47 protein-coding genes (1 of these 47 running past the window's edge) are annotated in these 57,671 nt (G+C 62.0%); 20 read left to right on the top strand and 27 right to left on the bottom strand.

The annotated features are described in order from the left end of the window. Positions 1-386: 386 nt before the first annotated feature. Positions 387-1,319, bottom strand: coding sequence for a hypothetical protein (locus tag QWI18_RS17090; protein WP_192134314.1), 933 nt, complete (start codon positions 1,317-1,319; stop codon positions 387-389). A gap of 343 nt (positions 1,320-1,662) precedes the next feature. Here QWI18_RS17090 and QWI18_RS17095 point away from each other — a divergent pair, with 343 nt between their 5' ends. From QWI18_RS17095 to QWI18_RS17105, 3 genes are all read left to right on the top strand, one after another. Further along, positions 1,663-2,139, top strand: coding sequence for a GNAT family N-acetyltransferase (locus QWI18_RS17095; RefSeq protein WP_065989503.1), 477 nt, complete (start codon positions 1,663-1,665; stop codon positions 2,137-2,139). Positions 2,140-2,499: 360 nt separating this feature from the next. After that, on the top strand, positions 2,500-2,760 hold the full coding sequence (locus tag QWI18_RS17100) for a DUF1652 domain-containing protein (protein ID WP_296313613.1): 261 nt from the start codon (positions 2,500-2,502) through the stop codon (positions 2,758-2,760). Between the two features lie 86 nt (positions 2,761-2,846). Next, positions 2,847-3,308 (top strand): hypothetical protein, encoded by a 462-nt coding sequence (locus QWI18_RS17105; RefSeq protein ID WP_369319348.1) that lies wholly within the window; start codon positions 2,847-2,849, stop codon positions 3,306-3,308. Positions 3,309-3,320: 12 nt separating this feature from the next. Here the strand turns inward: QWI18_RS17105 and QWI18_RS17110 are convergent, their stop codons facing one another. Then, positions 3,321-3,635 carry a hypothetical protein gene (locus QWI18_RS17110; protein WP_065989512.1) on the bottom strand — a complete coding sequence of 105 codons (315 nt, stop codon included), beginning with the start codon at positions 3,633-3,635 and terminating at the stop codon, positions 3,321-3,323. 891 nt (positions 3,636-4,526) lie between these two features. Here QWI18_RS17110 and QWI18_RS17115 point away from each other — a divergent pair. Then, on the top strand, positions 4,527-5,957 hold the full coding sequence (locus QWI18_RS17115) for a pyridine nucleotide-disulfide oxidoreductase (RefSeq protein ID WP_369319349.1): 1,431 nt from the start codon (positions 4,527-4,529) through the stop codon (positions 5,955-5,957). 84 nt (positions 5,958-6,041) lie between these two features. Here the strand turns inward: QWI18_RS17115 and QWI18_RS17120 are convergent, their stop codons facing one another. Further along, positions 6,042-7,295 (bottom strand): M20/M25/M40 family metallo-hydrolase, encoded by a 1,254-nt coding sequence (locus QWI18_RS17120; protein WP_369319350.1) that lies wholly within the window; start codon positions 7,293-7,295, stop codon positions 6,042-6,044. Between the two features lie 162 nt (positions 7,296-7,457). On the opposite strand from QWI18_RS17120, the gene QWI18_RS17125 reads away from it, so the two are divergent. After that, on the top strand, positions 7,458-7,694 hold the full coding sequence (locus tag QWI18_RS17125; RefSeq protein WP_065989518.1) for a DUF465 domain-containing protein: 237 nt from the start codon (positions 7,458-7,460) through the stop codon (positions 7,692-7,694). A gap of 280 nt (positions 7,695-7,974) precedes the next feature. On the opposite strand, the gene csrA is transcribed toward QWI18_RS17125, so the two are convergent. From csrA to QWI18_RS17140, 3 genes are all read right to left on the bottom strand, one after another. Next, positions 7,975-8,163: a carbon storage regulator CsrA gene (csrA, locus tag QWI18_RS17130; protein WP_065989520.1), complete on the bottom strand. Its 189-nt coding sequence runs from the start codon at positions 8,161-8,163 to the stop codon at positions 7,975-7,977. Between the two features lie 588 nt (positions 8,164-8,751). Continuing rightward, positions 8,752-10,104 (bottom strand): GntP family permease, encoded by a 1,353-nt coding sequence (locus QWI18_RS17135; RefSeq protein ID WP_369319351.1) that lies wholly within the window; start codon positions 10,102-10,104, stop codon positions 8,752-8,754. Positions 10,105-10,232: 128 nt separating this feature from the next. Further along, entirely contained in the window at positions 10,233-10,760 is a 528-nt protein-coding gene (locus QWI18_RS17140; RefSeq protein ID WP_369319398.1) for a gluconokinase, read from the bottom strand. Between the two features lie 267 nt (positions 10,761-11,027). Here QWI18_RS17140 and QWI18_RS17145 point away from each other — a divergent pair, with 267 nt between their 5' ends. Continuing rightward, positions 11,028-12,044 (top strand): LacI family DNA-binding transcriptional regulator, encoded by a 1,017-nt coding sequence (locus QWI18_RS17145; RefSeq protein ID WP_065989526.1) that lies wholly within the window; start codon positions 11,028-11,030, stop codon positions 12,042-12,044. Positions 12,045-12,062: 18 nt separating this feature from the next. On the opposite strand, the gene QWI18_RS17150 is transcribed toward QWI18_RS17145, so the two are convergent. From QWI18_RS17150 to glcD, 5 genes are all read right to left on the bottom strand, one after another. Further along, positions 12,063-14,240 carry a malate synthase G gene (locus QWI18_RS17150; protein WP_369319352.1) on the bottom strand — a complete coding sequence of 726 codons (2,178 nt, stop codon included), beginning with the start codon at positions 14,238-14,240 and terminating at the stop codon, positions 12,063-12,065. A 57-nt stretch (positions 14,241-14,297) separates the two neighbouring features. Beyond that, positions 14,298-14,705: a heme-binding protein gene (locus QWI18_RS17155; protein ID WP_065989530.1), complete on the bottom strand. Its 408-nt coding sequence runs from the start codon at positions 14,703-14,705 to the stop codon at positions 14,298-14,300. Positions 14,706-14,770: 65 nt separating this feature from the next. Continuing rightward, positions 14,771-15,994 carry a glycolate oxidase subunit GlcF gene (gene glcF, locus QWI18_RS17160; protein WP_369319353.1) on the bottom strand — a complete coding sequence of 408 codons (1,224 nt, stop codon included), beginning with the start codon at positions 15,992-15,994 and terminating at the stop codon, positions 14,771-14,773. A gap of 3 nt (positions 15,995-15,997) precedes the next feature. Further along, entirely contained in the window at positions 15,998-17,095 is a 1,098-nt protein-coding gene (gene glcE, locus QWI18_RS17165; RefSeq protein ID WP_369319354.1) for a glycolate oxidase subunit GlcE, read from the bottom strand. Beyond that, positions 17,095-18,594: a glycolate oxidase subunit GlcD gene (gene glcD / locus QWI18_RS17170; RefSeq protein ID WP_192134295.1), complete on the bottom strand. Its 1,500-nt coding sequence runs from the start codon at positions 18,592-18,594 to the stop codon at positions 17,095-17,097. Before glcD ends, glcE begins: the two co-directional genes overlap by 1 nt. A 283-nt stretch (positions 18,595-18,877) precedes the next feature. Between glcD and glcC the strand changes: the two genes are divergently transcribed. The 3 genes from glcC (at position 18,878) to hppD (ending at position 21,628) form a co-directional block, all read left to right on the top strand. Then, entirely contained in the window at positions 18,878-19,651 is a 774-nt protein-coding gene (gene glcC, locus QWI18_RS17175; RefSeq protein WP_192134293.1) for a transcriptional regulator GlcC, read from the top strand. Between the two features lie 125 nt (positions 19,652-19,776). After that, on the top strand, positions 19,777-20,409 hold the full coding sequence (gene maiA, locus QWI18_RS17180; protein WP_369319355.1) for a maleylacetoacetate isomerase: 633 nt from the start codon (positions 19,777-19,779) through the stop codon (positions 20,407-20,409). A gap of 142 nt (positions 20,410-20,551) precedes the next feature. Next, complete coding sequence (hppD, locus tag QWI18_RS17185; RefSeq protein ID WP_369319356.1) at positions 20,552-21,628, top strand: 4-hydroxyphenylpyruvate dioxygenase; 1,077 nt, start codon at positions 20,552-20,554, stop codon at positions 21,626-21,628. A gap of 185 nt (positions 21,629-21,813) precedes the next feature. Here hppD and QWI18_RS17190 read toward each other — a convergent pair whose 3' ends face one another. Beyond that, positions 21,814-22,608: an IclR family transcriptional regulator gene (locus QWI18_RS17190; protein ID WP_369319357.1), complete on the bottom strand. Its 795-nt coding sequence runs from the start codon at positions 22,606-22,608 to the stop codon at positions 21,814-21,816. Positions 22,609-22,716: 108 nt separating this feature from the next. Between QWI18_RS17190 and hmgA the strand changes: the two genes are divergently transcribed. Both hmgA and fahA read left to right on the top strand, forming a co-directional pair. Further along, the gene (gene hmgA / locus QWI18_RS17195) at positions 22,717-24,033 is read left to right on the top strand and encodes a homogentisate 1,2-dioxygenase (protein WP_369319358.1); all 1,317 of its coding nucleotides are present in this window, start codon (positions 22,717-22,719) and stop codon (positions 24,031-24,033) included. Beyond that, positions 24,030-25,328, top strand: a complete 1,299-nt coding sequence (fahA, locus tag QWI18_RS17200) for a fumarylacetoacetase (RefSeq protein ID WP_369319359.1) — start codon at positions 24,030-24,032, stop codon at positions 25,326-25,328. Before hmgA ends, fahA begins: the two co-directional genes overlap by 4 nt. Positions 25,329-25,881: 553 nt before the next feature. On the opposite strand, the gene QWI18_RS17205 is transcribed toward fahA, so the two are convergent. From QWI18_RS17205 to QWI18_RS17220, 4 genes are all read right to left on the bottom strand, one after another. Then, entirely contained in the window at positions 25,882-27,339 is a 1,458-nt protein-coding gene (locus QWI18_RS17205) for an amidohydrolase family protein (protein WP_369319360.1), read from the bottom strand. A 4-nt stretch (positions 27,340-27,343) separates the two neighbouring features. After that, positions 27,344-28,204 carry a MurR/RpiR family transcriptional regulator gene (locus QWI18_RS17210; protein WP_369319361.1) on the bottom strand — a complete coding sequence of 287 codons (861 nt, stop codon included), beginning with the start codon at positions 28,202-28,204 and terminating at the stop codon, positions 27,344-27,346. Then, the gene (locus QWI18_RS17215; protein WP_065989551.1) at positions 28,205-29,554 is read right to left on the bottom strand and encodes a gluconate:H+ symporter; all 1,350 of its coding nucleotides are present in this window, start codon (positions 29,552-29,554) and stop codon (positions 28,205-28,207) included. A gap of 341 nt (positions 29,555-29,895) precedes the next feature. After that, positions 29,896-30,942 (bottom strand): GlxA family transcriptional regulator, encoded by a 1,047-nt coding sequence (locus QWI18_RS17220; protein ID WP_369319362.1) that lies wholly within the window; start codon positions 30,940-30,942, stop codon positions 29,896-29,898. A gap of 163 nt (positions 30,943-31,105) precedes the next feature. Between QWI18_RS17220 and QWI18_RS17225 the strand changes: the two genes are divergently transcribed. Beyond that, the gene (locus tag QWI18_RS17225; protein WP_065989554.1) at positions 31,106-31,786 is read left to right on the top strand and encodes a DJ-1/PfpI family protein; all 681 of its coding nucleotides are present in this window, start codon (positions 31,106-31,108) and stop codon (positions 31,784-31,786) included. On the opposite strand, the gene QWI18_RS17230 is transcribed toward QWI18_RS17225, so the two are convergent. Beyond that, positions 31,783-32,424 carry a TetR/AcrR family transcriptional regulator gene (locus QWI18_RS17230; RefSeq protein WP_065989556.1) on the bottom strand — a complete coding sequence of 214 codons (642 nt, stop codon included), beginning with the start codon at positions 32,422-32,424 and terminating at the stop codon, positions 31,783-31,785. The genes QWI18_RS17225 and QWI18_RS17230 overlap by 4 nt on opposite strands. A 267-nt stretch (positions 32,425-32,691) precedes the next feature. On the opposite strand from QWI18_RS17230, the gene QWI18_RS17235 reads away from it, so the two are divergent. Further along, positions 32,692-33,789: an MBL fold metallo-hydrolase gene (locus QWI18_RS17235; RefSeq protein WP_369319363.1), complete on the top strand. Its 1,098-nt coding sequence runs from the start codon at positions 32,692-32,694 to the stop codon at positions 33,787-33,789. A gap of 10 nt (positions 33,790-33,799) precedes the next feature. Here QWI18_RS17235 and QWI18_RS17240 read toward each other — a convergent pair whose 3' ends face one another. The 3 genes from QWI18_RS17240 to QWI18_RS17250 form a co-directional block, all read right to left on the bottom strand. Beyond that, complete coding sequence (locus QWI18_RS17240) at positions 33,800-33,955, bottom strand: hypothetical protein (protein WP_167355798.1); 156 nt, start codon at positions 33,953-33,955, stop codon at positions 33,800-33,802. Positions 33,956-34,001: 46 nt separating this feature from the next. Continuing rightward, positions 34,002-35,549, bottom strand: coding sequence for an FAD-dependent oxidoreductase (locus QWI18_RS17245; protein WP_369319364.1), 1,548 nt, complete (start codon positions 35,547-35,549; stop codon positions 34,002-34,004). Between the two features lie 166 nt (positions 35,550-35,715). Next, positions 35,716-36,204: a GFA family protein gene (locus QWI18_RS17250; RefSeq protein WP_369319365.1), complete on the bottom strand. Its 489-nt coding sequence runs from the start codon at positions 36,202-36,204 to the stop codon at positions 35,716-35,718. Positions 36,205-36,395: 191 nt separating this feature from the next. On the opposite strand from QWI18_RS17250, the gene QWI18_RS17255 reads away from it, so the two are divergent. Beyond that, a complete protein-coding gene (locus tag QWI18_RS17255) occupies positions 36,396-38,021 on the top strand; it encodes a methyl-accepting chemotaxis protein (RefSeq protein ID WP_192134266.1) in 1,626 nt (541 codons plus the stop codon). Between the two features lie 281 nt (positions 38,022-38,302). Beyond that, a complete protein-coding gene (locus QWI18_RS17260; RefSeq protein ID WP_369319366.1) occupies positions 38,303-39,547 on the top strand; it encodes an AGE family epimerase/isomerase in 1,245 nt (414 codons plus the stop codon). Positions 39,548-39,622: 75 nt separating this feature from the next. Here the strand turns inward: QWI18_RS17260 and QWI18_RS17265 are convergent, their stop codons facing one another. Both QWI18_RS17265 and QWI18_RS17270 read right to left on the bottom strand, forming a co-directional pair. Then, positions 39,623-40,405: an exodeoxyribonuclease III gene (locus tag QWI18_RS17265; RefSeq protein ID WP_369319367.1), complete on the bottom strand. Its 783-nt coding sequence runs from the start codon at positions 40,403-40,405 to the stop codon at positions 39,623-39,625. Between the two features lie 119 nt (positions 40,406-40,524). Further along, a complete protein-coding gene (locus tag QWI18_RS17270; protein WP_369319368.1) occupies positions 40,525-41,622 on the bottom strand; it encodes an AbrB family transcriptional regulator in 1,098 nt (365 codons plus the stop codon). 102 nt (positions 41,623-41,724) lie between these two features. Here QWI18_RS17270 and QWI18_RS17275 point away from each other — a divergent pair, with 102 nt between their 5' ends. Together QWI18_RS17275 and QWI18_RS17280 are read left to right on the top strand one after the other, a co-directional pair. Continuing rightward, positions 41,725-42,627 (top strand): LysR family transcriptional regulator, encoded by a 903-nt coding sequence (locus tag QWI18_RS17275; protein WP_065989580.1) that lies wholly within the window; start codon positions 41,725-41,727, stop codon positions 42,625-42,627. Positions 42,628-42,693: 66 nt separating this feature from the next. After that, positions 42,694-42,915: a hypothetical protein gene (locus tag QWI18_RS17280; RefSeq protein ID WP_065989581.1), complete on the top strand. Its 222-nt coding sequence runs from the start codon at positions 42,694-42,696 to the stop codon at positions 42,913-42,915. A gap of 167 nt (positions 42,916-43,082) precedes the next feature. Here QWI18_RS17280 and QWI18_RS17285 read toward each other — a convergent pair whose 3' ends face one another. Further along, positions 43,083-43,586, bottom strand: a complete 504-nt coding sequence (locus tag QWI18_RS17285; protein WP_369319369.1) for a nucleoside 2-deoxyribosyltransferase — start codon at positions 43,584-43,586, stop codon at positions 43,083-43,085. Between the two features lie 163 nt (positions 43,587-43,749). Between QWI18_RS17285 and QWI18_RS17290 the strand changes: the two genes are divergently transcribed. Continuing rightward, complete coding sequence (locus QWI18_RS17290; protein WP_369319370.1) at positions 43,750-45,411, top strand: VRR-NUC domain-containing protein; 1,662 nt, start codon at positions 43,750-43,752, stop codon at positions 45,409-45,411. Positions 45,412-45,817: 406 nt separating this feature from the next. On the opposite strand, the gene QWI18_RS17295 is transcribed toward QWI18_RS17290, so the two are convergent. The 3 genes from QWI18_RS17295 to mfd are packed head-to-tail and all read right to left on the bottom strand — an operon-like array spanning position 45,818 to position 52,550. After that, on the bottom strand, positions 45,818-48,526 hold the full coding sequence (locus tag QWI18_RS17295) for a DEAD/DEAH box helicase (protein ID WP_369319371.1): 2,709 nt from the start codon (positions 48,524-48,526) through the stop codon (positions 45,818-45,820). Positions 48,527-48,539: 13 nt separating this feature from the next. Beyond that, positions 48,540-49,076, bottom strand: a complete 537-nt coding sequence (locus tag QWI18_RS17300; RefSeq protein ID WP_192134250.1) for a CsiV family protein — start codon at positions 49,074-49,076, stop codon at positions 48,540-48,542. A 9-nt stretch (positions 49,077-49,085) separates the two neighbouring features. Further along, positions 49,086-52,550, bottom strand: a complete 3,465-nt coding sequence (mfd, locus tag QWI18_RS17305; RefSeq protein ID WP_122538021.1) for a transcription-repair coupling factor — start codon at positions 52,548-52,550, stop codon at positions 49,086-49,088. Between the two features lie 169 nt (positions 52,551-52,719). Here mfd and QWI18_RS17310 point away from each other — a divergent pair, with 169 nt between their 5' ends. Further along, positions 52,720-54,183, top strand: a complete 1,464-nt coding sequence (locus QWI18_RS17310; protein ID WP_065989594.1) for a glyceraldehyde-3-phosphate dehydrogenase — start codon at positions 52,720-52,722, stop codon at positions 54,181-54,183. A gap of 138 nt (positions 54,184-54,321) precedes the next feature. On the opposite strand, the gene QWI18_RS17315 is transcribed toward QWI18_RS17310, so the two are convergent. After that, positions 54,322-55,614, bottom strand: coding sequence for an MFS transporter (locus QWI18_RS17315; RefSeq protein WP_065989595.1), 1,293 nt, complete (start codon positions 55,612-55,614; stop codon positions 54,322-54,324). A 297-nt stretch (positions 55,615-55,911) separates the two neighbouring features. Here QWI18_RS17315 and QWI18_RS17320 point away from each other — a divergent pair, with 297 nt between their 5' ends. Next, positions 55,912-57,671 carry the 5' portion of a DUF6543 domain-containing protein gene (locus QWI18_RS17320; RefSeq protein WP_369319372.1) on the top strand. The gene runs 2,854 nt beyond the window's last position, so only the first 1,760 of its 4,614 coding nucleotides appear in the window; it begins with the start codon at positions 55,912-55,914; its stop codon lies off the right edge, out of view.

The raw sequence follows: 57,671 nt of genomic DNA on the forward strand, positions 1-57,671 counted from the left end.
AGTGGGCCGAGCGGCATGGATGCCGCGAGAGCGCCGCTAGGACATGGATGTCCGTTCGGCGCGGGCCCACGGAGCGTCGTCGGAGTGAGGGAACCCCGAGGAACGAGGGGCCAAACCAAGAGCAGGCACTTTTGCTTACTTTTGGTGCTTTTCAAAAGTAAGTCGCCGAAGGCGAAACAGTCTGCCCTTAGGCAGACGCTCTTGATCTCTAAAACTGACAGACCCACTTTCGGGCAGACCAAAAAAATCCGCGCTGCCTCGGGGAGAACAGCGCGGACCTTTAATCAATCACTCAATCAATGCACAAACAGTGCAATCAAAATAATGATCGGGATTGGAATGCCGAGGAACCACAGAAGTAGTGAACGCATGATGACTCTCCTTAATCAGCGAATGCTGGAAGTATTGGAATAAGCACGGGTTTCGACATACGTCACCGCATCACGACGACGACCACCCCAGATGGCAGCAAGGCTCGCGACGAACGCACCGCACAGCAGCGAAACGAAAGTCCACAGCGCAGCGGTTGCAGCAGCCTTCGCGGCAGCGTCGGCAGCCTGTTGAGCTTTCAGCTTGGCATCAGCCACGGCCTGCTTGGCCTGACCATAAACCTGATCAACCCGCGCCTGGGCATCGGCCTGACTCATGTTGGTACGCTGAGCGACCAGCTGTGCCAGATAAGTACGGTCTTCCGGCGCCAGCTGACCATCGTTGGCCATGGTTTTGGTGAAGATACGTACTACGACACCGTGGGCAGCATCATCGCTGACGGCGGCAGGGCGATCATCGCGGAACAGCGAATCGATGTAATAGCCATACTGATCGCTGCTGGTATTGCCCGCTGCAGAACCGGCCGCGGTGGCGGCAGTACCTGCAACACCGGCAACCGCGGTAGCGCCGGCTTTCACGCCGCTGCCAACGATGCCGCTGACCGAACCGACGATCAACGCGGCAGCGACCAGCGTCGCCACAGCCCACGACAGGAAACCGTGCGCAGTATCACGGAAGTAAACTTCGTCACCGTGCATGTTGGCCCATTTGACGCGCAGGCGGCCGGCGAGGTAACCGCCAAGACCGGAGGCCACGATCTGCGTCAGTGCGAGCCAGACGACCGTGGAAATACCGATGGTCTTCGCGCTGGCACCTTCGTTGGCCCAAGGCGACATCGCCGAGAAACCGAGGCCCGATCCCAGCAGGACCAGAATTAAGGACAGCGCGGCGGCGCCGGCGGCACCAGCGAAGATGGCCCCCCAGGACACGCCTGAGACCGAGGAGGATTCTTCTACAGCGGCAGGATAAGAATCAGGTGAGACGTTCATTGTGCTGCTCCGTGCGAATGATGTTGTGCTTCTCCCCATTACGGTGCACTGCCTGTGCCAGCGACCGCTTCTTAAAAAAAACCAATAAAATCAATTGCTTGTGGAATAGGGATTTTGATGTGTTCGTGCAAAATGCATGAACCCGATAAAGCGACGGATGCGTTCTGCCCGGTCAATGGATTTCCATGCCTGTCAAAGGTTTGCGACAATCCTTTGCGACGAATTCCGTCAACGCGCAACATTCCGGCACATTTATGTGTGGACGTTGTCTCATAACATCAGCCCCGCAGGTTGACAGCCATAGTCCGCCCACGGCTCCTGTTTCTTCGAGAGGTAACCCAGCATGTTTGTCCATCGCCCCCTGGAAGAAAAAGACGTCCCTTTTATCTGCGACATGCCCCAGAGCATTGATGAGCTCTTCTATATGTTTCCAAAGGCGGTGTTCCCGCTGACACCGGAGCAGCTCAATGAATCCATCGCGCAGCGTTCGGACAACACCGTCATCGAATTGGACGGCCAAGTAGTCGGATTCGCCAACTTCTCCCGATACGATTTCAGAGGCCGTTGTTCCATGGGCAACGTCATCATCGATCCGCGCTTTCGCTCAAAAGGCGTTGGCCGCTACATGATCGGCTGCATGATGGAGTTGGCGTTCGGCAAACACGAAGCGGCGGAGCTGACCGCCTCCTGCTTCAACCATAACGTCCCCGGACTGCTCTTCTACCCCAAGCTCGGTTTCAAGCCTTTCGCCATTGAAGAGCGCCTGGACAAGCGAGGCGCGCGCGTGGCTCTTATCCATCTGAAGTTGCCTCGAAGCTGACCCACAGACATCTTAATGACGCCAGTCGTCGGGCGCCTCACGGCTGCCCGACGAACGGATGAGCACAACCTTCGCTCCCTGCCGGTCGACAAATCCCATTATTTCGCCAATTAAGCGATGAGCCGCGATGTTTCCAATCCGGTGAATCGTTTTTCCTCGAGCAACTTGGCTCGTGCGCAGCCATTTGCGGGTGGCAGGCAGCTGTTTGCCTCACTTTGGGGCGCGGCGTATAAGGTGAATATCCCTGATTGCCGGATGGCGGACGGGGTACGGGAAACTTCTCCACCTTCGTGGAATGGGTATTGATAGTCGGGCGAGCGGCTGAACGCATCAACCAGTCCTGCCTGTGGAGGATTGACGATGATTGCCTGTACGCTCTCTAACCTGGAACTGCGCAGCATTATAGAAAGCGCGTTTCTGCCCCTGCGGTGTCACTGCACCGTATTGGGGGACCTGATGACGGTTGAAGTCATCGACCCCGCGACCGAGCACGTCGAACTGTTCGCTTCCAATATTGCCTTGGACTCACTCGATAACAGCCACGCCTTGTGCGCGCTGATCCGGGCGCTTCAGGCCGAGCTCGCAAAGGCCAGGCATTACCCCCATGCCCTGGCGAGCTGAGCGCAGGGCTCTAGCAATAATCGCCGTTCGGCCTTATGTTGGTGAGCATCGGCCCTGAGAGGCCAGGCGGGATATTGAGGATTTGCATGGCGCAGGCGCAACCCGAGATCGAGGCAGTACAAGAGCAGAGACCTGCGGCACCCTTGCGCCGTCGGCGCAAGGTCATGATCGGCGTCGGCGGCCTGCTGGGCATTGTGGTGGTAGGCGCGGTGACGATCGTCACGATGCTGGAGCAGCTGGAGATGCGAAATGCCAGCTTCCGACCGCCCATGACTTCCCTGGAACGGCAACAGCTCCTGCCACCGGAGCCTGTGCTGGAAGTCAAACCTCAGGTGGAAGGCCTGCGCTACGGCGCCGCCATTTTGCCGGATCAGGCTGCGAGCGCCGATTCCGCCGCGCCTGAACAGGCGTCGGCTTCAGCAGCGGCCCTGCTCTTTAGCGCGCCGTCTTCGCCCCTTGGCCCTGCAGCCCTCACGACACCTGATCCGCAGTCCAGCAAGCCAACGGGCATCGCTCAGGCGATCCACGTGCATAACAGCACGCAGTAGGCCCCACCTTTCTCAATGCATCCGGCGACGGTGCTCATTTTCGAAGAGCAGTTTGAACTGCTCTTCGCCGTTGTCTTGAACCGCATAGTGCTCGCGAACAGGCCCTGCTTCGATGCGGCCATCCATTGCAACGCGGATGACGGCTGACTTGGGCAGATAGTCCGGCACGTCACCGATGATCGTCAGCTCGCGCAGGCGGTGGCCGTCGTGTTCTATGGTCGTAAGCCGCACTCGGCAGGTTGCCTGCATGGGAATAGGCCCAAACAGCGTGTCCCGCGAATAATCAATTTCGGCGATGCTGGACCGACGGGTTTTGTCAGCATTCATAAGGTCACCTCTCTCTGTCCATTGGAAAGTGTTCAAGCATGACAATGGAGGCATGGCAGGCCGGAATAGTTCTCATCGCTGCTGACGATAGTTCTCCATTCATCCGATACGCCAGTGCGTGCCCGTGCTTTTCGGGAGAGTGATGGTAATTACCGGGGTCGATAATTCTGACGTCAATAAACACGACGGCACTTAAACGGTTATAGGACAGTACAAGCGAAGCGTGACACTAAAAGCACGACGCATGTTGCGAAGAAAGCCGCTTATATCCGTCAACGACCTGCGATCTGAAATTGAATTGCGAAAGGCTCTTATTTTATAAATCCATGGGCGCCTGCTTGTGCGACGGAATAATGGCGTCATATTTAAAAAATCTATATAAAACAATGGTTTGTGTATCTATATTGTCGGACAGTACGTTTTTTCGGAAAATTGACACGTTGCCGGTTATTTGCAACCATCACTTTACGTTTTCAAGTCTGATGATCTGCACTTAGTGCAAGCGTCGACACTTCTCTTTTTGGGATTAATCTTTGCAGACGCGCGACGAGTTGGCGGTAGCGTCCCTGAAGAAACCTTGAAAAGAGCAGCGTAAAGAGTAGGCACCCGGGCAGGCTCGGAAAAGGCCCCGCCACCCGGCAAGCAGCGTGTCAGAGCCTGCGCCGATTGATCGACAGCGCATTGATCGTCCGACCTTCCAGAGCCGCAAACGTGACGCAAATCACCGCGGTTGTCATGCCTGCCGAGTGCAGTAGTTCAATAACAGCGCCTTTATTTTTCAACTTTAAAGTCCAGACATCGCCTCAGCGATAGCGGTTGAACGCGCACGCAAGTGCGGCGGTTTATAACGCACGTGGCGATACGGTAACGACCCAGCGTGGAGTGACAGTTATGCAAGGAGATCATCTGGAAACCGTTTGCGGTTGCGTAGTAGGGGGTGCCGGACCTGCGGGAATGGGACTGCTTTTCAACGCATTGAAAAGTGGCGCCATGCCAGAACTGGCCAAGGAAGGTTTAATCATTGTCGACGCGAGTCCCACGCCGGGCACGGGTCGTTTGGGCGATTACCGGATCACCGCCAACTCGGTGGGCGATGTGTTCCTGGATTGCCTGCGCGACCCGGCTTTGCGTGATGTATTCGAACCCCTCGAACATTCGCCCGCTTATTGGCGCATCCGTCGTCAGGCGCAAAGTGCGCCGCAATTGGCGGACGTCGCCGAACTGCTGGCGGAAGCCTCGAAGCTGGTGCTCGACTTTATCGTCGAGCGGTACGGCGTGAAGTTATGGAGCAGCACGACGATCACCGAGATCGTGCGCGACGGCGATGACTATCAGGTGTGGGTCGAGTCCGATGGCCGCAGTCAGCGAATTCGCAGCCGTGCAGTCGTCCTCAATCTGGGGGGTTGGCAGGACCCGCAGCATCTCCTCGACAGCCTGGCAGATCAAGGCCTCGCGGTGCCGCCCTCGGCGCAGATCGAGAGCGCCGATGCGCTGCTGAGAATGAACGCCGTGCAACTGCGCCACCTCTTCGCGAAGACGCTGGCGGCCAAGGGCCGGGTGTGCGTCGTGGGTGGTTCCCACAGTGCGTTCTCGGTGCTGGAAAACCTGGCCGACGCGCTGGAGTTTGCCGGTCTGGAGGAGGTCACGCTGGTCCACCGTTCGCCGATCCGCCTGTTTTACGAAACCGCTCAGGCCGCGCTGGATGCAGGCTATGTGTTCGATGCGGTCAGGGATGTCTGCCCGGTGTCGGGGCGGGTCAACCGGTCAGGCGGCTTGCGCTATCGGGCGCTGGACGTGGGGCGTGAAGCCTTGTCCAAAGGCCAGATCGGCAAGACCGGCGTACGCGTGCAGCTGCTGCAAACCCATCAGGGTCCGACCGATCAGTTCGAGCGCGCCCGTCTGGCGCTGGCGGAAGCCGACATCGTCGTGCAGTGCACGGGCTATCAGCCGTTGCTGCCAGCCTTGAGTCATGCCGGTGGTGAGGCCATCACGCTGATGGAGGTCAAGGGCGGGCTGGATTCAGATCCAACGGGTTGCCCGCTCGACGCCAGCGGTCAGCGCCTGCACGGCCTGCACCTGTTCGGCCTGGGGGCCGGGCTGGGGGTTGATCCGCGATTAGGCAGCGAAGCATCGTTTGACGGCCGCATCTATGGGGTCTGGCAGTTCCATCACGACGCCAGCGGCGTGGTGATCGATTCGGTCCTGACCCGCTTGCAGACCCCGGCACTGCAGCCGGTCGCTGCGGCGCCACGGTGGGTGTCCAGTCGCAGCGAAGAACGTTTGCCGTTCCTCTGGCCCGTGCTGATCAACGCGCAATCCTGAGGCACATTGCAACATCTGCATCCCGGCGCTCCTTTGGTTAGGCAGCCCGGGATTTTTTTTGCCCCAGAGGCGACCAGGCGTCGGTCACTTGCCCGGAGTGTGCGTCGCCAGCTCCATGATCATCCGCGTCAGCAGGTAGATGCGCGGCGACACGCTGTCGACTTCCGCGTATTCCTCGGGCGTGTGAATATTGCCGCCAACGATGCCGAAGCCATCCAGGGTTGGCACGCCGACCCCGGCCGAGAGGCTCGCATCGGCCGCGCCGCCGCTGCCTTCGATGGTCAGTTTGCGGCCGATCTCGCCGTAGATACCCTGGGCGATATCAACCAGCTTGTCGGTTTCCGGCGTCTGCGGCATGGGTGGCAAACCGCGCTCCAGGCGGGTGGTCACTTGGGTGTCCGGGATCAGCTTGTCAGCCGACACCCGCGCCAGATCCTTCTCGATGCGGTCGAACTCTTCCGGCACGGCGGCGCGCACATCGGCCTTGGCGGTGGCCTGATCGGGGATGACGTTGGTGCGATCGCCGGCGTTGAGCACGGTGAAATTGATCGTGGTCTTCTTCTCGGTGTCGCCCAGCTTGCCCAGTTGCAGAATCTGATGCGCCACCTCCATGGCCGCGTTGCGCCCCAGTTCCGGCGCGACGCCGGCGTGGGACGCTTTGCCTTTTACCTCAACCACTGCGGTGGCGCTGCCTTTGCGCCAGATCACCAGACCGTCGGCGGGGCGCCCCGGCTCCAGGTTCAGGGTCACATCGTGCTGTTTGGCGACCTTCTGAATCAGCGCGGTGGCGGCGGCGGAACCGGTCTCCTCGCTGGCGTCCAGCAGGAAGGTAATCTGCGCGTAGTCCTTGAAGTCGAGCTTCTTCAGAATCTTCAGCGCGTAAAGGCCGGCAACGATGCCGCCCTTGTCGTCCATCACCCCTGGCCCGTACGCACGGCCGTCCTTGATGTGGAAGGGGCGGGCGGCGGCGGAACCTTCCTTGAACACGGTGTCCATGTGCGCCATCAGCAGTATCTTCGCCTTGCCGCTCCCTTTTAGCGTCGCGGCCACATGCTGGCTCTTGTCCGGCGCGGTGTTGGGGATCATCTCGATGGTCGCACCGAGCGCCTTGAGCTGGGCGACGACGATGTCACGCACTTGGGTCAGTCCCGGCTCGTAGCCGGAGCCCGTATCGATATTGACCAATTGTTCCAGCAGCTTCAGCGCGTCGTCCTTGGATTGCTCGGCATCCGCCTGAACCTGTTTATTGGGCTCGGCAAAGGCAGGCGCTACCGCGGAGAAGGCGATACCGAAGGCCAGCGCGCTGGCGAGGAGAGAGCGGGAAAACGGTGAGGTCATGGTCGATCCTTGAAGTGGCATAAAAGGGCTGGAGAGACACCGTAGCCCGTTGCGCAGGATCGTGCATGTCAAAACGCGTTATTCACATCGACAAAAACGCCGAACCTTTAGGCTGGGCTACCCTCAACATTCCTACGTCAGTCATCAGAGGAGAGGCATCCCATGCCGGTTAAGCACGATTTGTACGCGGACCTGAGCATCACCAAAGACGAGCTCGCCAAGCGCAAGGGCACCGACGCGAAGCTCAATGCCCTGGTCGAGCACTACAATGAGCTGGACATCCATATTGTCAGCGCCGAAGAGGCGGGCGATATTCCCGACGATGAGTTGAAGAAGCTCAAGGAAAAAAGGCTGCAGGCCAAAGACACCATCGCCAGCCACCTGAATACCTCGGGCTGATCGGGTCAAACGACTCAGCAACTAAAACGGCCGATCTCTTATGGAGGTCGGCCGTTTTTAGTTGGCGATTCCGGATGCCTGACAACTTGTCGCGGCATCTGGAAGTGCATCGCCCAATACGCTGGATCTGTGTGTTCGCTCGCGCTTAGTTATCGGCGTGGGCGACTTCGATGGATCCAAAGTTTAGACGAAAAAAAACGGCGTCTGGTCAGTCGCCGTCGCCGATCTGTCAGCACCGGGTGGCCGCTGACAGTAATCGAATAAGCATAAACCGGAGGGTTTATTGCGGATCCTGGTCGGGTGCAGCCTCGGCCTTGATGCGCTTGTAGATTTCTTCGCGGTGCACTGAAACATCTTTCGGAGCGTTGATGCCAAGACGGACTTGGAGACCCTGAACGCCCAGAATGGTAACGGTGATGTCGTCACCAATGTTTATGCTTTCGCCGACTTTGCGGGTGAGTATCAACATAATCTTTTCCTTGATGGCCTCATGAAGCGCCTCTACCGGGAGGCTGGCGTGAGCCTTTGGGTGGTGGTGATTGCCGATTGCATCCAAATGCGTTCATCAGTATGACGCCATTGGTACGATTTTAATTCCCCAGGTTCATCGTCTTGTCACAGTTAGCGCCGCTCCTGGGTCGAACGGCAGGGGAATCTTGCCTGATACTGGCGGTAAATTCCCGTGCAAATCGGCCATCGTTTGATAGCCGGATTCCGCGCGGCGCCTATTCCACACTCCTTTAGCCTTTATTGCAAAGAACTCATGCGGGCCGTGATGAAATTTTCATTAAATTGCCCCGTACGAGTTCTCTGAACGGAGTGTAGGAGACTTCCGAAATGAGTACCGGCAAAACGCCGTAACTTTAATCGAATTGATGAGGGGATGTGTGAACGGTTTTGTATCAAGCCCCGGTTTATCAGACCTGAAGACTCGGACGTCGACATCGGGATAGGAGCGGAAGGGGGCGAGGGGGGGCTGAAATAACATGCCCACCGCGGGGGTGGGCATGGATGCAACAGGGGGGCATGGCCGCGTCAATATGCCGCGATCAATGCATCAGACGACCAGCGACAGCAGCATGATCAGGATGATGCCCACCACCGACAGGATGGTTTCCATCACGGTCCAGGTTTTCAGGGTTTCAGCCACGGTCATGTTGAAGTACTGCTTGACCAGCCAGAAACCCGCATCGTTCACGTGGGACAGAATCAGCGAACCGGCACCGGTTGCCAGAACCAGCAGTTCGCGGTTCACCCCCGGGATCATGCCAACCACCGGCGCGACGATCCCGGCACCGGTGATGGTGGCAACGGTCGCGGAACCGGTGGCGATACGGATCACTGCAGCCACCAGCCACGCCAGCAGAATCGGCGAGATCTGCACCTGCACGGCCATGTGGCCGATCAGGTTACCGACGCCACTGTCCACCAGCATCTGCTTGAAGCCACCGCCGGCGCCGACGATCAGTACGATCGCGGCCACTGGCGCGAGGCTCTGGTCGAGCAGCTTGATGATGTGATCGCGGCTGAAGCCACGGGCCGAACCGAAGGTGTAGAACGCCAGCAGCAGGGCGAACAGGAGAGCAGCGATCGGGTGACCGATGAAGTCCATCCAGATGCGGAAGATGTGACCGGCTGGCAGCGCAACGTCGGCAAACGTCTTGAGCAGCATCAGGAACACCGGCAGCAGGATGGTCACCAGCGTGATGGCAAAGCTTGGCAGGTTGTCGTTGGTCGATTCCTTGGCAATCTGGTCCATCAGCTCTTTCGACGGGTTGCCCGGAATGCGCTTGGCAATCCATTTACCGTAGATCGGGCCGGCGATGATGGCGGTCGGGAACGCGACGATCAGACCGTAGAAAATGGTCTTGCCGATGTCTGCGTTGAAGATGCCGATCGCCAGCAACGGACCCGGGTGCGGCGGCACCAGACCGTGGACGGCCGACAGACCGGCCAGCAACGGGATACCGATCTTGACGATGGACACGCCGCTGCGACGGGCAACGATGAACACCAGCGGGATCAGCAGCACGAAGCCGATTTCGAAGAACAGCGGGATGCCCACCAGAAACGCCGAAAACATCATGGCCCAGTGCACGCGGTCCTTGCCGAAGCGACGGATCAGCGTCTGGGCGATCTGGTCAGCACCGCCGGAGTCGGCCATCAGCTTGCCGAGCATGGTGCCCAGGCCGAGGATGATGCCGACGAAACCCAGCACGCCGCCGAAACCGTCCTGGAACGATTTCATCACTTTGTCGACCGGCATCCCGGAGGTCAGCCCGAGAAAACCGGCAGCGATGGTCAATGCAATAAAGGGGTGGACTTTGAACTTGGTGATCAGAAGCACAAGGCCAATGATGGTCACCAACGCATCGACCAGCAGATACGTGTCTTGAGTCATACCGAACATGGGGGTGTCTCTCCGTTGTATTTTGTTTTTTTGGAGCTGCTGCTTGACGCTGTCGCTCTCTGCCCTGTGAAGCAAGGGCAGCGTCATCAGAGACAGCGCTACCTTTGCCGCTCACGCCTGATCGAGGATCAAGAGCCGGTGCGCGCGGTGACAGATGGGGTTTGAGCCTCGGAGCCAGACTCGCTCCACCATGTGGCCGCTTCCTTACCAATGGTCTCGATCGATTGGGTCGCGTCCACCACCAGTGTGCGGTCCTCGTTATACGGAGGCTCGAGGGTCGCGAACTGGCTGTCGACCAGACTGGCCGGCATGAAGTGGCCCGGGCGATGGGAGCAGCGTTCGGTGGCGAGTTCTTTGGTCAGCTCCAGAAACACGAAGCCCAGCTCCGGCACGGCTGCGCGCAGACGTTCACGGTAGATAAGCTTGAGGGAGGAGCAGGTCAGGACGGGCTTTTCGCCCTTCTTTACAGCGGCGGCAACTTCTTCGCCGAGGCGGGTCAGCCAGCCGGCGCGATCGTTGTCGTCAAGGGGATGGCCCGCGCTCATCTTGTCGATGTTGGCTTGAGGATGGAACGCATCACCCTCGATCAGGCGGCCGCCGCTGTTTTTAGCGATGGCCTCGCCGACGGCGCTCTTGCCGCAGCCGGAAACACCCATTACCACGATGGCGGAAATAGCATGTGGAGCAGTAGTCATAAAAACCTCGTCCCGGAGACAGCGCTGTCTTCGCCGAATGGTGTGCAAGTCCGGCGAGACTGTTTCCAGGTGTAGTCATTGTTATGGGTATCTCGCTGATCCATGAGATGCAAAACCCGGTCGTGGAATCGATCGAAAAGTTGCGGGCCTCCGTGAGATAGCGCTACCTTAGAGCCCATCCCACACAATCGCAACCCCCGCAGCTTTCTTCCAATCAGTTGGCAACGCATGACACGTATTGGTTCCCGCTCCACCGGTCGTCCCACCCTCAACGAAGTCGCCAAACTGGCCGCCGTCTCGCCGATTACCGCGTCCCGGGCCTTGCGTGGCGTGGCCACTGTGGCGCCGGAGCTGGTGGAAAAAGTCCGCGCTGCTGCGCTGAGTCTAGGCTATGTCACCAATCCTGCCGCCCGGGCGCTGGCGTCTTCGCACAGTCAGTCGGTGGTGGTGCTGGTGCCGTCGCTGTCCAACCAGTTGTTCATCGAAACCCTTGAAGCGATTCAAACGGTTCTGCGCCCGCGCGGGCTGGAAGTGGTGATCGGTAATTATCACTACTCGCCTATAGAAGAAGAGAACCTGCTGCGCAGTCATCTGTCCCACCGGCCGCGCGGTATTCTTCTGACCGGCTTTGACCGCAGCGTGGCGGCGCAGCAGTTGCTGGCGTCCAGTGGCGTGCCCTGCGTGCACATGATGGAGCTGGACCCGACCCGTGCCGAGCCCTGCGTGGGGTTTTCCCAGCAACAGGCGGGTGCCGAGGCGGCGCGGCATCTGTTGAGCCGCGGCCGGCGGCGGCTGGCGTATGTGTCGGCACAGCTGGATCCACGGGTGATTCAACGGGGCGTCGGTTTTCGCGGCGCGCTGGAGCAGGAAGGGCTGTATGACGAAGCGCTGCAATTGGCGTCGCCGCTGCCGTCGTCCATCGGTTTGGGGAGTGAGTTGTTCGCCCGTTTGATGGAAACGCATCCGGACGTCGACGGGGTGTTTTTCTGCAATGACGACCTGGCCCAGGGCGCATCGCTGGAAGCCCTGCGGCGGGGCATTCGTATTCCGGAGCAGGTGTCGCTGATCGGCTTCAACGACCTGCCGGGCTCGGCGCACATGGTGCCGCGCCTGACCTCCATCCGCACCCCGCGCGAACAGGTCGGCCAGCGCGCCGCGCAGTTACTGCTCGGCTTGCTGGACGGCACGGTTCAAGAGGCACAGGTGGATCTGGGGTTTGAACTGGTGGTGCGGGAGAGCACGTAGCTCGCTCGCACCCTTGGATCAATGCTCCTTCTTGAATGCGAGGCGGAACTCATGCAGCAGCGGTTCGGTGTAGCCGCTCGGCTGTTCGCGGCCTTTGAACACCAGCGCGCTGGCGGCCTGGAAGGCCACTGACTTCTCGAAATTGCCGGCCATTGGCGTGTAGGCCGAGTCACCGGCGTTTTGCCGGTCGACCACCTTCGCCATACGTTTCAATGCATCTTTCACGTAGTCCTCGGAGACCACGCCGTGGCGCAGCCAGTTGGCGATGTGCTGGCTGGAAATACGCAGCGTCGCGCGGTCTTCCATCAGGCCGACGTTGTGGATGTCCGGCACCTTCGAACAGCCGACGCCTTGCTCCACCCAGCGCACCACATAACCCAGCAGCCCTTGGGCGTTGTTTTCAACTTCCTCGCGAATCTGATCCTCGTTCCACTCCGCCTTCTCGACCACCGGAATGCTCAGCAGATCCAGCAGAATGTCTTCGCTGATGCTGTCGAGATCGACCTGTTCCAGCTCCTGCTGCACCGCTTTCACGTCCACCGTGTGGTAATGCAGTGCGTGCAGGGTCGCGGCGGTCGGCGAGGGCACCCACGCCGTGGTCGCGCCGGATTTCGGGTGCGCGATCTTCTGCTCGAGCATGTCGGCCATCAGGTCCGGCATCGCCCACATGCCTTTGCCGATCTGCGCACGGCCGCGCAACCCGCAAGCCAAGCCCACCAGCACGTTGCTCTGCTCATAGGCCTTGATCCACGGCGTGGCTTTCATGTCGCCCTTGCGCAGCATCGGCCCGGCTTCCATCGAGCTGTGCATCTCGTCGCCAGTGCGGTCGAGGAAGCCGGTGTTGATGAATGCCACCCGCGACGATGCCGCTTCGATGCACGCCTTGAGGTTGACGCTGGTGCGCCGCTCCTCGTCCATGATCCCCATCTTCAGGGTATTGCGCGGGATCTTCAGCGCGTCTTCGATGCGGCTGAACAGCGTGTTGGCGAACGCCACTTCGTCCGGGCCCTGCATCTTCGGTTTGACGATGTAGACGCTGCCGGCGCGGGAGTTGGTGCGGTTATGCAAGTCGTGCAAGGCGATCAGGCTGGTGATGACGCCGTCGAGAATGCCTTCGGGGATTTCCTTGTTGCCGTCGTAGAGGATCGCCGGGTTGGTCATCAGGTGGCCAACGTTGCGGATGAACAGCAGCGAGCGCCCGTGCAGGGTGATCGCGCTGCCGTCGGCGGCCGTGTACTGGCGGTCGGCGTTCAGGCGACGGGTGATGGTCTTGCCGTTCTTGACCAGCGCTTCGGTCAGGTCGCCTTTCATCAGGCCCAGCCAGTTGCGGTAGATCACCAGCTTGTCGTCGGCATCGACCGCGGCGACCGAGTCTTCGCAGTCGATGATGGTCGACAGCGCAGCTTCCAGCAGCAGGTCCTTGATCCCGGCCGGGTCAGTGGCGCCGATGGGGCTGGCCGGGTCGATCTGGATTTCGATGTGCAAGCCGTTGTTCTTCAGCAGGATCGCATTCGGCTGGCGCGGCTCGCCCTGATAGCCGACGTATTTCTCGGGCTGGGCAAGGCGCGACGGGCTGCCGTCGGCGAGGGTGACCAGCAATTCGCCGCTGTCGACCGCGTAGGCCTTCGCGCCGACGTGGGAACCGGTGGCCAAGGGCGCGGCTTCATCGAGCAGGGCGCGGGCGAAGGCGATGACTTTCTCGCCCCGCAGCGGGTTGTAACCGGCTTTGATCTCGGCGCCGTTCGCCGAGGAAATGGTATCGGTGCCGTACAGCGCGTCGTACAGCGAACCCCAGCGCGCATTGGCGGCATTAAGGGCGTAACGGGCGTTGGCAGCGGGCACCACCAATTGCGGGCCAGCCTGTTCGCTGACTTCGATATCCACCTTGTTGGTGGACACCTGGACCTGCGCCGGTACCTGCTTGAGGTAGCTGATGCTGTCGAGGAAGGCGATGTATGCCGGCATGTCGTTGACCGGGCCGGGGTTGGATTTGTGCCACTTATCCAGCTGAGCCTGTAGGCGGTCGCGCTCTTTCAGCAGTTCGCGGTTGACCGGGGCGAGGTCGTGGACCAGCGAGTCGAAATCGGCCCAGAACAGCTCCGGGGTCAGGCCTGTCCCGGGAATCACTTCCTCGTCGACAAAGCGCTTGAGGTTGGCCGCCACTTTAAGGTTGTGGCAATTGACGAACTCGGTCATCTCGGTCTCCATCATGAATTGGGTTTGCAGCGTTGCGGCAGGCGGTCGCGGCGGGCGTTATTGCGCGCTCACCGCCGCCACCCCTGCCTTGGCCACTTGCGCATCCTGGTCGGCTTTGACGCCGGACACCCCTACCGCGCCGATGGTCTCTCCGTCGATGATCACCGGCACGCCGCCTTCCAGCGACGTCAGCAGTGGTGCGGTGACGAAGGCGGTACGTCCGCCGTTGACCATTTCCTCATACCCCTTGGATTCACGACGACCCAACGCCGAGGTGCGCGCTTTTTCGATGGCGATGTAGCCGCCAATCGGCGCGCAGCCGTCCAGGCGCTCGAAGCCCAGCAGGTGACCACCGTCGTCCGTCACGGCGATGGACACGGCCCAGCCGTTGTTCTGCGCCTCGGTGCGTGCCGCGGCGAGGATCTGGGTGACTTCGGTCTGGGTCAGTACGGATTTGGTTTTCATGCAGTTCTCCTGAAGGCAAAGGGTGTCATGAGTGTGCGTCTGATACGGAGCCAGGGCGCCTGCAATCAACTTGGAGGCAAGGCGTCCTCGATGAGTTCGATCCAGTGTTTGACCGGCGTGCGGTTGGCGCTGGCCAAGTGCGTCTGACAGCCAATGTTGGCCGTCGCGATCACGTCCGGGTTGCCGCTTTCCAGCGCGTTCATTTTGTTGTCACGCAGCTGTTTCGCCAGCACTGGCTGAGTCACCGAATAGGTGCCGGCCGAGCCGCAGCATAAGTGACTGTCGGGCACCGGTGTGAGGTTGAAGCCCAATCGGGTCAACACCGACTCAACGGCGCCGCCGAGTTTCTGCGCATGCTGCAGCGTACACGGGCAATGGAACGCCAGGGTCTGGCGCGTGCAACCGCCGAGCTGTTCAAGGGGTTCGGCGCGCAGCACCTCAACCAGGTCCAAGGTGCGTTCGCTGATGGCCGCCGCTTTTTGCGCGTAAGCCGGGTCATTGCGCAGCAGGTGGCCGTAATCCTTGACGAAGGCGCCGCAACCGCTGGCGGTCTGCACGATGGCCTCGGCACCGGCCTGAATGCTTGGCCACCACGCATCGATGTTCCGCCGTGCGCGCTGCAAGCCTTGTTCCTGCGCATTCAAGTGGTAATCCACGGCGCCGCAACAACCGGCCTGGGCAATGGATGTGACGCTGATGCCCAGTCGGTCGAGCACCCTTGCGGTGGCGGCGTTGGTGTTGGGCGACAAGCCGGGTTGCACGCAGCCTTCGAGGATGAGCATCTGCCGCGCGTGCTGCCGGGTCGGCCGGGGCATGGCGGGGCGGATGTTGCCCGGCAGCTTGGTCTTCAATGCGCCGGGCAGCAGCGGCCTGAAGGAATTGCCCAACTGGGTCAGGGATTTGAACATGCCGGCGTTTGGCACCACGGCCCGCAGGCTGTCCCGCAGCAGGCGCTGGCCGAGGGGGCGCGGCACGGCGGCGTCGACCACCTCCCGGCCGATGTCCAGCAGGTTGTGGTAATCGACGCCGGAGGGGCAGGTGGTTTCACAGTTGCGGCAGGACAGGCAACGATCTAGGTGCAACTGGGTTTTCTCGGTGACTTCCTTGCCTTCCAGCACTTGCTTGATCAGGTAAATGCGCCCGCGCGGTCCATCCAGCTCATCCCCGAGCAACTGATAGGTCGGGCAGGTGGCGTTGCAGAAACCGCAGTGCACGCAGCTGCGCAAAATGCTTTCCGCTTCCTCGCCACGGGGCAGGCTCTTGGCGTGTTCGCTCAGGGTCGTCTGCATGGTTCAGATCTCCGCGTACATTCGGCCCGGATTGAAAACTCCGTGCGGATCAAGTTGCGCCTTGAGCTGGCGGTGGTAGCGCAGCAAGGGCGTGGCCAACGGCTGAAAAGGGCTGTCGTCGACGCCGTGGCTGAAGCAGGTGGCGTGACCACCTGCAGCGCTGACGATCCGCCGAATCTCGCTGCCGCTGGCGTCGGATTTCAACCAGCGTTGCGCACCGGCCCAGTCGATCAATTGATCCCCCGGCAGGTCCAGCGCCGCCGTGCTGACGGGCAATGACAGGCGCCACAGCGGCCGCCCATCGGTGAAGAACTCCAGGCGGTGTTCGTTGAGCGCGCGCCAATAAGCCGGGTCGATGGATTCGCCGCCCAGGCGTTCATGGGCCGCCGCGACCGAACCTTCGCCGCCTTCAAGACGCAAGCGCAGCACGCGGCCGTCATGGCTGGCGGCGCTGATCGGCAAGGGTTCCTGACCCCATTGCGCCAGGCGGGCGAGGGCGGTGGCGCTGTCCATTTCCAGCGCAATGCTGGTGCACAGTCGCGGCTTGGGCAGGACTTTCAACGAGACTTCGGTGATCAGGCCCAGACAGCCAAAACTGCCCGCCATCAAGCGTGACAGATCGTAACCGGCGACGTTTTTCATCACCTCGCCACCGAAACGCAAATGCTTGCCGAGACCTGTGATCACCCGCGTGCCAAGGACGAAATCCCGCACCGAGCCTGACCATGGACGGCGTGGCCCGGACAAGCCTGCGGCGACCATGCCGCCGACGGTTCCATCACCTGCGCCGCCATCGCTGTAGCTGGGTGGCTCGCAGGGCAGCATCTGACCGGCGTCTTCCAGCGCGGCATTCAGCACCGACAACGGCGTGCCGGCGCGGGCGGTGATCACCAGTTCGGTTGGGTCGTAGGTGACGATGCCACTGTGGATGCGCGTATCGAGCACGTCACCGGCCACCTCACGACCCAGGAATACCTTGCTGTTGGCGCCTTGAATGCGCAGCGGCAGGGCGGACTGAATCGCCTGATTGACCTGTTCCAGCAGTGTGTCGCTGGCATCGCGCTCCTGGGCCACGAAGGCTGGCTGACGTTGGGCATCCATCAGAAACGCTCCAGTTCAGGGAAGGGCAGCTTGCCCATGTGCACGTGCATGGCACCGAATTCGGCGCAGCGGTGCAGGGTGGGGATGTTCTTGCCGGGGTTGAGGGTGCCGGCCGGATCGAACGCGGCTTTTACGGCGTGAAACAACGTCAGCTCGTCACTGTTGAATTGCGCGCACATCTGATTGATCTTCTCGCGGCCCACGCCGTGTTCGCCGGTGATGCTGCCGCCGACCTTCACGCACAGCTCCAGAATCTTTCCGCCCAATGCTTCGGCGCGGTCCAGTTCACCGGGTTGGTTGGCATCGAAGAGGATCAGCGGGTGCATATTGCCGTCGCCGGCGTGGAAAACGTTGGCGACGCGCAGGCCGTATTCTTCCGACAGTGCGGAAATCCCCTTCAACACGCCGGGCAATTCCCGACGCGGGATGGTGCCGTCCATGCAGTAGTAATCCGGCGACAGCCGACCGACTGCCGGGAAAGCGTTCTTGCGCCCGGCCCAGAAACGCACACGTTCGGCTTCGTCCTTTGCCTGGCGAATCTCGGTGGCGCCGGCGTTTTCCAGCACGGCGCGAACCCGGTCGCAATCGGCGTGAACGTCAGCTTCCACGCCATCGAGTTCGCACAGCAGGATGGCCTCGGCGTCGACCGGGTAGCCGGCGTGGATGAAGTCTTCAGCGGCGCGAATAGCGAGGTTGTCCATCATTTCCAGGCCGCCGGGGATGATGCCTTCGGCGATGATGTCACCCACTGCGCGCCCGGCTTTTTCCACCGAGTCAAAGGCGGCCAGCAGCACCCGCGCCACCTGGGGTTTGGGCAGCAGTTTGACGGTGACTTCGGTGATCACGCCGAGCATGCCTTCGGAACCGGTGAACAGCGCTAGCAAGTCGAAGCCCGGTGAATCCAGCGCGTCGGAGCCCAGCACCATGTGCTCGCCCTCGACCGTGAGGATGTCGACCTTGAGCAGGTTGTGCACGGTCAGGCCGTATTTCAGGCAATGCACGCCGCCGGCGTTTTCCGCGACGTTGCCGCCGATGGAGCAGGCAATTTGCGAAGAGGGATCAGGCGCGTAATAGAGGTCGTAGGGCGCGGCGGCCTGGGAGATGGCCAGATTGCGCACGCCGGGCTGCACGCGGGCATAGCGCCCGGCGGGGTCGATGTGCAGGATTTTATTGAAGCGCGCCATCACCAGCAGCACGCCTTTTTCCAAGGGCAGGGCACCGCCGGACAGTCCGGTTCCAGCACCGCGCGCCACCACCGGCACGCCGCGCTCGTGGCAGACCTTCAGCAGCGTCTGCACCTGCTCGATGCGCTGGGGCAGCACCACCAGCATCGGTGTCGTGCGGTAGGCGGAGAGGCCGTCGCATTCGTAGGGGCGCAGTTCTTCCTCGCGGTGGAGGATGTCCAGATCAGGCAGGCGGGATTGCAGCGCGTGCAGCAGCTGTTGTTTGTCGATGACCGGCAGAACGCCGTCGACGCGTTCGTCGTACAGGATATTCATGATGGGTTCGCAACCCTGTCTTGTTTTTATTGGAGGCCCGTTCCGTGACGGAACGTGAATGGCTGGCTTGCATCATTGGCTCAGCGGGGCTTAGTGTCTACCGGGTGCAGCGGTGGTCGAACCAGTTTATTGAAGAGAGGTGATGAAATTTTCGGCCAATTGCCTTTTTTATCAGTGAGATAGCTCGGCGCGCGGTATTCGTCATTTTTAGGGTTGCCCGTGGTCATACCAGTGCTCAGTGTGTCTGGCCTAGTCTTTTAAAGCACTCAAGGAAGTCCGAACCATGCAAACCACTCAAGCCCAACGCCCGCAGCAGGTCGCCGATGTGGTCAGCGAGCGCATTGAGCGGCTGATTGTCGATGGAGTGCTCAAAGTCGGTCAGCTGTTGCCTTCCGAACGGCGGCTGACCGAAAAGCTCGGTGTGTCGCGCACTGCCCTGCGCGAGGGCCTGCAGCTGCTGCGCGCCAGGGGCATCATCGAAACCCGCCAGGGCAAGGGCTCGTTCGTCGCGCAAATGGGCGGGCTCGGGCTGACCGCCAATTCGCCGCTGATGCACTTGTTCGCCTCCCAGCCGCGCACGCTGTATGACCTGTTCGAGGTGCGAAGCCTGCTGGAAGGGGAGTCTGCGCGGCTCGCGGCGTTGCGCGGCACTGACGCGGATTTTGTGCTGATCACCCGCGCCTACGACGCACTGGTCGCTGGCCACGATCACCCCTTGCCCGCGTCCGAACACGCGCGGCTCGACCATGCGTTTCACCTGGCCATCTGCGAAGCGTCACACAACCCGGTGCTGGTGCAGACCCTGCGCTCGTTGACGGATCTGCTGCTGAACACGGTGTTCGCCTCGGTCAACAACCTTTATCACCGTGACGCCCAGAAGCGGCAGATCGATCGCCATCACGCTCGGCTTTATAACGCCGTGACCGGGCGGTTGCCTGAGCAGGCGCGCAAAGCGGCCGTGGCGCATATCCAGAACATCTGCGACAACCTGCGGGAGATCGAAAGCGAGGAGCAACGGCTGGTGCGCGCCACCCTGCGACTGGAGGGCTGGGCCTGAGCCACGCGGGAGGTTTACGCGTGTGGACCTTGGCTTGACACCCATCCCGTATTGCCGCAGCTTACGCATTGCGTAAGTCGCTTACGCCGTAGTGAAAACCAAAACAACAATAACAGGCCATTCCCGTGGATCTTTTCACCTACTACCGATCGACCTCGAGCTACCGGGTGCGCATTGCCCTGGCGCTGAAAGGTCTCGCGTTCAACCCACTGCCGGTCAACCTGATCCGTGACGGCGGCGAACACCACACGCCCGATTATCTGGCGATCAACCCCCAGGGCCGCGTCCCCTCTCTAAGGCTGGACGACGGCGAGGTGATCATCCAGTCCATGGCGATCATCGAATACCTCGAAGAATTATCCCCTGAACCTGCATTGCTCCCCGACGCGCTGCTCGACCGTGCGCGCCATCGGCAGGTCGCCGCCCTGATCGGCTGCGACATCCACCCGCTGCACAACGTCGCGGTGCTCAATCGCCTGCGCGGCATGGGCCACGACGAAGGGGACGTGACGGCGTGGATCGGCCACTGGATCGGCGAAGGCTTCGCCGCAGTGGAGGCCCTGATTGGCGACGCCGAGTTTTGTTTTGGCGCGGTTGGCCTGGCCGATGTGTATGTGCTGCCTCAGGTGTATGCGGCGCGACGCTTCAACGTGGACATGACTCCGTATCCACGCATTTGCCGGGTCGAAGCGCTGGCGTTGCAGCATCCGGCGTTTCAGACCGCCCATCCCGATGCGCAATCGGACAAGCCGGAGTAATCTTTCCCCCATGAAAAGCTTCGGTCTGCAATTGATCTTCGGCGACTTCCTCGCCCGCAGCGTGCGGGGGATTTCCTGCGCGCCACCCGCTGAATCGTGATTCGAGCCGCTGTGCCTCTCACTCTTTAGCAGGAGCAAGACCGTGACTGATCTCTACGAAAACCCGATGGGCCTGATGGGCTTTGAATTCATCGAATTCGCCTCGCCCACCCCGAACGTGCTGGAGCCGGTGTTCCAGATCATGGGCTTCACCAAAGTCGCCCATCACCGCTCCAAGAACGTGTCGCTCTACCGTCAGGGCGCGATCAACATCATCCTTAACAACGAGCCGAACAGCGAAGCGTCCTACTTCGCTGCGGAGCACGGTCCTTCCGTGTGCGGCATGGCCTTCCGGGTCAAGGATTCGCAACTGGCCTACAAGCGCGCGCTGGAACTCGGCGCCCAGCCTGTGGAAATCGGCACCGGGCCGATGGAGCTTCGCCTGCCGGCAATCAAGGGCATTGGCGGCGCACCGTTGTACCTGATCGACCGTTTCGGTGAAGGCACCTCGATCTACGACATCGACTTCATGTACCTCGAAGGCGTCGACCGTCACCCCAAGGGCGCCGGCCTGCAATTCATCGATCACCTGACCCACAACGTCTATCGCGGGCGGATGGCCTATTGGGCGAACTTCTACGAGAAGCTGTTCAACTTCCGCGAGCTGCGCTATTTCGACATCAAGGGCGAGTACACCGGCCTGACCTCGAAAGCGATGACCGCGCCGGACGGCATGATCCGCATCCCGCTGAACGAGGAATCCTCAAAGGGCGCCGGGCAGATCGAAGAGTTTTTGATGAAGTTCAATGGCGAGGGGATTCAGCACGTCGCGTTCTTCACCGAAAACCTGATCGACACCTGGGACCGGCTCAAGGCGCTGGGCATGCGCTTCATGACCCCGCCGCCGGACACCTACTACGAAATGCTCGAAGGCCGTCTGCCCAACCACGGCGAGCCCGAGCATGAGCTGAAAGCGCGGGGGATCCTGCTGGACGGCAACTCCGAAGGCGGCAGTCAGCGTCTGCTGCTGCAAATCTTCTCGGAAACCCTGATGGGGCCGGTGTTCTTCGAATTCATCCAGCGCAAGGGCGACGATGGCTTCGGCGAGGGCAATTTCAAGGCGCTATTTGAGTCGATCGAGCGCGATCAAGTGCGCAGGGGAGTGTTGGCGGTGGATTGAAGTACGCAGCCCGATTTGGTGCACGCGATATGTCTGTAGGACCGGCTTCAGCCGGGAAGGGGCCGGTTTGAACACCATCAATTTTGTGGCGTAACCGCCGACGTCTTCCCGGCTAAAGCCGGTCCTACACGAGGAACGCGGTCCGTCAGTGGGAGCGCGGTCCTGCCCTTTGGGATCCTGACCAATCACTCCAGCCGCGGCATTTCCCCACCCATCCGCGCGCTGATCGCCTGTGCCGTTTGCAGCAGTTTCTGCGCGGCCGTCGCCTGGCGCTGATCGGTAAACACCGACGCCGAACCCACCACCGTCACCACACCCACCAGCTTGTTGCCCATGGCAAACACCGGCGACGACACCGCGTTGACGCCGGCCATCAACATCCCGTGAATCTGATGCACCCCGGTGCTGCGGATTTCGTGGACGTGCCGATCGATCTCCTTCAACTGCGCTGCATTCAACGAGGCTGATTCCGCCTCTCTCAACGCGGCGGTTTCGGTCGGCGACAGAAAGGTGTCGAACACCAGCCCGGTGGACGAACCGAGCAGCGGCAGCACCGAACCGATCTGCGTGACCAGGGTGACCGCCCCCAGCGACTGCTCGACGTACACCACCGTCGGGCCTTTGTTGCCCCACACGGCCAGAAAGCAGGTTTCGTTGAGTTCGTCGCGCAGGGCGATCAGGGCCGGAGCAGAGGTCTTCAGCACATCCAGTTGGCTCAGTGCCGCCAGCCCGACCTGCAAGGCGGAGCGCCCCAGCCGGTAATGGTTGCTGGCCGGGTCCTGTTCGGCAAAACCGCTGTCCACCAGCGCTTGCAGGTAGCGATGCACCTTGCTGGCCGGCATGCCGACGTATTCGGCGAGTTTCGACAGTGACGTGGCAGGCGCCAGTTCGGCCAGCGCCTTGAGGATGCCGACGCCGACCTCAGCCGACTGGACTTTCTGCTGGCGCGGCGCGGTGGCGGGGGTGGAATCGTCGGTCATGGAAGGGAGGCCCCCGGTCTGGAAAGGCTGCTTTATAGCTTGACCCTTCTACAAACTCAAATTACGTTATGCGTAACACGCTTACGATAAAAACAATAAGAGGTCGTCATGTCGACAGCACCCCGGTCCGAGTCCCTGCGCTACCAGCGCGGATTCGGCAATCAATTCAGCAGCGAGGCGATGCCGGGCGGTTTGCCCCACGGGCAGAACTCGCCGCAGCGTCACCCGCTGGGCCTCTACGCCGAGCAATTCTCCGGGACCGCGTTCACCGTACCCCGCGCCGAAGCCCGACGCTCCTGGCTCTATCGCATTCAACCCTCCGCCGCGCACCCTCGTTTTCAGCGCCTTGAGCGGCAGATCCCCGGTCAGCAGCAAGGCCCGGTCACACCCAATCGCCTGCGCTGGAATGCGTTCGACATCCCCGCCGAACCCACCGATTTCATCGACGGCCTGCATGCCCTGGCCAGCACCTCGTCTGCCGAACAGGCCGAGGGCGTAAGCGTCTACGTCTACACGGCCAACCTTTCTATGCAGCGCGCGTTCTTCAGCGCTGACGGCGAATGGCTGATCGTCCCCCAACAGGGCCGATTGCGCATCACCACCGAGCTGGGCCTGCTCGACATTGAACCCCAGGAAATCGTCGTGCTGCCCCGTGGTTTGAAATTCAGCGTCGAGTTGCTCGACGGCACAGCGCGGGGCTATCTCTGCGAGAACCACGGCTGCCCCCTGCGCCTGCCGGACCTCGGGCCGATCGGCAGCAACGGCCTGGCCAATCCCCGGGATTTCCAGATCCCCCACGCGCATTTTGAGGACAGCGCACAGCCCACCGTGCTGGTACAAAAGTTTCTTGGCGAGCTGTGGGCGACGCCGCTGGGTCATTCCCCCTTCGACGTCGTCGCGTGGCACGGCAACAATGTTCCGTACAAATACGACCTGCGCTTGTTCAACACCTTGGGCACCGTGAGTTACGACCACCCCGATCCGTCGATCTTCACCGTGCTGACCTCGCCGAGTGCGGTGGCGGGTCAGGCGAACATCGATTTCGTGATTTTCCCGCCGCGCTGGATGGTGGCGGAAAACACCTTCCGGCCACCGTGGTTCCACCGCAACCTGATGAACGAATTCATGGGCCTGATCGACGGTGCCTACGACGCCAAGGCCGCAGGTTTCATGCCGGGCGGTGCGTCGCTGCACAACTGCATGAGCGCCCACGGCCCGGACAACGCCAGCGCCGAGAAGGCTATCGCCGCCGAGCTGACGCCGCACAAGATCGAGCAGACCATGGCCTTCATGTTCGAGACCGGCAAAGTTCTGCGCCCCAGCTATCACGCGCTGGAATGCCCACAGCTGCAAAGCGACTACGATGCCTGCTGGGATGGCATCGCCAGAACGTTCAAGCCTTTCGACACGGACAGCCAACGATGAGCACTCCACAGCATCCGCGCAGCTGGGTGACCAGCGCCAACGACCATCCTGATTTCCCCCTGCAAAACCTGCCCTTGGGCGTGTTCAGCCGCCCTGGTTTCGGCAAGCGCGGCGGCGTGGCCATCGGCGATTTCATTCTCGACCTGCAAACGGCCCTTGAGGCCAGCCTGTTCAATGGCGCCGCGCGGGTGGCTGTCGAAGCCGCCTGTCGCGGGCAGTTGAACGACTTTTTCGCCTTGGGTGGTTCGTCGCGCCAGGCCCTGCGCAACGAATTGCTGCACTTGCTCGACGAAAAAACACTACAGCGTGAACGCTTGCAGGCCATGGGGGATCGTCTGCTGGTGCCGATTAATGACTGCCAGATGCACATGCCTGCGCAAGTCGGCGACTACACCGATTTTTACGTCGGCATTCATCACGCGATGAACGTCGGCAAGCTGTTCCGCCCGGACAATCCGCTGTTGCCGAACTACAAATACGTGCCGATCGCTTATCACGGCCGGGCGTCGACGCTGGGTGTGTCCGGGATGCCGGTCAGGCGCCCCAGCGGACAGACCTTGAAACCGGGCGCCGAGACACCGGACTTCGGGCCGAGCAAGCGCCTGGATTACGAACTGGAAGTGGGCGTGTGGATCGGGCAGGGCAACGAGACGGGCGAGCCTGTCCCCATCGGCAAGGCGGGCGAGCACATCGCCGGTTTCTGCTTGCTGAACGACTGGTCGGCCCGGGACCTGCAGGCCTGGGAATACCAGCCGCTGGGGCCGTTTCTGTCGAAGAGTTTTGCCACCAGCATTTCGCCGTGGGTGGTCACGGCCGAGGCGCTGGCGCCGTTTCGTGCGGCCCAACCGGCGCGTCCAGAGGGTGACCCGCAGCCGATGGCTTATTTGTTCGACGAGCAGGATCAGGCCGGGGGCGCGCTGGACATCGAGCTGGAAGTGCTGCTGCTCACCGTGCGGATGAAAGAGCAGGGTATCGCGCCCCAGCGCCTGTCCCTGAGCAACACGCTGAACATGTACTGGACCGTCGCGCAGATGGTGGCCCACCACAGCGTCAACGGCTGCAAGCTGCAAGCGGGCGATCTGTTCGGCACCGGCACCTTGTCAGGCCCGCACCCCGGCCAGCTCGGCAGCTTGCTGGAGATGACCCAGGGCGGAAAACACCCGATCGAGCTGCCCAACGGTGAGACCCGGACCTTTCTGGAAGCCGGCGACGAGGTGACCCTCAAAGCCCGCTGCCGCAAGGAGGGGGAAGTGAGCATCGGGTTTGGCGAATGCCGTGGGGTGGTGATGGGCTAAACCAGTCCTGCTGACACAGCGCATGCTCTGAGTGGGACCACGCGCTTTTAGTGGGACCGGCTTCAGCCGGGAAAGCGTCATGCGTGACACCCCGTAATTGATGGCGTCTACATGGGCGTCTTCCCGGCTAAAACCAGTCCTACGGTCGAGGTCACCGCCGATTTCTCTGGACGCATGGGATGTTTCGTAGGACCGGCTTCAGCCGGGAAAGCGTCATGCGTGACACCCCGTAATTGATGGCGTCTCCATGGGCGTCTTCCCGGCTAAAGCCAGTCCTACGGTCGAGGTCACCGCCGATTTCTCTGGACGCATGGGATGTTAGTAGGACCGGCTTCAGCCGGGAAAGCGTCATGCGTGACACCCCGTAATTGATGGCGTCTATATGGGCGTCTTCCCGGCTAAAGCCAGTCCTACGGTCGAGGTCACCGCCGAATTCTCTGGACGCATGGGATGTTTCGTAGGACCGGCTTCAGCCGGGAAGAGGCCAGTGTGTGCAGCTCAGATTTGCGGTGTGGCGCCCGACGTCTTCCCGGCTAAAGCCAGTCCTACAGAATCAACCAAACCCACCCACCAACGACCCACTCCTCGGCAAGAACCGTCCTTGCCGTTCCCCCTGAGGTTTACCTTCGGCGTAACTCAGATGCCCGTTCACCCACACCGCATCAATCCCCTCGGCAGCGCGCTTGGGTTCTTTGAAATCCGCCACATCGCGCACGGTTTCGGCGTTGAACAACACCAGATCCGCGCAATACCCTTCGCGCACGAATCCGCGATCATGCAGCCCGAAGCGTGTGGCGGTCAGTCCGGTCATCTTGTGCACAGCGGTGTGGAGCGGAAAAAGCCCCAGATCCCGACTGAAATGTCCAAGCACCCGGGGAAACGCACCCCACAGGCGCGGGTGCGGGAACGGGTCTTCCGGCAGACCGTCCGAACCGATCATCGACAGCGGGTGCTTCATGATCCGCTGCACGTCGTTCTCGTCCATGCCGTAATACACGGCGCCAGCAGGTTGCAGTTTTCGTGCGGCCTCCACCAGCGACAGGCCCCAGTCGGCGGCGATGTCCTTCAGCTCGCGGCCGCCCTGGTCCGGGTGCGGCGTCGACCAGGTGATGGTGATCGGGAACGCATCCGTGACCTGCTTTAAATCCAGCGTTGAAGAGCTGGCCGCATAGGGATAGCAATCGCAGCCCACCGGGTGGCTCAGCGCGGCGTTTTCCAGGGACGCCAGCAGCTGCGGACTGCGGCCCCAGTTGCCGGCGCCCGCGCATTTCATATGGGAAATAACCACCGGTGATCGGGCGTGACGGCCGATCGCGAACGCCTCGTCCATGGCCTCCAGCACCGGCTCGAACTCACTGCGCAGATGAGTCGTGTACACCGCGCCGAACGCCGTGAGCTCCTCGGCCAGCTGCTTGACTTCGTCGGTCTCGGCCGAGTAAGCCGAGGCGTAGGCCAGACCGGTGGATAGGCCCAGCGCACCGTCCGCCAGGCTGTCGCGCAATTGCCCGCGCATGGCGCTGATTTCATCAGCGCGCGCCGTTCGAAAAAGATCGTCCATGTGATTGCTGCGCAGCGCAGTATGGCCGATCAGCGCCGCCACATTGACCGCCGGCCGCGCCGCATCCACCGCGTTGCGGTAGTCGATGAAGCGCGGATAAACGAACGCGGCGGTGGGGCCCAGGAGGTTCATCGGGTCCGGCGGATCGCCCGCGAGCGTTACCGGCGAGGCGCTGATGCCGCAGTTGCCGACGATCACCGTGGTCACGCCCTGGGTGATCTTCGGCAGCATCGCCGGCTGGCGAATCACCACGGTGTCGTCGTGGGTGTGCACGTCGATGAAACCCGGCGCCAGTACGCGGCCGGCGGCGTTGATTTCTTCGCGGGCGGAGACGTCGTGGAGGTCACCGATCCGCTGGATGCGGCCGTCGCGGATGGCTACGTCGGCTCGGTAACCGGGGGTATCGCTGCCGTCGATCACCAGCGCGTCGCGAATGATCAGGTCGTAAAGCATGGGGTCAGTCTCCAAGGGGCAGGCCGTCGTCGCCGCCGCGGTAGTCATCCAGCGCGAGTTTGATCCGTCGCAGCCGTTCGCGGTTGGCGTCGGGCGCCGTCAGCGCCAGTTCGGTGGCCAGCACGTCGATGGTCAGCAGCATGCCGTAGCGCGCGGCGGTGGGTTTGTAGATGAAATTGGTTTCGGCGATCTGCAGCGGCAGCAGGACATCCGCCCGTTCCGCCAGCGGTGAGCCGGGCAGGGTGATGGCGAGAATCTTCGCGCCATAGCTGCGGGCCAGGTCCACTGCGTCGAGCAGTTCAGGGGTGCGCCCGCTCAGTGAGCAGACAATGACGCTGTGCTCGGGGCCAAGGGTTGCGGCGATCAAGCGCATCATCACCGGATCGCGGCTGGCGGCAATCGGGTAGCCGAGGCGCACGAGGCGGGTCTGTAGTTCTTCGCTGCACAGGCTGGACGCGCCGCCCATGCCGAAGCTGTGAATCATCCGCGCTGGCGTCAGCAGAGCCACCGCCGCCTGGAAGCGCGACTCATCGAAACCGGCCAGGTGCTGGCGCAGGGTGGACTCGATGTCGCCGACGATCTGGGTGAAAAACGCCGACTGTTCCGGCGCCTGCTCCGGGGTGAGGAAGCGGTTGCCCACGGCGCTGGCCTGGGCCAGTTGCAGGCGCAGGTCGCGCAGGTCCTTGCAGCCCACCGTACGGGCGAAGCGTGACAGCGTGGCGCTGCTGACCTCGGCACGGGCGGCGAGGTCGTCGAGGCTGGCGCTGGCGGCAAAGGCCACGTCGCTGAGCACCAGCCTGGCGATGCGGCCTTCCCCGGCGCTGAAAGAGTCCTGACGGGCGCGGATCTGGTAAAGAATGTCCACTCAGATCACCTGCGCCAGCCCGAGGGTCAGGACGAAAGCAATCACCGATATCAGCGTTTCCAGCACCGTCCAGGTTTTGAAAGTCTGTGCCACGGTCATGTTGAAATACTCCTTGATCAGCCAGAACCCGCCGTCGTTGACGTGGGAAAAAATCACCGAGCCCGCGCCGGTTGCCAGCACCAGCAACTCCGGATGGGGATAGCCCAGACCCAGCGCGACGGGGGCGACGATGCCGGACGCGGTGGTCATCGCCACGGTGGCCGAGCCGGTGGCGACGCGCATCAGTGCGGCGAACAGCCAGCCCATCAACAGCGGCGACAGATGCCAGTCCTGCGCCAGACCGACAATCTCGTTGGTCACGCCACTGTCGACCAGAATCCGGTTCAGACCGCCGCCGGCGCCCACCAGCAACGTAATGCTGGCCGTTGGTGCCAGGCACTCCTGGGTGAATTTCAGGATCGAATCCCGGGAGAAGCCCTGGGCAATCCCCAAGGTCCAGAAGCTTAGTAACGTGGCCAGCAGCAGCGCGATCACCGAGTTGCCGATGAACAGCAGGAAGCTGTTGAAGCCGCTGCCCGGCGTGGCAATCAGGTTGGCCCAGCCACCCAGCAGCATCAGTACGACCGGCAGCAGAATGGTCGCCATGGTGATGCCAAAGCTTGGCAGTTGGGCGCGGGGTTCGCGGTCGAGAAATTGTTTGGCGAGCGGGTTTTCATCGGGCAAGTGAATGTGCGGCACGATGAAGCGCGCGTAGATCGGGCCGGCGATGATCGCCGTGGGGATGCCGATGAGGATGGCGTAGAACAGGGTCTGGCCGACCGACGCCTGATAGGCCTGCACCGCCAGCATCGCGGCCGGGTGCGGCGGCACCAGGGCGTGGACCACCGAGAGGCCGGCGACCATGGGCAGCCCGACCATCAGAATCGACACGCCGACCCGACGTGCGACGGTGAAAGCGATGGGCACCAACAGCACGAAACCGACTTCGAAAAACAGCGGCAGCCCCACGAGAAAGGCGATGCAGACCATCGCCCAGTGCGCGTTGCGCTCGCCAAAGCGGTCGATCAAGGTGCGCGCCACCTGCTCGGCGCCGCCGGATTCGGCCATCATCTTGCCGAGCATGGTGCCCAGCGCCACAACCAGCGCGATGTGCCCCAGCGTCTTGCCTACGCCGCCCTCATAGGACGCAACGACGGCATTGGCCGGCATCCCGGCGACCAGGGCGAGGCCGACGGACACCAGGGTGATGACGATAAACGGATTGAGACGAAACCGCGCGATAAGCACGATCAAGGCAATGATCGCGACGGCGGCGTAGACCAACAGAGACAGGCCGGTTGACGGAGGCATGCAACGGATTCCTTGCTGAGGATGAGGAGGTCAGGGCTTGGGCGGCGGCGGGGCTGAGACTGTCGAGCTGAAACAGGGCAGGACTCCCCCGCGCAGTGGCGTTAACCGGTGCGCAGCCAGGCGGTGAAAACGATCTCGGCAGTGGGTGTTGCAAGCGCCATCAGCGGCGAAAGAAGAGCAGGGGCGGGACGATCACAGGCAGTCATTATTGTTATCTCTGATTTCGTGATGAAAATTAAATTACACGAAACAGTATAAAAATATCAATTCGTGAAAATTAATTTCTCCTTGAGCCTTGCCTTGTAACGCATCTCAGTCACGCAAGCTCACTCCCACAGGTCTCAAGGCGCGCCCCGGATTTCCCGGTCGCTGCAACCCATTAGTGGCAGCTTGTAGCGGCCAAGCCATGCCGCGCTGAAACGCTCTCGATACGCCTGGGGCGTCACCGATACCGCGCGCATGAAGCTGCGGCGCAATGTCTCTTCCGTGCCGAAACCGCAGCGGTCGGCGATGCGCTTGATTGGCAGCGCGCTGTCCCCCAACAGACGCCGGGCCGCTTCGACGCGCAACTGCTCGATGGCCCGCGCTGGCGTGTTGCCGGTGTGGGCGCGGTAGTGGCGGACGAAACTGCGCTCGCTCATGCCGACCTGAGCCGCCAGCGTGCCGACGGACAGGTCGCTGGCCAGGTTGTCGAGAATCCAGGCGTGCAGGTCGCCAAACCGGCTGCCCTGATCGCGGGTCTGGTGCTGCATCGACAGCGCGGTGCTGAATTGCGATTGCCCGCCCGGGCGCTTGAGAAACACCACCAGATCCCGCGCGACGGCCAGTGCGATGTCGCGGCCCAGGTCCGCCTCGACCATTGCCAGCGCCAGATCGATGCCTGCCGTCACCCCGGCCGACGTCCACAGTTTGTCCTCGTTGATGAAGATCGGGTCCGGGTCGACGCGCAGTTGCGGGAAGCACCGCGCCAGTTCGTCGCAACTGTCCCAGTGAGTGACCACCCGATGACCGTCCAGCACGCCGGCGGCGGCGAGCAAAAATGCGCCGGTACACACTGACGCCACGCGCCGGGCACTGGCGGATTGCGTTCGCACCCAGTCCACCAGAACCGGGTCCAGCAGCGCCGTGTGCACCGCGCCGCCACCGGCGATGATCAGCGTGTCCGAAGGCGTGGACGGCAGCGGGTGAGTGAGCAGCCCAAGCCCGGCGGAGGAGATCACGCTGCCGGGGTCCCGAGCGATAACCTCGGGCCGGTAAGGGATTTTTTTCAGGCCGGCTTCCTGCGCCATGACGTTGGCCGAGGCGAACACCTGCAGCGGTCCGGTGACGTCGAGTAACTGAACGTTGGGAAAGGCCAGAACATGAACCGGCCGGGGCTGATGGGGCATGGCGCGCTCACTGTGAAGATTGGCGTGAATTGTTGGCTTTATGGCGTATCCGCCAGAGGCTAGCCCTCTACAGTACTTTCGTCCAGCCGGTGGCCTTCAGGTGCAACCGGCTGCTCGGCTCACGCATTCAGATGACCCACGTTTAAACGATAAGGAACACGCCATGACCCTGCATATCGGCCTGCTGGTATTCCCCAAAGTCCAGCAACTGGACCTGACCGGTCCCTACGATGTTTTCGCCACCATGCCCGGCGTGGTCGTGCACCTGGTCTGGAAAGATCTCGAGCCGCTGCAGTCCAGCACCGGCCTCACCCTTGTCCCGACCGCGACCTTCGCCGACTGCATCGACCTCGACGTGATCTGCGTGCCGGGCGGGGTAGGCGTCGATGCATTGATGGAAGATGCGCAAACCCTGGCGTTCATCCGGCATCAGGCCGCGACGGCTCAGTACGTGACCTCGGTCTGCACCGGCGCGTTAGTGCTCGGCGCGGCCGGGCTGTTGAAAGGCCGCCGCGCCACCACCCACTGGGCGTCCCATTCACTGCTGGAGCAATTCGGCGCGATTCCGGTACACGAGCGCGTGGTGCGCGACGGCAACCTGATGACCGGCGGCGGCGTGACGGCGGGGATCGATTTTGCGTTGACGCTGATCAGCGAGGTGTTCGATCCGGATACCGCCCGGACCATTCAGCTGCAACTGGAGTACGCACCGGCGCCGCCTTACGATTCGGGGCGACCGGACACGGCCCCGGCGAATATCGTCGGCGTCGCCATTGATCGCGCCATGCAGGGTTTGCTGGCCCGTCGGCAGATCGTCGAGCGCGTCACGGCGGCCATGGACTAACGGGCAGTAGTGGACCGAGATTTGTCGAGCGGGATTTCATACCAGCACAGGAACAGGTCGAGGGCCGACTCCACCACTTCGCGTTGCTTGTCCGGCGCGAGCAGGGGTTCGTTGAGGGTGACTTGCGGCCAGAAGGCGAAGGCCTTGAGCAACGCATGGATCTGCGACGCGGCGAACACCGGCTCGACGGCCTTGAGGCGGCCGTCCTGCTGGGCGCCGCGCACCCAGACGGTGAAGGTTTCTTCGCGCTGATTGAGTCGGCTGACCCAGACCTGCGCGCGATCGGGGGAGTGGATGGTCGCGCCGATGGCCACGCGGGCCAGGTCGATGAAATTGCTGTCGCCGAGGGTTTTCATTTTCGCGTCGAGCAATTCGCGCAGTTGATCGCGCAGGGGCACGCCGGGTTTGTACACCGCATCGGTCTGCGTCGCGGCGGAGGACCACAGACGATGGAGCATTTCGGAAAACAGCTCTTCCTTGCTGGGGAAGTGGTTGTAGACCGTGCGCTTGGAGACCTCCGCCCGGGCGGCGATGCGGTCCATGCTGGTGACCTCGAAACCGTTGTCGCGAAATTCGGCTATCGCCGCTTGAACAATGGCTTCGCGTTTACGGTCGGTCAGTCGCAGTGGGGCAGTCATGGATTCGCTTCTGTGAGGTGAGCCGGGCAACCAAGTCACCCGGCAAGAAAATTACACCGGGCAGTTTACTTCTCTTTGCCCATCGTGCAAGCTTGAAACTACACTGTGTAGTGTAGAAGCGGCCGGAAGCTTCAAGTTTTAAGCTTCAAGCTAAAGCCACGGCCGAAGCCAAAGCGCAAGGCGTACGTCATGCTCTTGCAGCTTGCAGCTTGCAGCTTGCAGCTCGCACAGCACCACCTTCACCCGTTTCATGGAGTCAGCACCCTCATGGCCTCGATCGACAAACACCTTGATTCACATCCTGCGCTGCCCGTCCTGACTCGGCGTGAAGGCCGCTATTTCAATCACAAGCCGATGGCGCGCTCAGGCTTCGTCAAGACCCTGCGCATCTTCTGGAACGCCCTGTTCAACAAGCCCCACCACACCCGCCCGGCCGGCGAGATACCGGTTCAGCCGCTGTCGCGCCAGCAACTGTTGGCGGCGCCCGACAACACGGTCTATCGGCTCGGCCATTCCACCGTGCTGCTGAAACTGCGCGGTGAATACTTCCTCACCGACCCCGTCTTCGCTGACCGTGCCTCGCCGGTGCAGTGGGCCGGTCCGCAGCGCTTCCATCAGCCGCCGATCAGCCTTGCAGACCTGCCACCCCTGAAAGCAGTGATCCTGTCCCACAACCATTACGACCACCTCGATCACATGACCATCCAGGTGCTCAAGGACAAGGCCGAGCATTTCATCACGCCGCTGGGGGTAGGGGACACGCTGATCGAGTGGGGTGTGCCGGCGGCCAAGGTTCAGCAGTTGAACTGGTGGCAGTCGACCGATATTCATGGCATTCGCTTTGTGGCAACGCCGGCGCAGCACTTTTCAGGGCGTACGTTGCGGGACGGCAATCAGACGCTCTGGGCGTCGTGGGTGATGCTCGACGGCGAGCAGCGGATCTTCTTCAGCGGCGACACCGGTTATCACGACGGCTTCAAGTTGATTGGCGAGCAGTACGGCCCGTTCGACCTGACGCTGATGGAAACCGGCGCCTACAACGAAGACTGGCCAGACGTGCACATGCAGCCCGAAGAAACGCTGCAGGCGCACATCGACCTGCTCGGCAAGTGGCTGCTGCCGATCCACAACGGCACCTTCGACCTGGCGATGCACGCCTGGCACGAGCCGTTCGACCGGATTCTCGCGCTGGCGTGGGACCGCAGCGTTGCCATCACCACCCCGGAAATGGGCCAGCCTTTTTACGTGCAGTACCCGAGCCGGGGCGAGGCGTGGTGGCTGAAGGTGGAGACCGCTCAGCAGTCTGCAACCGGCCGCTGCGCAAAGCAGCAAAGTGATCGTCAGCAGGCCACCAGCCGCGGCTGATGCCGCTGGTTCAGGGTTTGGCGTCGGTCGCGTCTGCCGGATGCTCCGTTTCCGGTGGTCGCTGTTGTTCACCACTTTGATTGGCTTGTTTGTGTTCCTCGCCGACCTTGCCTGCGTTTTCAGGCTTGTGGTCGAGGTCTTCGCGGTTGGACTCTTTATCAGGCATGGCGCCCTCCGGTATGCGGATAAATGAATGACGCTGAAGTGCGTGCTCAATCACCGATCTGGTTGATCAGCATCTGCGCTTCATCTTTGAACAGCGGTTGTTTCATGCGTTCGGCGAGCATCGCCATGGGCCGTTCGCGCCCACAGCTGACCACGGCCGCCACCACATTCTGCTTGCAGAAAAGCGCCAGGAAGTCGAACCGCTCCGGTTCGCCCAGGTAGACGATGTCGTCCCAGTCCTCTGCGTGGCCGAGATAATCCAGGCGCTTTTCAAAATGGTAGGTCCAGAAATACGGCACGTCGGTGTAATGCCGGTCTTCGCCGAGCATATTGCCCGCCGCGATACGTGCCTGCTGTTGGGCAAGCCGCCAGTGCTCGATGCGCTGCGGCTGGTGGTTGAGTGGAAAGGTGGCGATATCGCCTGCCGCCCACACATCCTTGCCTGCGCGCATGCCGTCGTCGACGGGGAGTGAGCCGTCCTCCTCCAGCTGAAGACCGTCGATGAAATGCGTGACCGGACTCACACCGACGCCGACCAACGCCAGATCCACCTGCAGTCGTTCACCATTGCTGAGCACGGCGGTCTGCAGCACCTGCTGGCCGTCCCGTTCAACGCCTTCGAAACGACTGACATCGACGTGGGTGCGGAACAACACGCCGTTTTGCTCATGCAGCGCGCGCAGCGCCTTGCCGATGCGCTCGCCCAGGAGGCGGACAAACGGCACTTCGTGATGGGCCAGAATCGTCACGTTCACACCCTGTGTGCGCAACGCCGACGCCGCTTCCAGCCCGATAAAACTGTCGCCCACGACCAACGCGTGGCTGCCGGGGTGGACCGCCTCGAGAATTCGGCTGGCGTCATCGCGGCTGCGCAGCGTCAGCACCTGCGGCAGATCGGCGCCCTCCACAGGCAGCGCGCGGGGCTCGCCGCCCGTGGTGACCAGTGCCGCGTCATAGTCAAAGCGGCGCCCGTCCGCCAGGGTCGCGCGCTTGTTGATGACGTCCAGCTTCATCACCTCGCCGTGCACCCGCTCGATGCGGTTATCCAGGTAAAACCCCTCTTCGCGCAGGGCAGGGATTTCATCGGTTTTCATTTCGGCGGACAGCACAAATTTGCTGAGCGCCGTGCGGTCGTAGCCGGGCTCGGCTTCTCTGTCGATGAGCCGTAATTGACCGTTGAAGCCTTTTTCCCTCAACGCGCAGGCCGCCGCTGTGCCCGCGGCCCCGGCGCCAATGATGACGAAACGGCGGCTGTCCTCGGCCAGTGTCGGCGTGTGAACGGCCATGGGTTGGTCATCGACGTGCACGTGGCCTTCAATGAGTTGAACGGGGTAGCGGATAAGAGCGTCCAGGGCGGGCGGTTCGCACAGGTGGCCGTCGTCTATGGAAAATTCGGCTTTGTGCCAGGGGCAGATCAGGTGACCGTTGCAGATGGCGCCGTCCGCCAGGGGGGCGCCGGCGTGGGGGCAGAAGGCTTGAAACGCGCGGACTTCTTCGCCGTGCAGAACCAGTAGCGCCTTGGTTTCGCCAAACTCGACCTGGAGACCGCGGTCTCGATGAAGCTCGGTCAGGGTGGCGACTCGATGCAAAGGCATGTGCGCTTCCTCGTGGGCTTATTATTGGGCTTATCAGCGTTTAGTTGGGAGTGGGCCGGCGGGGGAGAGGTTCAGGGAATTATCCAGTGGTCGGTCGGGCGGGCGCTCCGTCGGCAGCCACTGCCAGAGGAACGCCCGACGCCTGTGCTCATTCCAGCGCGGCAGATTATTGAGTGAGCTTCAGCCGCTCATGCCAGTCGGCAATCGACTCTTCAGGGTAGGCCTCGAACTGCTGGTCATGGGGCCCTGCGGCCACTTCCACCCACGGCGCTTTGGAGTTCAGCAGCAGGTGGGTGTGCTCCGGCGGGGTCGGCAACGGCGTGTCGATGGCCGACGCGAAGGGATGAATCAGCGCCGGCCACTCGGGGCTGAACAACCACAGACCGCTGCCGCACCGCTTGCAGAAATGCCGTTCGGCGCTGCTGATGTGGGTTTCGTGACCGTCGTCATCGCGCATTTTGGCGTGGTAGATGGCGATGTTGTCCTTGCCTTCGACGGTGAGGCTTTTCGCATCGCCGCCCAGGTTGATCGCGTAACCGCCGCCACCTTGGGTTTTGCAGCAGATCGAGCAGTAGCAGCGCTGATAAGGATAGGGATGGGCGCTTGTCAGGCTGAATGCGACGGCGCCGCAGTGGCAGGAACCTTCCAGATGCATGATTCACCTCGGTTCAAATGGGGTATGGGGCTCAAGGGTCTAGACCCCGCACGCTGGCAGGGTTCGATGTTTTCTCGAACAGGCGTTCGGATTCTTAGTGGGCCGACGGCTAAAGAACCCTGCGGCAATGTCGATAAGCCATGGTCATACGACGACTTTGCGTCCCGCCCCTACAACAACGAGCCCCCGCTATGAGCCTACGCAACCTGACCATCGCCCGCCGCGCCGGCCTTGGGTTTACCCTGATTTCCCTGTTGGTCGCGTTGCTCGGCTGGTTCGCCTTGAGCCAGATGTCGACGATTCGACAGAGCGAGGTGGCGGTCGAGAGCAACTGGATGCCGAGCATGCGTCTGGTCAACGATATCCGCGAAGCGATGCTGCGCATTCGCACCATCTCGCTGCGGGTCGCCCTCGACGCCGATCCAAAAAACGTCAGCGTTTATAAAGGCCAGATGGACGCACGTTCGAAAATCCTTGATGAAAAACTCACCAGCCTCGACGCCTTTATCGACACGCCGGAGGAGAAGGCGCTGTACGGCAAATTCCGCGCGACCCTGGTTGAGTATCAGCGCGGTTTGACCCAGTCATTCGCCCTTGCCGAAAGCGGTGAGCTAAAGGCACTGAACAAGCTGCTGCTGGTGGACATGAAGACTGCCGTCGACAACTCCGGCGCGCAATTGGGCGATCTGGGTGATTTCTACTCCCATCAGGTTGAGCTCGAAGGCGCGGCCGCCGAAGCGCAATACGGCAAGTCGCGCAACGTGGTGCTGGTGTTCGTGCTGATCGCGGCCCTGGCCACCGTGGTGCTCGCGGTGTGGCTGACCCGCAGCATCGTGCGGCCGTTGCAGCAAGCGGTTGATGCCGCCGAATACGTGGCGAAGGGCGATCTGACCCACGACATTCGCGTCGAAGGCAATGACGAAGTCACCCGATTGCAGAGCGCGTTGCAGCAGATGCAGACCAACCTGCGCTCGACCCTGAGCCTGATCGGCAACTCGGCGAGCCAGTTGGCGTCGGCCGCCACGGAGCTGAATTCGGTGACCGAAGACAGCCATCGCGGCCTGCACCAGCAGAACGCCGAAATCGAACAGGCCGCCACGGCGGTGAACGAGATGACCTCGGCGGTCGAGGAAGTCGCGCGCAACGCGGTGTCGACGTCCCAGGCCTCGAGCGAATCGAACACTGCGGCCCGAGACGGCCAGAGCCGGGTCATTGACACGGTCAATTCGATCCAGACCCTGTCCGGCAACGTCCAGCACACCTCGGACCTGGTGCAGACGCTGGCCGAGCAGTCCAAGGACATCGGCAAGGTGCTGGACGTGATCCGTTCCATCGCCGAGCAGACCAACCTGCTGGCGCTGAACGCTGCCATCGAAGCCGCACGGGCGGGCGAGTCCGGACGCGGGTTTGCCGTGGTCGCCGATGAGGTGCGCGCACTGGCTCACCGCACCCAGCAGTCGACCCTGGAAATCGACAAGATGGTCACCACCATGCGCAGCGGTTCCACCGAAGCGCTGGAATCGATGTCGGTGAGCCGCACCCGCGCCACAGAAACACTGGGGCTGGCCCAGGGCGCCGGCGAGTCGCTGAACCGGATCACCACCTCGATCAACGAAATTTCCGAGCGCAACCTGGTCATCGCCAGCGCTGCCGAAGAGCAGGCCCAGGTCGCCCGGGAAGTGGACCGCAATATCGTCAACATCCGCGACCTGTCCATGCAATCGTCGTCCGGTGCCAACCAGATCAGCGCGTCGAGCAATGAACTGTCCCGGCTGGCGGCGGAGTTGAATCAGGTGGTGACGCGTTTCCGGGTTTGATTGCGGAGTTCAAAGCCCTCAAAGGCTTACCGGCTAAAGCCGGTCCTACAGGCTGCACACGCAAGTAGGACCGGCTTCAGCCGGGAAGGGGCTGGTTTGAGCACTCTCAGTTTTTCGGTGTAGCGAATGACGTCTTCCCGGCTTAAGCCGGTCCTACAAACGTCCCACAGTCCGCGCCTTTCACCTCATTCACTTGCCTGTCGCTGCCCTCGGCTTGCATGATTCGCCCCGACTAATAATTCCTGGCGGGCCGAACCTGCCGACAAGATAGGTGAAGGGCAATGGATGACGTGAATCGCGATTTCAGCAGTTGGCTGCGCTCCCCGGGTCACACGGCCTGGCTGATGCAGGAGGGCAATCGGCTGCTGGCGTTTGCCAAGGCCTCGAAGCTGCCCCAAGGCTTCGGCAATCTGGACGATTTCGGCCGGCTCACCGCCGATGCCGTGGCCGAAACCATGAACACCGCCCGCATGACCCACAGTTTCGCCATGGCCCACATCAACGGTATTCCCGGTTGCGCCGCGCTGGTCGATCACGGCATCGCCGCACTGGCCGGGCCGTTGCGCGACGCTGAGCACGGTGGCTGGTTCGCCAAGCCACTGGAGCACAGCGACGACACCGGCAAGAACGCTTACCTGCACGCCTTCGTTGCCCTGGCCGCCAGCTCTGCAGTGGTTGCCCGTCGCCCCGGCGCGCAGGCGCTCCTGGAGCAAGCGATTCAGGTGATCACCGGGCACTTCTGGAGCGAGGAGGAAGGCGCGATGCGTGAATCCTTCGACCGCGACTGGAGCAACGAAGAAGCCTATCGCGGCGCCAACAGCAACATGCACAGCACCGAGGCGTTTCTCGCTCTGGCCGACGTCACTGGCGATGCGCGCTGGCTGGAACGGGCGCTGAGCATCGTCGAGCGGGTCATCCATCAGCACGCCGCCGGCAACAATTATCAAGTGATCGAGCATTTCACCCTGCAGTGGCAGCCGATGCTCGACTACAACGTCGACAAGCCCGACGACGGTTTTCGCCCTTACGGCACGACGCCCGGCCATGCCTTCGAGTGGGCCCGGCTGGTGCTGCACCTGGAAGCGGCGCGGCGCAAAGCCGGGCTGGAAGCGCCGGCCTGGCTGCTGGAAGACGCGCGGGGATTATTCGAAAACGCCTGCCGTTATGGCTGGGACGTCGATGGCGCGCCGGGGATCGTCTACACCCTCGACTGGGAAAACCGCCCGGTGGTCCGCCATCGCCTGCACTGGACCCACGCCGAAGCGGCCGCCGCCGCCGCCGCACTGCTGCAACGGACCCACGAGCAGCCATACGAAGACTGGTACCGGACGTTCTGGGAATTCAGCGAGACCCTGTTCATCGATTACGAAAACGGCAGCTGGCGCCACGAGCTCAACTCGCAAAACCAGCCCAGCGCCGACATCTGGGCCGGCAAACCGGACCTGTACCACGCCTATCAGGCGACGCTGCTACCGGTGTTGCCGCTGGAGCAAAGCCTGGCGACGGCCTTGGCGAGCCGGGCCTAGTCCGCTGGATCCTGCGCAGTCTCAAGGCCAACACTCCTACAGGTGATGTGTTGTTTGAGGAACGGTGCATCTCGCTCAAACCTTCAACTCAATCCACGTCGGTGCATGGTCACTGGCGTGGGGCAGGTCCCTGACCCAGCGATCCACGCCCGCATTTTTAAGTTTGGGCGCCAGGTCTTTGCTCAACAGCAAGTGATCAATGCGCAGGCCGGAGTTGGTCTTCCAGTGGTTGCGGAAATAATCCCAGAACGTGTAAATGCGCTCGTCCGGGAATTTCGCGCGCAAGGCGTCGGTCCAGCCCTGGTCCAGCAGGCGCTCGAAGCAGGCGCGGCTTTCCGGTTGCAGCAAGGCATCCTTCAGCCATGAGCGGGTGTTGTAGATGTCGTCGTCGGTGGGGATGACGTTGTAGTCCCCGGCCAGCACCACCGGATGCTCGCTGTTGAACAGCGAGTCGGCGTGTGTGATGAAATGCTCGAACCAGTCCAGTTTGTACTCGAACTTCGGCCCCGGCTGCGGGTTGCCATTGGGCAGGTAAAGGCAGCCGACGATCACGCCCTGAACAGCCGCCTCCAGATAGCGGCTGTGCTTGTCCTTCTCATTGCCCGGCAAACCCCGGCGAATCTCCAGCGGCTCACTGTCGCGGGACAGAATCGCCACGCCGTTCCACGACGGCTCGCCCTGCCAGATCACGCCGTAGCCGGCATTGCGGATGTCGTCGGCGGGAAAGGCTGCGTCGGCGGCCTTCAGTTCCTGCAGACAGACGATGTCGGGCGCTTCCTTTTCCAGCCATTGCAACAGAATGGGCAAACGCGCGCGGATGCCGTTGATGTTGAACGTGGCGATTTTCAGCGTGGCCATGGCGTCCGCCTCCAGTGAGTGTGAAGGGTTGGAGGTCGCAGGAGCGATGAAGATTCCGTCAGACTGCGCGCGCGAGACTGTGTGCGCGAGACTATGGGCGCGAACCCGGCCGAGCGGATTCACGCAAAGCGGTGCGACACGCGAATCACCTGCCGGGCGATGTACGCGCCGGTCACAATCACAGCGAACAGCCGCAGCGTCTGCATCGCCAGCACGAAGCCGACGTCCGAATGGGTGTCGATGGCAATGATCGCCATGGCGTCAAGGCCGCCGGGGCTGGTCGCCAGGTACACCGAGAGAAAGTCCTTGCCCATGATTTCAGCGATGCCCCAGGCTGACAGGGCGCAGAGCAGGATCAGCACCAGCGCGCCGGCGATCATCGCGGGCAGCCGCCGCCAGACATAGCTGATGGTCACGCGGTCGAAGCGCAGGCCGATGTAACTGCCGATCGCGCCGTAGGCAATCGCCAGCACCCAGGTGGGCAGGGTGATCTGCAGCATGCCGCTCAATTGCAACGCGCCGCCGAGCAGCAAGGGCACCAGTAACGCCCCGGCCGGCAACCGACTGCCGAGCATCACGCCGACCCCGATCACCAGCAGGCTCAGCCCCAGATTGAGCAGGTTCATCCCGTGCAGCAGCGCGTCGGTGCTATGGGTGTCCGAACCGCCAGCATCGGCGCCGATCAGCCGGCTCACCAGCGCGCCGACCATGACCACGCAGACCACCCGCACGTATTGCATGGTGGCGACCACCCGGGAGTCGGCGCCGTAATCCTCGGACATCGCGACCATCGCCGACGCCGCCCCCGGTGAAGTCCCCCACGCCGCGGTGCTGCTCTGAATGCCGCCCCAGCGCGCCATGGCGATGCCGACCACCGCGCTCAACGCGACGGTGAGCAAGGTGGCGAAGACCATCACATGCCACGACTGCATCGCCGCCAGCAAAACGCCAACGGTCATGGAGTGGGCGACCAGCACGCCGACGGTGCCCTGACCCAGGCGGAACACGTGCTTGTTGAGGCGAACACTGGCCCCGGCAACGCCGAAGCCGATTGCCACCAGCATCGGCCCAAGAAACAGCGCGGCGGGGACGTGGAAGTACTTGAACAGTTGGCCGGCGCTACCGGCCATGAGGATGACCAGCAACCATTGGGTCAGCGGGTGCTGGTGGGCGAGGGCGAACGAGGCGGGGCGTGGCAACGCGGATCTCCAGAGCATTGGCGATTCCTGGTAGGTGTTTTCCAATGACGCCCAGTATCGACAGCGCAATCGATCAAGTCTATTTTCTAATAATCATGAATTGATAACTTTGGTTGATATATGGACCTGCGTGACCTGACTTATTTTGAAACCATCGCCGAGCTCGGTCACCTGGGCCGGGCGGCGGAAAAACTCAATCGCAGCCAGCCGGCGTTGACCAAAAGCATCCAGCGGCTGGAGGAGTCCTTCGGCACCAAGCTGTTCCAGCGCGACGGCCGCCGAATCAAGCTCACGCCGGTCGGCGAACTGTTACAGGCGCGGGGCAAGGTGCTGCAGCAAAGCATCGCCCAGACCCAGCGCGAGGTGCGCGATTTCGCCAGTGGCGCGGTAGGGGATATCCGTCTGGGCTGTGCGGCGACCATGGCCGAGTACCTGCTGCCCGAGCTGACCAATGCGTTGCTCAAACGCTCGCCTCAAGTGACCCTGAAACTGGTGATCGGTCAGGACGATATGCTGCGCGAACAGCTGCGCTCCGGGCACCTCGACATGATCATCTGCGCCCAGCGCGGCGCCGAAGAGGAGTTCACCTTCTACCCGATCCTGACTGACGAAGCGGTGGTGATCGCCAGTCGTAATCACCCGATCTTTAAGGCGCCGTTCGAGATGCGCGACCTGTGTCGCTATCGCTGGGTGTTACCGCCGTCCGGGGTGTCGTCGCGCATCTGGGTCGACGACGCCTTCGCCCGCCACGACCTGCCACTGCCGGACGTGCAAATCGAATCCAACTCGATTTCCCTGCTGCCCCGACTGATCGCCCAGACCAGTCTGCTGAGTTTCATTGCCCGGGAGACGCTGGAGTTCGGCAAGAACATGCAGGACCTGCGCGAGGTGCAGCTGGAACAAACCACCATGGAACGCACCCTGTGCGTCATGCTGCGCCGCGAAGGCTATCTGTCGCCTGCCGCCCACGCCATGGTGCGGATGCTGCGCGACGACGGCGGATCCTTCCTCAGTTTGTCCTGACCGGTGCTTTTAACCCGCCGGGTGGGTTAGCCTGCACACAGACATTCAACTTCCGGAGCGTCAACGATGCAGGTACAGATCCAGCCACAGACCCGCCAGCCGGGCGCCCACGCCATCGCCTATCTGGCCCACGATGGCGAGCATTTCGGCGGCGATCAGTCGCCCCTCAACGACGCCGATTCCGACGAAGACCGCGACCCGGAGGGCGAACTGGATTTGAGCGAACTGGATCTGGACGAGTTCGCCGACGCTGACAAGCTGGACATCAGTTCGTCGAACCTGGAATAGACGAGGGCGTTGGTGCTCGTATCAAATTCATGAAGACACCGCAGATGGATCTGCCGTCTGAGGATCTGTGGGAGCGAGCTTGCTCGCGAAGACGGCAGTACATCCGCCAGATATTCAGCGGATGTACCCACCACTTCGCGAGCAAGCTCACTCCTACAGTGTTGGGTTCAGCCAGCCAGATGCGCAGCCAATGCCTCAACCGCCTGCTCCGCCGTCTCGCTACTGCCGGCCCAGGTACACGCCAGCATCAAATTACGCGGCAAACCGAAATCCTCCACCTGAAACCCCTGCGCGTCGAAGCCTGCCGCGTCATGGGCAATTTGCTCGCGCAACGAGCCATTCGCTGCGAAATACGCCCAGACCGGTTTGCCCAGCGCAACGGCCATTCCCACTTCGAAAGCCGTGCCTGAATCCGGCTCGGCGCCGCGAAACGGGTCGAGGTTGGCCAGCACCGCGTCGCAGCCTTTGATCATCGCGATATTGGCATTGCAAATGACCGCGGCGGCCTCTTCAGGCGACAGCCCCTGAGGCACTTCGTTATCAAAAGGGTACAAACCCTCAAGACCGTGCCGAGCGCAGAGGGCTTTCAACGCGCGGCCGTGCTCGATGGCGTCGGCGCGAAACACGTCGAAGCCCGCGAGATAAACGAGGGGTTTGTCAGCGGAAGCCATGACGATCTCCTGAAAAATGCGTGAAGGGAGTGTAGCGGGTGGGCAGCGCTCTTTGGTCCGCGCCGTTGATCGGGCGGGCGCCATCCTACAGCAGTCAGGGCTGGAATCTGTACGGATAACCAGTATCCTGACGCTCTTCCGTCAGCCTTTACGTGACCTCGCCGTGAGCCTTTCCCCCCTCGACAATCCGTTTTATTACCTGGACAACTTCCGCCAGGTCCTGAACTGGATCGCCCAGCGCTACGACGACCTGCTCGATGAAGACGAGCGTCGCTTCATCAACGATTTTGCCCAGCTGCCGCAGCCAGCACAGGCCTTGCTGGTGCGCATGGTCATGCGCAAAGGCACGCTGTTCCGCGCCAGCAAGCTGGATTACGCCGAGATCGGCGATGTCCGGTTGGCCGCCGCGCCGTTGCTGGAATCCGGCTGGGTCGACGGTCAGCCTCATCTGGACCTTCACGCTCTGTTCGCGCTGCTGCGCAAAGATGAGCTGGGCCAGTGTTTCAAAGCCCACGGCGTCAAAAGCGCCGAGAAAAAATCCGACCTGCTGCAGCGCCTGCTGCCGATCTACGAATCGCCCCAGCGCCTGGAGCACTGGTTTGCCGGGTTTGAAGAAGTGATCTTCGCCCTCCAGGTCATGCCCCTGTGCGACCGGCTTCGCCTGCTGTACTTCGGCAATCTGTACCAGGAATGGTCGGAGTTTGTCCTGGCGGACCTGGGCATCTATCGCTACGAGAAAGTCGAGTTTTCCGTCGAGTCCCGTGGCATCAACCAACGCGCCGACATCGACACCTGCGTGCACCTGCACAGCTGCCGACAGGCGCTGGACGACGGCATGGCATTGACCGACCTGGCGCCGCAAGCGCTGGCGGTCACGACCGACAACCCCTGGCTGGCCATGCGTCGCGCCAAGCTGTTGTTCAAGATCGGTCAGCAGGCCGAACGCGAACAGGACTGGCCGCTGGCGCTCAGCGTCTACGCGCAGTCCAGCTACCCCGGCGCCCGTGTGCGCAGGATTCGCGTGCTCGAACGCAGCGAGCAATTTCTCGACGCGATGACGTTGCTGCTGGAAGCCCAGTTGGCGCCGGAGAACGACGAAGAAACCCAACACCTGCTGCGCATACAGCCGCGTCTGAAACGCAAGCTGGGCGAGGGCAGCGTGCAGAAACGGTTGAAACGAACGGTCACTCGGCTTGATTTGAGCGTGCTGCCGCTGCCCGATCACAGCGTCGAACGGCTGATCCAGCAGCACCTGGCGGAAGAGGGCAGCGAGGTGCACTACGTCGAGAATGCGCTGGTCAATTCGCTGTTCGGTTTGCTCTGTTGGCGGGCGATCTTCGCGCCACTGCCGGGGGCTTTTTTCCACCCGTTTCACAGCGCACCGAGTGACCTCTACAGCCCGGACTTTTACCAACGCCGCGCAGCCCTGTTCGACGAATGCCTGGCGCAGCTCGACGACCAGCGTTACGAAGCAGTGATCCGCGACACCTACCTCAGCAAATTCGGCCTGCAATCGCCCTTCGTGTTCTGGGGCGCGCTGACCCCCGAACTGCTGGATCAAGCGCTGCATTGCCTGCCGGCGCAACACCTCAAACGCTGGTTCCGCCGCCTGCTGCAAGACATCAAAGCCAACCGCACCGGCATGCCCGACCTCATCCAGTTCTACCCCGAACAACGCCGCTACCGAATGATCGAAGTCAAAGGCCCCGGCGACCGCCTGCAAGACAACCAACTGCGCTGGATCGACTTCTGCGCCGAACACGACATGCCGGTGGTGGTGTGCTATGTGAAATGGGCGGAAGAAGAAGTGCGGGCGGTGGGGTGAGCTGGGATTGGCTGACGCGGGGACAGATTAATTTACGGTGAAGCGCTGTAAATAAATCAGTCCCCTTTAAACAAAAGGCTTCCCGGCTAATGCCGGTCCTACTAACCGCTTTTGATCTTCATACGCAAAAAGTTCAGACACCGCCAATCGCGACTTGGGTGCAGGCCGAACGCAGACGACGCGGAGTGGGTCGAGCCGCATGGATGCGGCGAGAGCGCCGTCAGGACATGGATGTCCGTTCGGCGCGGGCCCACGGAGCGTCGTCGGAGTGAGGGTACCCTGACGAAGGAAGGGCCCAACCAGGAGCAAGCACCCTTGGTTACTTGGGGTGCTTTTCCAAGTAACTCGCCGAAGGCGAAACAGTCTGCCCCCAGGCAGACGCTCTTGATCCAAAAAATAAGCTGCCTTAGCGCTTCACCTTTTTGGCCACCACCGGCAACGGCGCAAACAACGCCGCAATATCCTCATCCTGCAACTTCCAGTCCCCAGCCTTGCGCCCATCCAGCACACCCGCCGCCAGCGCCGCCTTCTCCTGCTGCAAATGCTGAATCTTCTCCTCCACCGTCCCCCGCGCAATCATCTTGTACACGAACACCGGCTTATCCTGACCAATCCGATACGCCCGATCCGTCGCCTGATTCTCCGCCGCAGGGTTCCACCACGGATCATAGTGAATCACCGTATCGGCCGCCGTCAGATTCAGCCCCGTGCCCCCCGCCTTCAGACTGATCAGAAAAATCGAATGCTTGCCGCTCTGGAAATCCTGCACCGGCACCCGCCGGTCCTTGGTCTTCCCGGTCAGCAGCGAATACGCGATCCCGCGCTGCTTCAACTCCGCCTCAATCAACTCCAGCATCGACGTAAATTGCGAGAACAATAGAATCTTGCGGTTTTCCGCAAACAACTCCTCCAGCATCTCCATCAGGCTGTCCAGCTTGCCCGAACTCGACTGCCGCGGATTGACCGGCGCACTGTTGACCAGCCGCAGGTCACAGCAGACCTGACGCAGCTTGAGCAACGCTTCAAGGATAATGATCTGGCTGCGCCCCACGCCTTTCCGGGTGATCTCGTCGCGGACCTTCTTGTCCATCGCCAGACGCATGGTTTCGTACACATCGCGCTGGGTGTCATTGAGCTCGACCCAATGCACGATCTCGGTCTTCGGCGGCAGCTCGGTCGCCACCTGCTCCTTGGTCCGGCGCAGCAGGAATGGCTTGATCCGCGCATTGAGGTGCTCCAGGCGCTCCTCGTTGCCGAGCTTTTCGATCGGCGTGCGGTAATTGCTGTTGAACTGCTTGGCATCCCCCAGCCAGCCGGGCATCAGGAAATGGAAAAGCGACCACAACTCGCCCAAGTGGTTTTCCAGCGGCGTACCGCTCAGGCACAGACGCTGCCGCGCATTCAACTCACGCGCCGCCTGCGCCGCTTTGCTATTGGGATTCTTGATGTACTGCGCTTCATCAAGCACCAACACATGAAACAGTTGCTGGCTGAGCACTTCAACGTCGCGCGGAAGCAGGGCATAGGTGGTCAGGATCAGGTCGACATCCTGCAGGCGCTTGAAATCCTGATGGCGCTGGGTGCCGAACAGCGCCAGCACGTTGAGTTGCGGCGTGAAGTGCTTCGCCTCGTCCATCCAGTTGGGGATCAGGCTGGTGGGCATCACCACCAGCGCCGGCCGATCGAGACGCCCGGCCTGTTTCTCCAGCAGCAGGTGCGCCAGGGTTTGCAGGGTCTTGCCCAGGCCCATGTCATCAGCGAGCACGCCACCGACTTCCAGCTCGCGCAACGCCTGCATCCAGCTCAGGCCCTCCAGCTGATAAGGCCGCAACGTCGCATTCAGGCCTTCCGGCACCTCGCCGCGCACATCCTTGATGTTCACCAGTCGTTCGGAGAACTGCCGCAGCCGGTCGCCGCCCTGCCACACCAGCGGCAAGTCATCGAGCTGCCGGAGCCGCGCGGCGTCCGCAGTATTCAGGCGAATGGCGTTGTTGCCATCCTCGCGCCAGTAGAAATCGCCGAGGGTCGCCAGCACCGGTTTCAATCGGCCATAAGGCAGCGCCACCTGAATCGGCACGCCCCCACGCTGAGTGAAATGGTTGAGCTGAACCAACAACTGCTCGTCGTCCCGACGCTTGGCGATACCGCTGGCGGTCATCAATTCCGGGTGGGTGCGCAGCAGGTTGATCAGGATCGGCAGCAGGCTCAGCCGCTCGCCGTTGACGATGATCCCCAGCTCCAGATCGAACCAGTCGCGCTCCGGCTCGTCATCGACCACGGCATACCAGTCGTCCACCGGGGTCACGTCGAAGCCGAAGTCTTCGCTCATCTCGACCTGCCAGCCTTCGGCGCGCAACCGGGGCAACTCGTCGAGAATGAAGCTCAGCCAGGCTTTGTCGTTCGGCAGCTCGAACATTTCGCCAGCACTGTCCGGTAGCGCCTTGCTCTGGCGGGTGGCGATGCGGAAGCCCAGCTCCTGGAGCTGTTTGCGGTACACGCCTTCACGCTCCGGATGCCGGCGCATGCGCAGCGTCTCGTCCGGCAAATGCCAGAGGATGTCGCCGCCACGGCCCGGGGCAGGCACGCCGGACACATAGGATTCGCGATAGCGAAACGCCAGGGCGGCGCGGTGCTGGATGTGCCGCTGCATCTTGCCGTTGCGCGGCTCGTAGGCGCTGTACTCGAAGCTGGCGAGAATCAACCGCGGCTCGGGCTTGATGTTCTTTTCCAGGCGCTCGGGCAACTTGGGTTTTTGCTCGACGACGTTCGGCCTGCGCGCAACCGCTTCGCCATCGACCGCTGCCAGAATCCCGGGGCTGTTTTCCGGGGCCTGCAAAAAGAACAGCGCCGCCGCACAGTGCTTGCAGTTGTTTCTGACCGGGCAGGTGCATTTGCCGACGATGAAATTGCGCGTGCGCTCCGGGTCCTTGAACAACAGCGTCTGGGTGTAGTTCTCCAGGCTTGAACCCCGGCACACTGTGCGCACGACATCGCCGCTCAGGTGGTCGAGCATGACGCGCTTCTGCCGCGCGTACTCCAGACCCCGCTCGACTGACTGGGTTTTGAACAGGGGTTCCCACGGCAGGGCGAGGGCTTTTTCCAGGTTGGACGCCACGTCTAGGCCTGCGTCAGCGGGGTGGCTGGACAGGAGAAACCTTGATCAGCATGGCGAGGCTTCCGTTGTCCATGTAAGTAAGTTCTCCGTTTCTGACCCGGGTGGCCTGACGCATGCGTTCGCTGGTCACCAACACGCCATGACTGTCCACCTGGTTGACCCAGAAATTCGCGTCGATGTCAGTGAAGCGCGCCAGACCCAGGCTCACCGTCCCCTCGATGGGGAAGTGCCCGAACTGCTCCTGACCGTCACTGATCGCCACCTTGCTCGGCGTGGCGCTGAGGTCCTGTTGCCAGGCGGTGTGCAGCAGCACTTTATAGCCGTCGCTTGATTCCAGCTTGTTCACCAGGGTGTCCAGCGCTGTCGGCGTCTGGCTGTCCGTGCCCAGCCGCTGTGCCCCTTCGGCCCAGTTTTCCGGCGCGGGTTGATTGGTCGCCGCCGGCTCGCCGTTCTGGCGGAACAGGATCAGTTCCACCTGATAGGCGCCATCGGCGAAGGCCGCCGGGGCAAACAGCACCAGCAGCAGGGTGAAGGAGCGGATCAAACCCATGGTGAATCCTTAAGCCGATTTTTTGGAAGGCGGTGGGGTCAGGCGTTCGAACAGCGCCTCCAGCGTGGCAAAGCGTTCTTCGGGGCGCTCCATCGGTACCATGAATTTGAACAGCGTGGCGCCTTCGAACTTGTAGCGTTTGGGCTGGCTCTGGATCAGCTTGATCAGCGTCAGCGGGTCGACCGGGGTCTCGGCCGCGAACTCGATGCGTCCACCCTGGGGCCCGGCGTCGACCTTCTTGATGCCCAGTTGCTCTGCCTTCAGCTTGAGGGACGTCAGCCGCACCAGGTTTTTGGTGGGTTCCGGCAACAGACCGAAGCGGTCGATCATCTCGACCTGCAGGTCCTTGAGGCCCTCTTCATCGGCGGCGTTGGCGATGCGCTTGTACAGAATCAGGCGCGTATGGACGTCCGGCAAATAGGCTTCCGGAATCAGCCCCGGCACCCGCAGATTGACCTCGGGACCGCCACCCAGCGGCTGGTCGAGGTTCGGCTGCTCGCCCTTGCGGATCGACTTCACCGCGCGTTCGAGCATTTCCATGTACAGGGTGAAACCCACCGCTTGAATCTGCCCGCTCTGGCCGTCGCCGAGCAGTTCGCCGGCGCCACGGATTTCCAGGTCGTTGGTGGCGAGCACGAAGCCTGCGCCGAGGTCTTGGGTGTTGGCGATCGCCTCCAGACGCTTCTCGGCATCCGGGGTGATCTGCTTGCGCGGCGGCGTCAGCAGGTAGGCGTAGGCCTGGTGGTGACTGCGCCCGACCCGGCCGCGCAACTGATGCAGCTGGGCCAGACCGAATTTGTCGGCACGTTCGATGATGATGGTGTTGGCGCTCGGCACGTCGATGCCGGTCTCGATGATGGTCGAGGCGATCAGCACGTTGAAGCGCTTGTGGTAGAAATCGCTCATCACCTGTTCGAGATCACGCTCGTGCATCTGCCCGTGGCCGATGCCGATGCGCGCTTCCGGCACCAGTTCGGCCAGGTCTGCGGCGCATTTCTCGATGGTCTTCACATCGTTGTGCAGGTAGTACACCTGACCGCCGCGCAGCAACTCACGCAGCAACGCCTCTTTCACGGTCGGCTTGTTCTGCTCCATCACGAAGGTGCGCACCGACAGACGACGGGCCGGCGGCGTGGCGATGATCGACAGGTCACGCATGCCGGCCACGGCCATGTTCAGGGTCCGCGGGATCGGCGTGGCGGTGAGGGTCAGAATGTCGACCTCACTGCGCAGGGCCTTGAGCTGTTCCTTCTGACGCACACCGAAGCGGTGCTCTTCGTCGATGATCACCAGTCCGAGGTTTTTGATCTTGACGTCGTCCTGGAGCAACTTGTGGGTGCCGATGACGATGTCGATCTTGCCCTCGGCCAGATCGGCCACGGCGGCGTTGATCTCTTTCGCCGACTTGAAGCGGCTCATCACTTCAACCGTCACCGGCCAGTCAGCGAAACGGTCGCGGAAACTGTTGTAGTGCTGCTGGGCGAGGAGGGTGGTGGGCACCAGAATCGCCACCTGGCGGCCGCCGTGTACGGCGATGAACGCCGCGCGCATGGCCACTTCGGTCTTGCCGAAGCCGACGTCACCGCAGACCAGACGGTCCATGGGCTTGGGCGCGAGCATGTCGGCGCGCACGGCCTCGATGGTGGTCTGCTGATCCGGGGTTTCTTCGAACGGGAAGCCGGCGCTGAAGGTGTCGTAGTCCAGCTTCGGATCGGCGAAGGCATACCCTTCGCGGGCGGCGCGGCGGGCATAGATGTCGAGCAGCTCGGCGGCCACGTCGCGGACCTGTTCGGCGGCCTTGCGCTTGGCTTTCTGCCAGGCTTCCGAACCCAGACGGTGCAAAGGCGCGAGCTCGTCATCGCTGCCGGTGTAGCGGGCGATCAGGTGCAGGTTGGCCACCGGCACGTACAGCTTGGCCTCTTCGGCGTAGGCCAGCATCAGGAACTCGGCGACCTGATTCTCGACCTCCAGCGTGGCCAGCCCCAGATAACGGCCGACCCCGTGATCGATGTGCACCACCGGCGCGCCTTCACGCAGCTCGGCGAGGTTTTTGATCACCGCGTCGCTGGCGTGGCTGTCGGCGCGCTTGTCGCGACGACGACGCTGCATGACCCGCTGACCGAACAACGGGCTTTCTGCCACCAGCGCCAGCGCCGGCTCCTCCAGCACCAGGCCTTCGTCCAAAGGCCCGATGGTGATCGCCAGACGCTCCTTGCTGTCGACGAACTCCTGCCAGCTGTCCAGGGTTTTCGGGCGCAGCTTCAGGCGTTCGAGCAGCTCCAGCAACACTTCACGGCGACCGGCGGATTCGGCCGTAAACAGCACGCGTCCCGGGAACTCGCCGAGGAATTTCGACAGCGCCGCCAGCGGTTGATTTGCTTTGGCTTCGATGGCCAGATCAGGCAGCACCTGCGCCGGAAAACGCTCGCGGCCAACGCCGCTTTCGACGTCGTCCTGACTGGCGACCACGCGGGGCCAGTTTTTCAGGCGGGCAAAACAGTCGTCCACCGGCAGGAACAGCTCGGCCGGTGGCAGCAGCGGGCGCTCCGGGTCGACACGGCGCTCTTCGTAGCGATTGCGCACGTCCTTCCAGAACGTCTCCGCCGCCGCTTCGATCCCTGGCATCGAGAACACCTGGGTGTCCTGGGGCAGGTAGTCGAACAGGGTGGAGGTCTCTTCGAAGAACAGCGGGATGTAGTACTCGATACCGGCGGGGGTGATGCCGCTGTTCAAGTCCTGGAAGATCGGGCTGCGGCGGAAGTCGACGTCGAAGCGTTCGCGGAAGCGCGCCTTGAAGCGGGTCACGGCTTCCTTCTGCAGCGGGAATTCTTTCGCCGGCAACAGACGCACCGAATCGACCTTGTCGATGGAGCGCTGGGTTTCCGGCTCGAAGGTGCGCAGGGTTTCGATCTCGTCATCGAACAGGTCGATGCGGTAAGGCAGTTTGCTGCCCATCGGGAACAGGTCGATCAGCGCGCCACGGACGGTGAACTCGCCGTGCTCATACACCGTGTCGACGTAGCGATAGCCGCTGGCTTCAAGGCGGGTGCGCATGGCGTCGACGTCGAGCTTCTGGCCGACGTCGAGCACCAGGCTGCTGCCGAGCAGGAAACTGGTCGGCGCCAGACGGTGCAGGGCGGTGGTGATCGGCACCACCAGCACGCCGTGCACCAGCTCCGGCAGCCGGTACAGGCTGGCGATGCGCTGGGAGATGATGTCCTGATGGGGCGAGAACAGATCGTAGGGTAGGGTTTCCCAATCGGGGAAATGCAAGACCGGGAGATCAGGGGCAAAAAACTTCAGTTCCTGTTCCAGTCGCTCGGCGCTCTGGCTGTCTGCGGTGAGCAGCAGGGTGAAGCGTTTCGCGGCGCTGGCAGCCTCGGCGATGGCGAGACTCAGGGCGGCACCGGGGAGGTTACCCCAATGTTGTTTGCCTGCTGCAGCAGGCAGAATCGGAAGGCGCAGAACGGGCACGGAAGTTAAAGCTCCAGGCGTTTCGGCAAAGCCGGGGAGTGTAACTAATCCGCAGAGACGCTGTCAGTTTTGTGCGCCGGGAATTATGTAGTGCTCCAGGTCGTGAAAAGTCTGGATTGCTCATAAACAAAGGCCTGTGCATAATGTAGTCCCTTTTTTCAGCCCCTACATGTGGAAGGTTCCCGTGACTCAGAAGCCCGACCAGTGTCTTGGTGAATGGATCGATCGTGAAGCCCTCGCCGAGGCGATGATCCCGCTTATCGGTCAGCTCTACCGCAATAATAATGTGGTGAGTTCGATCTATGGCCGCAGCCTGATCAACCGTTCAGTCATCGCGATTCTCAAAGCACACCGCTTTGCGCGTCACCGCCAGGCTGACGCCAGCGAGTTGTCCGTACACGAGACGTTCCCCCTCGTCAAAGCCATGAGCGAGCTCAAGCTGGGCGCCGCTTCGGTGGACCTGGGCAAGCTGGCGGTGAAGTACAAGGCCGAGGCCAATGGCCGCACCCCTGAAGAGTTCATCCGCGAAGAAATGGCCGAGGTCATCGGTCAGCAGAATTCCGGTGAGCGCAAGGGCACTGACGTCGTACTGTACGGCTTCGGTCGCATCGGTCGTCTGCTGGCACGCATCCTGATCGAAAAAACCGGTGGCGGCGACGGCCTGCGTCTGCGCGCCATCGTGGTCCGCAAGGGCGCTGAAAACGATCTGGTCAAGCGCGCGAGCCTGCTGCGCCGCGACTCGGTCCACGGTCCTTTCGACGGCACCATCACCATTGATGAAGCCAACAACACCATTTGCGCCAACGGCAACCTGATTCAGGTGATCTACGCCAAGAACCCGGCCGAGGTGGATTACACCCAGTACGGTATCAAGGACGCGCTGCTGGTCGACAACACCGGTGTGTGGCGCGATGCCGAGGGCCTGGGCCAGCACCTGCAATGCCCGGGCATCGACCGCGTGGTTCTGACCGCGCCGGGCAAGGGCAAACTGAAGAACATCGTGCACGGCATCAACCATCAGCAGATCACCGCTGATGACAAGATCATCTCGGCGGCGTCCTGCACCACCAACGCCATCGTGCCGGTGCTCAAGGCGGTCAACGACAAGTTCGGCATCGTCAACGGTCACGTCGAAACGGTTCACTCGTACACCAACGACCAGAACCTGATCGACAACTTCCACAAGGGCGATCGCCGTGGCCGCAGCGCTGCGCTGAACATGGTCATCACCGAAACCGGTGCGGCCACCGCTGCAGCCAAGGCCCTGCCCGAGCTGGCCGGCAAGCTGACCGGCAACGCGATCCGCGTTCCAACGCCAAACGTGTCCATGGCCATCCTCAACCTGAATCTGGGCACTGCGACCACCCGCGAAGAGATGAACGAGTACCTGCGCCACACTGCGCTGTATTCGGATCTGCACAAACAGATCGACTTCGTGAACTCCCTGGAAGTGGTCTCCACCGACTTCGTCGGCTCGCGTTACGCCGGTGTGGTGGATGCCGAAGCGACCATCGCCATGGATAACCGCGTTGTGCTGTACGTCTGGTACGACAACGAATTCGGCTACAGCTGCCAGGTGGTCCGCGTGATGGAAGAAATGACCGGGGTCAACCCGCCAGCCTTCCCGAAGTAGGTTGAAAGCAGCGGCAAGCGCTAAGCCGCAAGCTGCAAGCTGAACTGCGAAGAAAAAAAACGCCCCGACTGGTTCGGGGCGTTTTTGTTTTTACTTGCTGCTTGAAGCTTGCCGCTTGTCGCTTATAGCTCTCGGCGATCAACCGACCGCTGTCACGCCCTGAATCCGCGTCTGACCCTTGCGGAACAGCACCAGCGTGGCGATCAGGCCCAGCACCGCCGCGCCGCTCAGCCAGATGCCCGGTGCGGCTTTGTTGTCCAGCACGTGAATCAGGTAAGTACAGGCCGCCGGCGTGAAGCCGCCGAACGTCGCAGTCGCCAGGCTGTAGGCCAGGGAGAAGCCGGTGGTGCGTACTTCGACCGGCATGATTTCGGTCAGGGAAACCACCATCGCGCCGTTGTACGAGCCGTACAGGAAGGACAGCCACAGCTCGACCATCAGCAGGTTGCCGAAGCTCGGGTTGGCGGTCAGCCAGGACAGGGCAGGGTACGCCGTGATGATCGCCAGAATGGTCGCCGCCAGCAGCAGGGGCTTGCGGCCGATCCGGTCCGACAGCGCACCCATCACCGGCAGCCAGATGAAGTTCGAGATACCGACGCAGACGGTCACCAGCAAGCTGTCCAGATCAGACAGGTGCAGCTCGTTTTTGCCGAACGTCGGGGTATAGGCGGTGATCAGGTAAAACGACACGGTGGTCATGACCACCAGCGCCATGCCGGCGATGACCAGACCGAAGTTCTGACCGATCGACTTGACCACTTCGCCCAGGCTTGGGCGGTGGTGTTGCGCGCGGGCTTCGAACTCAGGGGTTTCTTCGAGGGAACGGCGGATCACGAAGATCGCCGGAACGATCAGGCAGCCAATCAGGAACGGCACGCGCCAGCCCCATTGGCCCATGTCTTCCGGGCTCAGCCAGTGGTTCAGGCCGACGCCCAGCAGACCGGCGAAAACCACCGCGGCCTGTTGGCTAGCCGACTGCCAGCTGACGAAGAAGCCCTTGCGGCCCGGCGTGGAAATCTCCGCCAGATAAACCGAGACGCCGCCCAGTTCAACCCCGGCCGAGAAGCCTTGCAGCAGGCGGCCAATCAACACCAGGATCGGTGCGGCGACGCCCAGGGTCGCGTAACCCGGCACGCAGGCAATCAGCACCGTACCCATGGCCATCATCGCCAGCGTAATCACCAGGCCTTTTTTCCGGCCGTGATGGTCGATGTAGGCGCCGAGGAAAATGGCACCCAGCGGGCGCATGAGAAAGCCGGCGCCAAAGGTCGCCAGCGACAGCATCAACGATGCGAATTCACTGTCGGCGGGGAAGAAGGTTTTGGCGATGGCCGTGGCGTAAAAGCCATAGACCATGAAGTCAAACATTTCAAGGAAGTTGCCGCTCACAACGCGAAATATCGCCTTGCCTTTGCCCGTGTTCGAGGCCATCTGGAATTACTCACTTAAGCTGTCTAGCTGGGGGGATCCGTTGTATTTATGCGTCCTCTGCTGCGGCGCCCGCGCTTGGCCTCGGGCGCCCCAGATTTGTAACGATATGTGTAAAGCTGGCGGTTGGCAATCAGAACGCCCCGCCCATCGACCACGGACCTCCCGCTGCGCCCACGCGAAAACAATATTTATGTATCCCATCGATGGGCTCATTCCCGGTTTAACTCCCCGCAAATTCTCTCAGTGCCTGACAGGCCCCTGAGAGATCCTCAATCCCTTGCACGAGTTAACCGGCAAATGAGCCCGAAATTTGACCTGATCGCTGCGGCTTCCCGGCGACCGACCCTGAATGACGTCGCGATCAAGCAGCTGCATTGCGCAGTGCAACAACAATTCCCGAACCTTGAAATCGATCCCGAGATTTCCGTCATCACCCGTACGGGCCCCGACGGCATTCAGCGCGCGGAAACCCTGCTCAAAAATCTTCAGCAGGCATTTCTGACAGGGAAAACCCCACGCTGGCGCGCCGGCGCCAACACATTTGTCATTGATCCCGCTGTCCGGGACGTGACTGCGACGCCAATCGATTTTGACGAACTGAATATCCTGGTCGATACAGTTGCTCTGGACCTGAACGACCAGTTTCAGCGAGCGACGGTGGAATTCTGGGGCGCGTCGGCGGCAGACGGGCAAACCCTCTGGGCACGCCTCGCCGATGCGTTGAAGAAGGGTTATCTGAAGGCGCTGGACGACACCCCGGGGTTGCCCGAAAACGAGGGGGATTTCCTGCGTCCCCTCGCTTCTTTTTCCGATCAGACCCAGCGCAATTTCATGGTGAGTCTGGACCAGGCCCATCCGGACGATGTCATTCGCGCCTGCATCCCCCAGGCAGTGGACGCCTCGTCACCGGCGTCAGTGCTGCCCGTGCTGGCGGCGACCGGTGTCTGGGGCGGCACGGAGATGTTCTTCACCTGGCAGTCGCCGGGCCTCCTGGTCAGTCATGGCTCGCTGACCGAGCTGATAGCCAGCATCGATACTCCTCAGTCCGTCGCCCATCCCCGGACCTGGGTGCTGCGCGAGGTTGAGGGTGATCTGTTCTGCGCGCTGGCTCAGTCGATACTGGCCCATCAACTGCAGCAGATCGCCCGGCTGGACGCCGCCGACGCGGAAGATTTTGCTGATCTCGATCGCCGTATGGCCGCTGCCACCGACATCACGCCTTTTTTGCTCCCGGCCGTCCCCGGGATGCAAAGCCCCGAGACGCTTCCGGACTGGTTGCGCAACGCCAGTATTGCCGACCGAATGGATTTCAGCCGTCGAATGATTGCCGTGGCGAGCGCTCCGTCGGGGGCACCCGGCACGTTTAACCAAGACCTTCCGCCATTGCTGGATTACGCCAGCCAGCAACTGCAGCGTGAAATGCTCGCCGATCACCCGGAGGCCGCGGATCTGCTGATCGCCGATCTGGACGTGGTTATCCGCAAAGTGATCGCCGCTGCCATTCCCAGCGGTGGTCAAGTGGTCGCCTCAGGCCTGGTCGAGCCCGTACGCATGAGCCTTGCCGAGTTTGCGCTGGAAAACCTTTCCGGCGAGCCGGCCGGTGCGCTGCACGTCGTGCACAGGGACGGCACGCCGGCGCCGGACTGGTTCAGTGGCGATTATCTGCGGTTGCTGGTGTGTCAGGTGGACATCGGGCGCCACTATCCGGCGCTGCTGAAACGGGTGTTGGTGACTGACCCCGTTGAGTCCGCCAAGCGACAGGGGGCGTATATTGCCCAGCTTCGCGCTCAACTGCCTCTGCAGGCGCTGGAGCTGAAAATGCGTGGAGAAGGGCATTTCTGCGACAGCGCCTATCAGCACGTTATCGCCCTCATGCAGCCGCCGCAGCAGCGCCCTCCAGCGATGCGCAACACGACTCTGCGTCCGCTGGCCTTCCACGCAACGGCGGGGTCCCAGGCGGATGAGGTCGCCAACATGTTCGTGATCGGTGATCGCGATACGACCCGAGGACCGGTGTTGCTGTACCGGCCGTTTTCCCGCCAGTCGCTGACTGAGTT

The organism is Pseudomonas sp. W2Oct36, from assembly GCF_041060465.1.
GTDB lineage: Bacteria > Pseudomonadota > Gammaproteobacteria > Pseudomonadales > Pseudomonadaceae > Aquipseudomonas > Aquipseudomonas graminis_B.

What these genes read in the sequence shown, in the direction of transcription:
- QWI18_RS17220 (WP_369319362.1), bottom strand. Translation starts at nt 30,942, where the DNA reads ATGCCCCATCAGCCCCGGCCGGTTCATGTTCTGGCCTTTCCCAACGTT.
- QWI18_RS17150 (WP_369319352.1), bottom strand. Translation starts at nt 14,240, where the DNA reads ATGACCGAGTTCGTCAATTGCCACAACCTTAAAGTGGCGGCCAACCTC.
- QWI18_RS17190 (WP_369319357.1), bottom strand. Translation starts at nt 22,608, where the DNA reads ATGACCGACGATTCCACCCCCGCCACCGCGCCGCGCCAGCAGAAAGTC.
- hmgA (WP_369319358.1), top strand. Translation starts at nt 22,717, where the DNA reads ATGTCGACAGCACCCCGGTCCGAGTCCCTGCGCTACCAGCGCGGATTC.
- QWI18_RS17105 (WP_369319348.1), top strand. Translation starts at nt 2,847, where the DNA reads ATGGCGCAGGCGCAACCCGAGATCGAGGCAGTACAAGAGCAGAGACCT.
- QWI18_RS17250 (WP_369319365.1), bottom strand. Translation starts at nt 36,204, where the DNA reads ATGCATCTGGAAGGTTCCTGCCACTGCGGCGCCGTCGCATTCAGCCTG.
- QWI18_RS17095 (WP_065989503.1), top strand. Translation starts at nt 1,663, where the DNA reads ATGTTTGTCCATCGCCCCCTGGAAGAAAAAGACGTCCCTTTTATCTGC.
- QWI18_RS17240 (WP_167355798.1), bottom strand. Translation starts at nt 33,955, where the DNA reads ATGCCTGATAAAGAGTCCAACCGCGAAGACCTCGACCACAAGCCTGAA.
- glcC (WP_192134293.1), top strand. Translation starts at nt 18,878, where the DNA reads ATGCAAACCACTCAAGCCCAACGCCCGCAGCAGGTCGCCGATGTGGTC.
- QWI18_RS17205 (WP_369319360.1), bottom strand. Translation starts at nt 27,339, where the DNA reads ATGCTTTACGACCTGATCATTCGCGACGCGCTGGTGATCGACGGCAGC.
- QWI18_RS17090 (WP_192134314.1), bottom strand. Translation starts at nt 1,319, where the DNA reads ATGAACGTCTCACCTGATTCTTATCCTGCCGCTGTAGAAGAATCCTCC.
- glcD (WP_192134295.1), bottom strand. Translation starts at nt 18,594, where the DNA reads ATGAATATCCTGTACGACGAACGCGTCGACGGCGTTCTGCCGGTCATC.
- QWI18_RS17315 (WP_065989595.1), bottom strand. Translation starts at nt 55,614, where the DNA reads ATGGCCTCGAACACGGGCAAAGGCAAGGCGATATTTCGCGTTGTGAGC.
- csrA (WP_065989520.1), bottom strand. Translation starts at nt 8,163, where the DNA reads ATGTTGATACTCACCCGCAAAGTCGGCGAAAGCATAAACATTGGTGAC.
- QWI18_RS17115 (WP_369319349.1), top strand. Translation starts at nt 4,527, where the DNA reads ATGCAAGGAGATCATCTGGAAACCGTTTGCGGTTGCGTAGTAGGGGGT.
- QWI18_RS17280 (WP_065989581.1), top strand. Translation starts at nt 42,694, where the DNA reads ATGCAGGTACAGATCCAGCCACAGACCCGCCAGCCGGGCGCCCACGCC.
- QWI18_RS17230 (WP_065989556.1), bottom strand. Translation starts at nt 32,424, where the DNA reads ATGACTGCCCCACTGCGACTGACCGACCGTAAACGCGAAGCCATTGTT.
- QWI18_RS17110 (WP_065989512.1), bottom strand. Translation starts at nt 3,635, where the DNA reads ATGAATGCTGACAAAACCCGTCGGTCCAGCATCGCCGAAATTGATTAT.
- QWI18_RS17155 (WP_065989530.1), bottom strand. Translation starts at nt 14,705, where the DNA reads ATGAAAACCAAATCCGTACTGACCCAGACCGAAGTCACCCAGATCCTC.
- QWI18_RS17225 (WP_065989554.1), top strand. Translation starts at nt 31,106, where the DNA reads ATGACCCTGCATATCGGCCTGCTGGTATTCCCCAAAGTCCAGCAACTG.
- glcF (WP_369319353.1), bottom strand. Translation starts at nt 15,994, where the DNA reads ATGCAGACGACCCTGAGCGAACACGCCAAGAGCCTGCCCCGTGGCGAG.
- QWI18_RS17215 (WP_065989551.1), bottom strand. Translation starts at nt 29,554, where the DNA reads ATGCCTCCGTCAACCGGCCTGTCTCTGTTGGTCTACGCCGCCGTCGCG.
- QWI18_RS17255 (WP_192134266.1), top strand. Translation starts at nt 36,396, where the DNA reads ATGAGCCTACGCAACCTGACCATCGCCCGCCGCGCCGGCCTTGGGTTT.
- QWI18_RS17125 (WP_065989518.1), top strand. Translation starts at nt 7,458, where the DNA reads ATGCCGGTTAAGCACGATTTGTACGCGGACCTGAGCATCACCAAAGAC.
- QWI18_RS17300 (WP_192134250.1), bottom strand. Translation starts at nt 49,076, where the DNA reads ATGGGTTTGATCCGCTCCTTCACCCTGCTGCTGGTGCTGTTTGCCCCG.
- QWI18_RS17270 (WP_369319368.1), bottom strand. Translation starts at nt 41,622, where the DNA reads ATGCTCTGGAGATCCGCGTTGCCACGCCCCGCCTCGTTCGCCCTCGCC.
- QWI18_RS17140 (WP_369319398.1), bottom strand. Translation starts at nt 10,760, where the DNA reads ATGGGTGTTTCCGGCTGCGGCAAGAGCGCCGTCGGCGAGGCCATCGCT.
- QWI18_RS17135 (WP_369319351.1), bottom strand. Translation starts at nt 10,104, where the DNA reads ATGTTCGGTATGACTCAAGACACGTATCTGCTGGTCGATGCGTTGGTG.
- QWI18_RS17285 (WP_369319369.1), bottom strand. Translation starts at nt 43,586, where the DNA reads ATGGCTTCCGCTGACAAACCCCTCGTTTATCTCGCGGGCTTCGACGTG.
- QWI18_RS17145 (WP_065989526.1), top strand. Translation starts at nt 11,028, where the DNA reads ATGACACGTATTGGTTCCCGCTCCACCGGTCGTCCCACCCTCAACGAA.
- QWI18_RS17265 (WP_369319367.1), bottom strand. Translation starts at nt 40,405, where the DNA reads ATGGCCACGCTGAAAATCGCCACGTTCAACATCAACGGCATCCGCGCG.
- fahA (WP_369319359.1), top strand. Translation starts at nt 24,030, where the DNA reads ATGAGCACTCCACAGCATCCGCGCAGCTGGGTGACCAGCGCCAACGAC.
- QWI18_RS17260 (WP_369319366.1), top strand. Translation starts at nt 38,303, where the DNA reads ATGGATGACGTGAATCGCGATTTCAGCAGTTGGCTGCGCTCCCCGGGT.
- QWI18_RS17235 (WP_369319363.1), top strand. Translation starts at nt 32,692, where the DNA reads ATGGCCTCGATCGACAAACACCTTGATTCACATCCTGCGCTGCCCGTC.
- QWI18_RS17275 (WP_065989580.1), top strand. Translation starts at nt 41,725, where the DNA reads ATGGACCTGCGTGACCTGACTTATTTTGAAACCATCGCCGAGCTCGGT.
- QWI18_RS17245 (WP_369319364.1), bottom strand. Translation starts at nt 35,549, where the DNA reads ATGCCTTTGCATCGAGTCGCCACCCTGACCGAGCTTCATCGAGACCGC.
- QWI18_RS17100 (WP_296313613.1), top strand. Translation starts at nt 2,500, where the DNA reads ATGATTGCCTGTACGCTCTCTAACCTGGAACTGCGCAGCATTATAGAA.
- glcE (WP_369319354.1), bottom strand. Translation starts at nt 17,095, where the DNA reads ATGGATGCCCAACGTCAGCCAGCCTTCGTGGCCCAGGAGCGCGATGCC.
- QWI18_RS17120 (WP_369319350.1), bottom strand. Translation starts at nt 7,295, where the DNA reads ATGACCTCACCGTTTTCCCGCTCTCTCCTCGCCAGCGCGCTGGCCTTC.
- QWI18_RS17310 (WP_065989594.1), top strand. Translation starts at nt 52,720, where the DNA reads ATGTGGAAGGTTCCCGTGACTCAGAAGCCCGACCAGTGTCTTGGTGAA.